At 63.4% G+C, this 56,470-nt stretch carries 59 protein-coding genes and 1 tRNA gene (2 of these 60 only partly in view); 36 read left to right on the plus strand and 24 right to left on the minus strand.

Translation table 11 applies throughout. The features are described 5' to 3' along the window. The 19 genes from ACW5CM_RS11535 to ACW5CM_RS11625 form a co-directional block, all read left to right on the plus strand. Positions 1–1,323, plus strand: the 3' portion of a protein-coding gene (locus ACW5CM_RS11535; RefSeq protein WP_457125080.1) for an RsmB/NOP family class I SAM-dependent RNA methyltransferase. 30 nt of this gene lie to the left of the window's left edge; the window shows 1,323 of its 1,353 coding nt (coding positions 31–1,353); its start codon lies beyond the left edge, outside the window; the stop codon is at positions 1,321–1,323. 12 nt (positions 1,324–1,335) lie between these two features. Then, a complete protein-coding gene (gene rpe, locus ACW5CM_RS11540; protein ID WP_438254559.1) occupies positions 1,336–2,016 on the plus strand; it encodes a ribulose-phosphate 3-epimerase in 681 nt (226 codons plus the stop codon). Then, on the plus strand, positions 2,013–2,276 hold the full coding sequence (locus ACW5CM_RS11545; protein WP_438254560.1) for a phosphoribosyl-ATP diphosphatase: 264 nt from the start codon (positions 2,013–2,015) through the stop codon (positions 2,274–2,276). The genes rpe and ACW5CM_RS11545 overlap by 4 nt, the downstream gene beginning before the upstream one ends. Before the next feature lie 39 nt (positions 2,277–2,315). After that, positions 2,316–3,155: an ATP phosphoribosyltransferase gene (gene hisG, locus ACW5CM_RS11550; protein WP_438254561.1), complete on the plus strand. Its 840-nt coding sequence runs from the start codon at positions 2,316–2,318 to the stop codon at positions 3,153–3,155. Further along, a complete protein-coding gene (hisF, locus tag ACW5CM_RS11555; RefSeq protein ID WP_438254562.1) occupies positions 3,155–3,952 on the plus strand; it encodes an imidazole glycerol phosphate synthase subunit HisF in 798 nt (265 codons plus the stop codon). The genes hisG and hisF overlap by 1 nt, the downstream gene beginning before the upstream one ends. Then, positions 3,939–4,325 (plus strand): phosphoribosyl-AMP cyclohydrolase, encoded by a 387-nt coding sequence (gene hisI / locus ACW5CM_RS11560; RefSeq protein ID WP_438254563.1) that lies wholly within the window; start codon positions 3,939–3,941, stop codon positions 4,323–4,325. The genes hisF and hisI overlap by 14 nt, the downstream gene beginning before the upstream one ends. Next, entirely contained in the window at positions 4,322–4,906 is a 585-nt protein-coding gene (locus tag ACW5CM_RS11565) for a Trp biosynthesis-associated membrane protein (protein ID WP_457125081.1), read from the plus strand. The genes hisI and ACW5CM_RS11565 overlap by 4 nt, the downstream gene beginning before the upstream one ends. Positions 4,907–4,953: 47 nt before the next feature. After that, positions 4,954–5,184 carry an HGxxPAAW family protein gene (locus tag ACW5CM_RS11570; RefSeq protein WP_438254857.1) on the plus strand — a complete coding sequence of 77 codons (231 nt, stop codon included), beginning with the start codon at positions 4,954–4,956 and terminating at the stop codon, positions 5,182–5,184. Next, on the plus strand, positions 5,184–5,960 hold the full coding sequence (trpC, locus tag ACW5CM_RS11575) for an indole-3-glycerol phosphate synthase TrpC (protein WP_439254629.1): 777 nt from the start codon (positions 5,184–5,186) through the stop codon (positions 5,958–5,960). The genes ACW5CM_RS11570 and trpC overlap by 1 nt, the downstream gene beginning before the upstream one ends. Then, positions 5,957–7,177: a tryptophan synthase subunit beta gene (trpB, locus tag ACW5CM_RS11580; RefSeq protein ID WP_439254630.1), complete on the plus strand. Its 1,221-nt coding sequence runs from the start codon at positions 5,957–5,959 to the stop codon at positions 7,175–7,177. The genes trpC and trpB overlap by 4 nt, the downstream gene beginning before the upstream one ends. Next, the gene (gene trpA / locus ACW5CM_RS11585; RefSeq protein ID WP_438254567.1) at positions 7,174–7,977 is read left to right on the plus strand and encodes a tryptophan synthase subunit alpha; all 804 of its coding nucleotides are present in this window, start codon (positions 7,174–7,176) and stop codon (positions 7,975–7,977) included. Before trpB ends, trpA begins: the two co-directional genes overlap by 4 nt. A gap of 10 nt (positions 7,978–7,987) precedes the next feature. Continuing rightward, positions 7,988–8,989, plus strand: a complete 1,002-nt coding sequence (gene lgt, locus ACW5CM_RS11590; protein WP_438254569.1) for a prolipoprotein diacylglyceryl transferase — start codon at positions 7,988–7,990, stop codon at positions 8,987–8,989. A 161-nt stretch (positions 8,990–9,150) separates the two neighbouring features. Next, a complete protein-coding gene (gene gltB / locus ACW5CM_RS11595) occupies positions 9,151–13,674 on the plus strand; it encodes a glutamate synthase large subunit (RefSeq protein ID WP_457125191.1) in 4,524 nt (1,507 codons plus the stop codon). Then, entirely contained in the window at positions 13,667–15,133 is a 1,467-nt protein-coding gene (locus tag ACW5CM_RS11600) for a glutamate synthase subunit beta (RefSeq protein ID WP_457125082.1), read from the plus strand. The genes gltB and ACW5CM_RS11600 overlap by 8 nt, the downstream gene beginning before the upstream one ends. A gap of 57 nt (positions 15,134–15,190) precedes the next feature. Continuing rightward, entirely contained in the window at positions 15,191–16,639 is a 1,449-nt protein-coding gene (gene pyk, locus ACW5CM_RS11605; protein ID WP_438254573.1) for a pyruvate kinase, read from the plus strand. A 115-nt stretch (positions 16,640–16,754) separates the two neighbouring features. Beyond that, positions 16,755–17,396, plus strand: a complete 642-nt coding sequence (locus ACW5CM_RS11610; protein WP_457125083.1) for a hypothetical protein — start codon at positions 16,755–16,757, stop codon at positions 17,394–17,396. A gap of 62 nt (positions 17,397–17,458) precedes the next feature. Then, entirely contained in the window at positions 17,459–18,010 is a 552-nt protein-coding gene (locus ACW5CM_RS11615) for a hypothetical protein (RefSeq protein ID WP_457125084.1), read from the plus strand. Between the two features lie 261 nt (positions 18,011–18,271). Next, positions 18,272–18,706, plus strand: a complete 435-nt coding sequence (locus ACW5CM_RS11620) for a hypothetical protein (protein ID WP_457125085.1) — start codon at positions 18,272–18,274, stop codon at positions 18,704–18,706. Beyond that, on the plus strand, positions 18,703–19,236 hold the full coding sequence (locus tag ACW5CM_RS11625; RefSeq protein WP_457125086.1) for an RNA polymerase sigma factor: 534 nt from the start codon (positions 18,703–18,705) through the stop codon (positions 19,234–19,236). The genes ACW5CM_RS11620 and ACW5CM_RS11625 overlap by 4 nt, the downstream gene beginning before the upstream one ends. 105 nt (positions 19,237–19,341) lie before the next feature. Here ACW5CM_RS11625 and ACW5CM_RS11630 read toward each other — a convergent pair. Beyond that, positions 19,342–19,424: transfer RNA gene (locus tag ACW5CM_RS11630), tRNA-Leu, on the minus strand. 101 nt (positions 19,425–19,525) lie between these two features. On the opposite strand from ACW5CM_RS11630, the gene ACW5CM_RS11635 reads away from it, so the two are divergent. From ACW5CM_RS11635 to ACW5CM_RS11645, 3 genes are all read left to right on the plus strand, one after another. Beyond that, positions 19,526–20,146 (plus strand): ANTAR domain-containing response regulator, encoded by a 621-nt coding sequence (locus ACW5CM_RS11635; RefSeq protein WP_438254580.1) that lies wholly within the window; start codon positions 19,526–19,528, stop codon positions 20,144–20,146. Continuing rightward, positions 20,143–20,289, plus strand: a complete 147-nt coding sequence (locus ACW5CM_RS11640) for a hypothetical protein (protein WP_438254581.1) — start codon at positions 20,143–20,145, stop codon at positions 20,287–20,289. Before ACW5CM_RS11635 ends, ACW5CM_RS11640 begins: the two co-directional genes overlap by 4 nt. 100 nt (positions 20,290–20,389) lie before the next feature. Then, positions 20,390–20,647, plus strand: coding sequence for a hypothetical protein (locus tag ACW5CM_RS11645; RefSeq protein ID WP_457125087.1), 258 nt, complete (start codon positions 20,390–20,392; stop codon positions 20,645–20,647). Between the two features lie 255 nt (positions 20,648–20,902). On the opposite strand, the gene ACW5CM_RS11650 is transcribed toward ACW5CM_RS11645, so the two are convergent. Beyond that, entirely contained in the window at positions 20,903–21,307 is a 405-nt protein-coding gene (locus ACW5CM_RS11650) for a hotdog fold thioesterase (protein ID WP_439255036.1), read from the minus strand. Between the two features lie 63 nt (positions 21,308–21,370). On the opposite strand from ACW5CM_RS11650, the gene polA reads away from it, so the two are divergent. The 8 genes from polA (at position 21,371) to ACW5CM_RS11690 (ending at position 30,612) form a co-directional block, all read left to right on the plus strand. Next, positions 21,371–24,004, plus strand: a complete 2,634-nt coding sequence (gene polA / locus ACW5CM_RS11655; RefSeq protein WP_457125088.1) for a DNA polymerase I — start codon at positions 21,371–21,373, stop codon at positions 24,002–24,004. A gap of 35 nt (positions 24,005–24,039) precedes the next feature. After that, the gene (locus ACW5CM_RS11660) at positions 24,040–25,716 is read left to right on the plus strand and encodes a DUF885 domain-containing protein (RefSeq protein WP_457125089.1); all 1,677 of its coding nucleotides are present in this window, start codon (positions 24,040–24,042) and stop codon (positions 25,714–25,716) included. A 5-nt stretch (positions 25,717–25,721) separates the two neighbouring features. Next, positions 25,722–26,747 carry an LLM class flavin-dependent oxidoreductase gene (locus ACW5CM_RS11665; RefSeq protein WP_457125090.1) on the plus strand — a complete coding sequence of 342 codons (1,026 nt, stop codon included), beginning with the start codon at positions 25,722–25,724 and terminating at the stop codon, positions 26,745–26,747. Further along, a complete protein-coding gene (locus ACW5CM_RS11670; protein ID WP_457125091.1) occupies positions 26,744–28,090 on the plus strand; it encodes an MFS transporter in 1,347 nt (448 codons plus the stop codon). Before ACW5CM_RS11665 ends, ACW5CM_RS11670 begins: the two co-directional genes overlap by 4 nt. A gap of 44 nt (positions 28,091–28,134) precedes the next feature. Beyond that, entirely contained in the window at positions 28,135–28,881 is a 747-nt protein-coding gene (locus ACW5CM_RS11675; RefSeq protein WP_457125192.1) for an SGNH/GDSL hydrolase family protein, read from the plus strand. Beyond that, the gene (yczE, locus tag ACW5CM_RS11680; protein WP_457125092.1) at positions 28,878–29,507 is read left to right on the plus strand and encodes a membrane protein YczE; all 630 of its coding nucleotides are present in this window, start codon (positions 28,878–28,880) and stop codon (positions 29,505–29,507) included. The genes ACW5CM_RS11675 and yczE overlap by 4 nt, the downstream gene beginning before the upstream one ends. Continuing rightward, positions 29,504–30,250: a formylglycine-generating enzyme family protein gene (locus tag ACW5CM_RS11685; RefSeq protein ID WP_457125093.1), complete on the plus strand. Its 747-nt coding sequence runs from the start codon at positions 29,504–29,506 to the stop codon at positions 30,248–30,250. Before yczE ends, ACW5CM_RS11685 begins: the two co-directional genes overlap by 4 nt. 104 nt (positions 30,251–30,354) lie before the next feature. Beyond that, a complete protein-coding gene (locus tag ACW5CM_RS11690; RefSeq protein ID WP_439254643.1) occupies positions 30,355–30,612 on the plus strand; it encodes a DUF6458 family protein in 258 nt (85 codons plus the stop codon). Here the strand turns inward: ACW5CM_RS11690 and ACW5CM_RS11695 are convergent, their stop codons facing one another. The 11 genes from ACW5CM_RS11695 to ACW5CM_RS11745 all read right to left on the minus strand — a co-directional run bounded on the left by ACW5CM_RS11695 (position 30,613) and on the right by ACW5CM_RS11745 (position 40,890). Further along, positions 30,613–31,863 carry an MFS transporter gene (locus tag ACW5CM_RS11695; protein ID WP_457125193.1) on the minus strand — a complete coding sequence of 417 codons (1,251 nt, stop codon included), beginning with the start codon at positions 31,861–31,863 and terminating at the stop codon, positions 30,613–30,615. It lies immediately after the preceding gene. A gap of 90 nt (positions 31,864–31,953) precedes the next feature. After that, positions 31,954–32,418 (minus strand): CinA family protein, encoded by a 465-nt coding sequence (locus ACW5CM_RS11700; RefSeq protein WP_439254644.1) that lies wholly within the window; start codon positions 32,416–32,418, stop codon positions 31,954–31,956. Between the two features lie 2 nt (positions 32,419–32,420). Beyond that, complete coding sequence (locus ACW5CM_RS11705; RefSeq protein WP_457125094.1) at positions 32,421–32,906, minus strand: hypothetical protein; 486 nt, start codon at positions 32,904–32,906, stop codon at positions 32,421–32,423. Positions 32,907–33,167: 261 nt separating this feature from the next. After that, the gene (locus ACW5CM_RS11710) at positions 33,168–33,809 is read right to left on the minus strand and encodes an ABC-2 transporter permease (RefSeq protein ID WP_439254646.1); all 642 of its coding nucleotides are present in this window, start codon (positions 33,807–33,809) and stop codon (positions 33,168–33,170) included. Continuing rightward, a complete protein-coding gene (locus ACW5CM_RS11715) occupies positions 33,806–34,657 on the minus strand; it encodes an ABC transporter ATP-binding protein (RefSeq protein ID WP_457125095.1) in 852 nt (283 codons plus the stop codon). The genes ACW5CM_RS11710 and ACW5CM_RS11715 overlap by 4 nt, the downstream gene beginning before the upstream one ends. Beyond that, positions 34,650–35,027 (minus strand): GntR family transcriptional regulator, encoded by a 378-nt coding sequence (locus ACW5CM_RS11720; RefSeq protein WP_438254596.1) that lies wholly within the window; start codon positions 35,025–35,027, stop codon positions 34,650–34,652. The genes ACW5CM_RS11715 and ACW5CM_RS11720 overlap by 8 nt, the downstream gene beginning before the upstream one ends. Positions 35,028–35,143: 116 nt before the next feature. Continuing rightward, positions 35,144–36,124, minus strand: a complete 981-nt coding sequence (locus ACW5CM_RS11725) for a hypothetical protein (protein ID WP_457125096.1) — start codon at positions 36,122–36,124, stop codon at positions 35,144–35,146. A gap of 87 nt (positions 36,125–36,211) precedes the next feature. Beyond that, the gene (locus ACW5CM_RS11730; RefSeq protein ID WP_457125097.1) at positions 36,212–37,105 is read right to left on the minus strand and encodes a dihydrodipicolinate synthase family protein; all 894 of its coding nucleotides are present in this window, start codon (positions 37,103–37,105) and stop codon (positions 36,212–36,214) included. Positions 37,106–37,231: 126 nt separating this feature from the next. Beyond that, entirely contained in the window at positions 37,232–37,738 is a 507-nt protein-coding gene (locus ACW5CM_RS11735) for a GrpB family protein (RefSeq protein WP_457125098.1), read from the minus strand. Further along, on the minus strand, positions 37,731–38,540 hold the full coding sequence (locus ACW5CM_RS11740; protein WP_457125099.1) for a class I SAM-dependent methyltransferase: 810 nt from the start codon (positions 38,538–38,540) through the stop codon (positions 37,731–37,733). Before ACW5CM_RS11740 ends, ACW5CM_RS11735 begins: the two co-directional genes overlap by 8 nt. Then, complete coding sequence (locus tag ACW5CM_RS11745; protein WP_457125100.1) at positions 38,533–40,890, minus strand: ATP-binding cassette domain-containing protein; 2,358 nt, start codon at positions 40,888–40,890, stop codon at positions 38,533–38,535. Before ACW5CM_RS11745 ends, ACW5CM_RS11740 begins: the two co-directional genes overlap by 8 nt. Before the next feature lie 169 nt (positions 40,891–41,059). Between ACW5CM_RS11745 and ACW5CM_RS11750 the strand changes: the two genes are divergently transcribed. Next, the gene (locus ACW5CM_RS11750; protein ID WP_438254604.1) at positions 41,060–41,656 is read left to right on the plus strand and encodes an HdeD family acid-resistance protein; all 597 of its coding nucleotides are present in this window, start codon (positions 41,060–41,062) and stop codon (positions 41,654–41,656) included. Here ACW5CM_RS11750 and ACW5CM_RS11755 read toward each other — a convergent pair. Then, positions 41,646–42,410, minus strand: coding sequence for an SDR family oxidoreductase (locus ACW5CM_RS11755; protein WP_457125101.1), 765 nt, complete (start codon positions 42,408–42,410; stop codon positions 41,646–41,648). The genes ACW5CM_RS11750 and ACW5CM_RS11755 overlap by 11 nt on opposite strands. A 121-nt stretch (positions 42,411–42,531) precedes the next feature. Between ACW5CM_RS11755 and ACW5CM_RS11760 the strand changes: the two genes are divergently transcribed. From ACW5CM_RS11760 to ACW5CM_RS11775, 4 genes are all read left to right on the plus strand, one after another. Continuing rightward, a complete protein-coding gene (locus ACW5CM_RS11760; RefSeq protein ID WP_438254608.1) occupies positions 42,532–43,005 on the plus strand; it encodes an NfeD family protein in 474 nt (157 codons plus the stop codon). 8 nt (positions 43,006–43,013) lie between these two features. Further along, on the plus strand, positions 43,014–43,943 hold the full coding sequence (locus tag ACW5CM_RS11765; protein ID WP_438254610.1) for an SPFH domain-containing protein: 930 nt from the start codon (positions 43,014–43,016) through the stop codon (positions 43,941–43,943). Further along, on the plus strand, positions 43,940–44,710 hold the full coding sequence (locus tag ACW5CM_RS11770) for a glycerophosphodiester phosphodiesterase family protein (RefSeq protein ID WP_438254611.1): 771 nt from the start codon (positions 43,940–43,942) through the stop codon (positions 44,708–44,710). Before ACW5CM_RS11765 ends, ACW5CM_RS11770 begins: the two co-directional genes overlap by 4 nt. Positions 44,711–44,823: 113 nt before the next feature. Further along, positions 44,824–45,195, plus strand: coding sequence for an RNA polymerase-binding protein RbpA (locus ACW5CM_RS11775; protein WP_439254655.1), 372 nt, complete (start codon positions 44,824–44,826; stop codon positions 45,193–45,195). On the opposite strand, the gene lnt is transcribed toward ACW5CM_RS11775, so the two are convergent. Genes lnt through ACW5CM_RS11820 form a run of 9 tightly spaced genes read right to left on the minus strand, consistent with a single transcriptional unit; the run spans position 45,192 to position 54,986 of the window. Then, positions 45,192–46,724: an apolipoprotein N-acyltransferase gene (lnt, locus tag ACW5CM_RS11780; RefSeq protein ID WP_457125102.1), complete on the minus strand. Its 1,533-nt coding sequence runs from the start codon at positions 46,722–46,724 to the stop codon at positions 45,192–45,194. The genes ACW5CM_RS11775 and lnt overlap by 4 nt on opposite strands. 11 nt (positions 46,725–46,735) lie before the next feature. Continuing rightward, on the minus strand, positions 46,736–49,210 hold the full coding sequence (locus tag ACW5CM_RS11785) for a DEAD/DEAH box helicase (RefSeq protein WP_457125103.1): 2,475 nt from the start codon (positions 49,208–49,210) through the stop codon (positions 46,736–46,738). After that, the gene (gene tatC, locus ACW5CM_RS11790; RefSeq protein WP_438254862.1) at positions 49,207–49,974 is read right to left on the minus strand and encodes a twin-arginine translocase subunit TatC; all 768 of its coding nucleotides are present in this window, start codon (positions 49,972–49,974) and stop codon (positions 49,207–49,209) included. The genes ACW5CM_RS11785 and tatC overlap by 4 nt, the downstream gene beginning before the upstream one ends. A gap of 54 nt (positions 49,975–50,028) precedes the next feature. Then, positions 50,029–50,286, minus strand: coding sequence for a twin-arginine translocase TatA/TatE family subunit (locus ACW5CM_RS11795; protein ID WP_438254617.1), 258 nt, complete (start codon positions 50,284–50,286; stop codon positions 50,029–50,031). A gap of 55 nt (positions 50,287–50,341) precedes the next feature. Next, the gene (locus ACW5CM_RS11800) at positions 50,342–51,313 is read right to left on the minus strand and encodes a helix-turn-helix transcriptional regulator (protein ID WP_438254618.1); all 972 of its coding nucleotides are present in this window, start codon (positions 51,311–51,313) and stop codon (positions 50,342–50,344) included. Then, positions 51,313–52,302: a helix-turn-helix transcriptional regulator gene (locus ACW5CM_RS11805; protein ID WP_438254619.1), complete on the minus strand. Its 990-nt coding sequence runs from the start codon at positions 52,300–52,302 to the stop codon at positions 51,313–51,315. Before ACW5CM_RS11805 ends, ACW5CM_RS11800 begins: the two co-directional genes overlap by 1 nt. After that, positions 52,302–53,276 carry an FKBP-type peptidyl-prolyl cis-trans isomerase gene (locus ACW5CM_RS11810; protein WP_438254620.1) on the minus strand — a complete coding sequence of 325 codons (975 nt, stop codon included), beginning with the start codon at positions 53,274–53,276 and terminating at the stop codon, positions 52,302–52,304. Before ACW5CM_RS11810 ends, ACW5CM_RS11805 begins: the two co-directional genes overlap by 1 nt. Positions 53,277–53,286: 10 nt before the next feature. Continuing rightward, positions 53,287–54,303, minus strand: coding sequence for a tRNA (adenine-N1)-methyltransferase (locus tag ACW5CM_RS11815; RefSeq protein ID WP_439254662.1), 1,017 nt, complete (start codon positions 54,301–54,303; stop codon positions 53,287–53,289). Then, positions 54,300–54,986 carry an HAD family hydrolase gene (locus ACW5CM_RS11820; RefSeq protein WP_457125104.1) on the minus strand — a complete coding sequence of 229 codons (687 nt, stop codon included), beginning with the start codon at positions 54,984–54,986 and terminating at the stop codon, positions 54,300–54,302. Before ACW5CM_RS11820 ends, ACW5CM_RS11815 begins: the two co-directional genes overlap by 4 nt. A gap of 93 nt (positions 54,987–55,079) precedes the next feature. Between ACW5CM_RS11820 and ACW5CM_RS11825 the strand changes: the two genes are divergently transcribed. Continuing rightward, positions 55,080–55,934 (plus strand): PAC2 family protein, encoded by an 855-nt coding sequence (locus ACW5CM_RS11825; RefSeq protein WP_439254664.1) that lies wholly within the window; start codon positions 55,080–55,082, stop codon positions 55,932–55,934. Here ACW5CM_RS11825 and ACW5CM_RS11830 read toward each other — a convergent pair. Then, a protein-coding gene (locus ACW5CM_RS11830; RefSeq protein WP_438254625.1) for an undecaprenyl-diphosphate phosphatase crosses the window boundary here: on the minus strand, positions 55,931–56,470 show its 3' portion. 288 nt of this gene lie beyond the right edge of the window; the window shows 540 of its 828 coding nt (coding positions 289–828); its start codon lies off the right edge, out of view — the gene reads right to left on this strand; the stop codon is at positions 55,931–55,933. The two genes, ACW5CM_RS11825 and ACW5CM_RS11830, sit on opposite strands and share 4 nt — an antisense overlap.

A 56,470-nucleotide genomic window follows, 5' to 3' on the forward strand; every position in this document is an offset into this window, starting at 1 on the left:
GTTCTCCGCGCCGTCAGCGACTCTGATGCCTATGCGAACCTGCTGCTGCCCTCGGCGATCGCCGAGGCCCAGCTGAACCCGCAGGATGCGGGGCTGGCGACCGAACTCACCTATGGCACGCTCCGCCGACGCGGCACCTACGACGCGATCATCGCCGCCGCTGCCGGCCGGCCAGCGGACGAGATCGACGCGCCGGTGCTCGACGCTCTGCGCCTCGCCACCCACCAGTTGCTCGCTACCCGCGTCGCCTCGCACGCAGCGGTCAACGAGTCCGTGAACCTCGTCTCTGATGCTGTCGGTAGGGGACCGTCCGGATTCACCAATGCCGTGCTGCGTCGAATCTCTCAAGACACACCCGGTGTGTGGCAGGAACGCATCGAAGCGGCGGCACGCTCGGACGATGAGCGGCTGGGGCTGCGCACCGCGCACCCGGTTTGGATCATCCGCGCGCTGCGGCGTGCACTCGCTGCCGAAGGCCGAGTCGAAGAGCTGGAAGAGCTCCTCGAGGCCGACAACGTCTCGCCTCAGGTCACCCTCGTCGCCCTTCCCGGCCTCGCCGAGCGCGGTACTCCCGCCCGTCCCTACGCACCGACCGCATTCGCTTCACCGGGCGGAGACCCGCTGAAGATGATCTCCGAAGCCGGCGGCAGGATCCGCGTGCAGGACGAGGGCTCGCAGCTCGTCGCCCTCGCGCTAGCCGCTGCGAAGCCGATTGCGGCGGGGGAGCAGTGGCTCGACCTCTGTGCCGGCCCCGGCGGCAAGACAGCACTGCTTGCGGCCATCGCGAACCAGCACGAGGTCACGCTCGAAGCCAACGAGGTGATCCCGGCACGCGCAGGGCTCGTCCGCAAGGCGTTGCAGGCCGTGCCCGGTGAGGTCACTGTCCACGAGCAGGACGGGCGCGACCTGGTTGCAGCGAACCCTGCGCGGTTCGACCGGATCCTCGTCGACGCGCCTTGCACGGGACTGGGCGCTCTGCGTCGTCGCCCCGAAGCACGCTGGCGCAAGACGCCGGCCGATGTCGCCGAGCTGGTCCCGCTGCAGGAGCAGCTGCTCGCCGGTGCCATCGATGCTCTCGCACCGGGCGGTGTGGTCGCGTACGTCACGTGCTCGCCGCACCTCGCCGAGACCAGCGGCGTGGTCGCCGAGGTGCTGCGCACCCGCGATGACGTCGTTGAACTGGATGCCGCGGCGATCCTCGCATCGCTCGTCGACAGTCCCATCGACCTGGCATCCGACGGGACCGGCAGAGTGCAGCTGTGGCCGCACCGCAACGGCACCGACGCGATGTTCCTCGCGCTCCTGCAGCGCACTATGAGCTAGGAGAATGACCCCATGAGCCTTCCCTCGGCCCCGCGCATCAACCCCAGCATCCTGTCCGCGGACTTCGTCAATATGCAGGCGGATCTGGAGCGCATCGCATCCGCTGATTTCGTGCACGTCGATGTCATGGACAATCACTTCGTGCCCAATCTGACATTCGGGACGCAGATGGTGGAACGTATTCAAGCGACGAGCCCGGTGCCGCTGGATGTTCATCTCATGATCTCGGATGCCGATCGTTGGGCGCCGGGGTACGCCGAGCTGGGCGCAGCCAGCGTCACCTTCCATCTGGAAGCAACGGCCCGTCCAGTGGAACTTGCCCGACGCCTCCGTGAGATCGGCTCCCGCGCCGGGGTCGCCATCAAACCGGACACTGCCGGTGACAGCCTCTACGAGATCATGGATGAGTTTGATCAGATCCTCGTGATGACTGTCGAACCCGGTTTCGGCGGTCAGGGCTTCCTGTCTTCGACCATGCCGAAGCTGCGTGCGCTGGTCGAGGAAGCTCGGCGGCGCAACTCGACGGTCTGGTTCCAGGTCGACGGCGGCATATCACTCGACACGATTGCGCAGGCAGCCGAGGCGGGCGCCGACACATTCGTCGCGGGATCTGCCGTATTCGGTGCCGAGAACATCGAAGCGGCCATCCACGGGCTTCGAGAGCGTGCGCGAGCCGCTAGCCTGGAATCGTGAAGACTTTCGACGAGCTGTTCGCTGAGCTCAGCGTCAAGGCCGAGACCCGCCCAACCGGATCCGGAACCGTCGCCGAGCTCGACGGCGGTGTACACACGATCGGCAAGAAGATCGTAGAAGAGGCAGCCGAGGTATGGATGGCTGCCGAGTACGAATCAAACGATGAAACTGCCGAGGAGATCTCGCAGCTGCTTTATCACCTGCAGGTGATGATGATCGCGAAGGGACTGAGCCTTCAGGATGTCTACCGACATCTGTGAAGCGTTCCCGACCCTTCCCCTCTGATCTGAAAGCGCCCCATGCTTCGTATTGCTGTCCCCAACAAGGGCTCACTGTCTGAGACCGCCGCCGAGATGCTCGCCGAAGCCGGTTATGCCGGCCGCCGTGATTCCAAGACTCTCCACCTCGTCGACGCACCCAACGGCGTTGAGTTCTTCTTCCTCCGCCCACGTGACATCGCCACGTACGTGGCATCGGGTGCGCTCGATGTGGGCATCACTGGCCGTGACCTGCTGCGCGATGTCCCCCAGCAGGCGCGGGAGATCCAAGAACTCGGATTCGCGCGGTCGACCTTCCGTTTCGCTGCTCCCAGCGGGCAGTACTCCACGATCGAGGAGCTTTCAGGAGCGCGCATCGCCTCCGCTTATCCCGGTCTGGTGGACCGCTTCCTGCGCGAGCACGGCATCGAGGCCACCCTGGTGTCGCTCGATGGGGCCGTAGAGTCCGCTGTGCGCTTGGGCGTTGCCGATGCGATCGCCGATGTCGTGGAGACGGGCACCACCCTGCGGCAGGCGGGGCTGGAGATCTTCGGTCCGGTCATCATCGAATCCGAAGCCGTTCTCATCAGCCGTCCCGGCGACGCGGAGGGAACCGACAAACTACTGCGTCGCCTGCGCGGTGTAATCGTCGCACGACGGTATGCACTTCTGGACTACGTGCTTCCGGTCGAACTGCTCGAAAAAGCCGTTGCGATCGCTCCGGGCCGCGAGTCGCCGACGATTTCGCCGCTGAAGGACGATTCCATGGTGGCCGTGCGTGTGATGATCCCGCAGAAGGGCATCAACGGTGTGATGGATGATCTGTACGCTCTGGGCGCCAGAGCGCTGCTGGTCACCGCGATCCACGCTGCGAGGCTCTGATGACTCTCACCAGCCGAGTGATCCCATGCCTCGATGTTGCAGCAGGTCGCGTCGTCAAAGGCGTGAACTTCGAGAACCTGCGCGACATGGGCGATCCTGTCGAACTCGCGGCGCACTACGCTGCGCAGGGAGCCGACGAGATCACCTTCCTCGATGTCACCGCCACGGTCGATGAGCGCGCGACCACCTATGACGTCGTTCAGCGCACCGCCGAACAGGTGTTCGTTCCGCTCACCGTTGGTGGGGGCATTCGCAGCGTTGAAGACGTCGCCCGGCTGCAGGGCGTTGGCGCAGACAAGATCGGTGTCAACTCAGCCGCGATCGCGCGACCCGATCTGATCGGCGAGATCGCGGATCGTTTCGGCTCGCAGGTGCTCGTACTCTCGCTCGACATCAAAAGATCGACGACTACGGCATCCGGCTTCATGATCACCACCCATGGCGGACGCACGGCAACAACGCTGGACGCACTGGACTGGGCACGTGAGGCGATCGAGCGCGGTGCCGGTGAACTGCTGGTCAACTCCATCGACGCCGACGGCACCCGCGACGGCTTCGATCTCGAGTTGGTGCGCCTGATGCGCGAAGTCTCGTCGGTTCCCGTGATCGCTTCCGGCGGCGCGGGCGCTGTCACCGACTTCGCGCCCGCGATCAAGGCCGGTGCGGATGCTGTGCTGGCCGCGAGTGTCTTTCACTCTGGGGCGTTCACCATCGGTGACGTCAAGGCCGCTATGCGCGCTGAGGGGATTCTGGTTCGAGACGCGGCATCTAGCGAGCGGGGCGATGCTGATGACTGATCTGGAAGCGCGTATCGCCCAGGTGGTGTGGAACGCCGACGGCTTGGCGCCCGCGATCGTGCAGCAGTGGGACACGCGTGAGGTTCTCATGCTGGCTTGGCTGGATGCTGAGGCTCTTCGGCGCACTCTGACTACCGGTCGCGTCACCTACTGGTCCCGCTCACGGCAGGAATACTGGCGCAAGGGCGATACCTCAGGCCACGTGCAGCAGGTGCGCGAAGCGCGTCTGGATTGCGACGGTGACGCCATCCTGCTGCTCGTCGAGCAGATCGGACCCGCGTGCCACACCGGAACACGCACATGCTTCGATGCGAACGACCTCGAAGCTGTCGCCTTTTCCGCTGAACAGGCGGAGTCAGGCACCCCAGAATGAACGCGGTCAAGCGCGGCCGCAGCACCGCGGCCATCGGATTTCTGCTCGCGGGCGGCATCGGAATCATCTCGTCTACGCAGACCTGGCTGACACTCCAGCGCTCCGATGGCGGTGAGCCGATTCTGATCCCCGGTGCGGATGCTCTCGCGCTGCTGGCACCTCTGAGTCTTGCCGTGCTCGCGCTCGGCGCGGCGCTGGCCATCGCCGGAGTGGTGCTGCGCTATGTCTTTGCGGTCATTGCGCTGCTCGCCGGAGGCTTTCTGACCTGGTGGACGGCCGAGATCCTCATCGAGGCGCCCGAGGCGGCGTACGCTCCGACGGTGACTGAGACCACAGGTCTTGCCGGCGGAACAGCCGTTGCCGACGTCATCCAAACGCTCTCTCCATCTCTGTGGCCGTGGGCTGCTCTGATCGGATGGGTGCTGTTGATCGCCACCGCGCTGTTCGTGCTGTCGACGGCGAGGCGGTGGAAGAGCGGGGGCAAGCGCTACCGCACCGACACCGTTCACGACGCTGAGGGCACCGTTGATGCCATTGACTCCTGGGATGACCTGTCGCGCGGGACAGACCCCACCCAATGACCCGGATAGACTGATTGCAATACCCCATGACTGCCTCGGAGGAGAACATGACCAACCCCATTGCTGACCCCGGCCACGGACACTCGCCTGCGGCTTGGACCGCTGTGGTGGTCATGCTGATCGGCGTCGCGGCCGGCACGGTAGCGTTCTGCTTCGAAGCGCCGCTGTTTGTGTGGATCTCGGTCGGCATCATCGTCGTCGGCGCTCTTCTCGGCCCGATTCTGGCGAAAGCCGGATGGGGAGTGAACGGACCCAAGTACTCGCCGAAGGGCCACTGATGGTCCTCGCCGACCTGACGGCCGGCGCAGTCCAGGACGCTGAGCGTCGTGCGCTGACACGCCCCCTCGCCGAGGTCGAAAAGGCCGCGCTCGCGCGCCCAGCGGCCAGGGATGCGCTGGCCGCACTCGCACCGGCAGAACGCGTCAAGATCATCGCCGAGGTCAAGCGCGCGAGTCCTTCTCGCGGTGCTCTCGCCGAGATCCCGGATCCTGCGCACCAGGCGGGCCTCTACGAGCTCGGTGGCGCCTCAGCGATCAGCGTGCTCACCGAAGAGCGCCGTTTCGGCGGAAGCCTGGCCGACCTCGAGGCCGTCACCGATCGCGTCTCGGTTCCGGTGCTGCGCAAAGACTTCATCGCCACCCCGTATCAGGTGCTCGAAGCGCGCGCGGCGGGGGCCGATCTCGCCCTGCTGATCGTTGCAGGTCTGGAGCCGAAGGTGCTGCAGCAGCTCTACACCCTGATCACGGAACTCGGGATGACCCCGCTGGTGGAGACCCATTCGGCAGAGGAGCTCGAAGCAGCGATCGACCTGGGCGCAGCACTCATCGGAGTGAACGCTCGCAATCTCAAGACGCTGGAGCTGGACCGCGACCTGTTCAGCACTCTGGTGGACCGGATTCCTGCGGATGCTGTGAAGATCGCTGAGTCTGCTGTGCTCGAGCCCGCCGACGTCGCGCGCTACCGCTCTGCAGGAGCAGACGTGGTGCTGATCGGCGAAGCGCTGGTGACCGGGGACCCGGTCGCCACCCTGAAGAGTTTCCTGGAGGTGGGATGAGCCTGCGCGACCAGCCGGGTCCGTTCTTCGGCGAGTTCGGCGGCCGGTACATGCCGGAGTCGCTCATCGCAGCGATCGATGAACTGACCGTGGCCTACGAAGAAGCCATCGCTGACGAGGCGTTTCGTGCAGAGCTCGCCGGACTGCTGGGCAGCTACGCTGGCCGGCCCTCGGCGCTGACCGAGGTGCAGCGCTTCGCGGCCCATGCCGGCGGCGCACGGGTGTTCCTCAAGCGTGAAGATCTGAACCACACCGGCAGCCACAAGATCAACAACGTGCTCGGTCAGGCGCTGCTCACCAAGCGCTTGGGCAAGACACGCGTGATCGCCGAGACCGGAGCCGGTCAGCACGGTGTCGCCACAGCGACAGCGGCAGCGCTGTTCGGCCTGGACTGCACGATCTACATGGGCGAAGTCGACACCGAGCGTCAGGCATTGAACGTTGCGCGCATGCGTCTGCTGGGTGCCGAGGTCGTTTCCGTCACCACCGGTTCGCGCACCCTCAAGGATGCGATCAACGACGCGTACCGCGACTGGGTCGCCACCGTCGAGACCACCAACTACATCTTCGGTACCGCCGCCGGTCCCCACCCGTTCCCCGCGATGGTGCGTGACTTCCAGAAGATCATCGGAGAAGAGGCCCGCCAGCAGCTGCTGGACGAGGTCGGTCGTCTGCCTGACGCCGTCGTGGCGTGCGTGGGCGGCGGATCGAACGCGATCGGTATGTTTGACGCTTTCCTGGATGACGAGAACGTGAAGCTCTACGGTGTGGAAGCTGCCGGTGACGGCGTGGACACCGACAGGCATGCGGCATCGATCGAGCGTGGTCGTCCGGGCGTGCTGCACGGTGCACGTACGTACCTGCTGCAGGATGAGGACGGCCAGACGATCGAGTCCCACTCGATCTCGGCGGGCTTGGACTATCCCGGCGTCGGCCCCGAGCACTCCTGGCTCGCCGATATCGGCCGTGCGGAGTACATTCCCGCAACCGATGATGAGGCGATGCAGGCGCTACGACTTCTGAGTCGCACCGAGGGCATCATTCCGGCGATTGAATCGGCCCATGCACTGGCCGGCGCGCTTCGGTTGGGTGCAGAACTCGGGCCGGATGCGATCATCGCGGTGTGTCTGTCCGGACGCGGCGACAAAGACATGGATACGGCCGCGCGCTACTTCGATCTGTATGACAGCGCCGCCGGTATGGAGACTGCCCGATGAGTCGTATCGAACGCGCCCTGCAAAAGGCTCAGGATGCTGGACGCGGTGCGTTCATCGGCTACCTGCCGGTTGGTTTCCCGGATCTTGAGACCAGCATCCAGGCCGCGATCACACTCGCTGAGAACGGCGCCGACGTCATCGAACTCGGTCCGCCCTACAGCGACCCGGTGATGGACGGACCAATCATCCAGGAAGCCACCCGCAGCGCGCTGGCAGCGGGTTTCAGAACCCGCGACCTGTTCACTGCGGTGAAGGCCATCGCGGCGGCGACTGATGTGCCCGTCGTGGTGATGACCTATTGGAACCCGATCGTGCAGTACGGCATCGACCGCTACGCCGATGACCTTCTGGCGGCCGGCGGTGCGGGGATCATCACTCCAGACATCACGCCAGAAGCGGCAGGGGAGTGGATCGCCGCCAGCGAACGCACCGGTCTGGATCGGATCTTCCTGGCAGCCCCCACCTCCACCGACGAACGCCTCGAGCTCGTCGTGAAGTCCTCGACCGGATTCATTTACACGGTCTCCACCATGGGCATCACGGGCGAGCGTGCGCAACTCGATAAGGCAGCGCGCACGCTGGTCAGCCGCCTGCGTACGCACGGCGCGACTCGCGCCTGTGTCGGCATCGGCATCTCCACCGCCGACCAGATCGCGGACGTCGTCGACTACGCCGACGGCGCGATCGTTGGAACCGCCCTCGTACGCGCTCTGCGCGACGGGGGACTGGATGCCCTGGCCGACGTCACCAAAACCCTCACCGCCGGCACTTCGTCGGCGGCCACCTCACACGGGAACTAGAATCGCACTCATGTCCCTCGCGCTCCACACAGCCTTCACCGGCGTGCTCACCAGCATCCCGAGCCCCGCTGTCAGCTACATCGACCTCGGTCCGCTGCGGATTCACTTCTACGCGCTGTGCATCATCGCCGGCATCGTGGTGGCCACGCTTCTGACTAATAACAGGCTGACCCGGCGTGGAGCAGAGCCGTGGGTTGTCATCGACATCGCGATCCTCGCCGTTCCGCTGGCGATCATCGGCGCGCGCATCTTCCACGTGCTCACGCATCCGAACTTCTACTTCGGAGAAGGCAAGAACACCTGGAATCCCTTGGAGCCGGGTTCGGTCTGGGCGATCTGGGAGGGCGGTATCGCCATCTTCGGTGCGCTTCTGGGCGGTGCCGTCGGCGCATACCTCGGCTGCAAGTGGACCGGCATCCGGTTCTGGACGTTCGCTGACGCTCTCGCGCCCGGATTGCTGCTGGCACAGGCGATGGGTCGTTTCGGCAACTGGTTCAACCACGAACTGTTCGGCCTTCCCACCGATCTTCCCTGGGGCCTGGAGATCGAATCGGACAATGTAGCCTTCCCTCCCGGCCTTGCCGAGGGCACGCTATTTCACCCGACGTTCCTCTATGAGGTCATCTGGAACGTGCTCGGCGTCTTCTTCCTGCTGTGGATCGGTCACAAGCTCAGCCTGCAGTGGGGCAAGGTCTTCGCGATCTACCTCATCTGGTACAGCGCCGGCCGCATCCTTTGGGAATCGATTCGTATCGACCCAAGCGAGATCATCCTGGGTCTGCGCAGCAACGTGTGGGCAGCGATTCTCAGCGTCGTCGTCGGTATCGTCATCCTGATCGTGCAGAGCCGCCGTCACACCGGACGTGAGGCATCGCCGTACGTCCCCGGACGGGGCCGGAAGGATGCCGACGCTGTTGTAGAATCGCAGAACAATCTCGACGACTTCGTCGATGTGAGCGAGCCTCCCGTCGAAGTTTCCACCGGAGCCACCGCCACAAGCACCGCTCCCTGAGTGAGGGAAGCTCCCGAAGCCTCACTCGCCGAGTAAGGAATCCATTGCACTGAACGAGCGGGCCAACGTCGTCCCCAGTGTCACTTGAGTATCTGAGGACGGTACAGGTGTACTTTCAACCTCCCTATGGCGCATCAGGCGCTTACCCCCCGAAGCAGGGCATGTACAACCCGGCATTCGAAAAGGATGCCTGCGGCCTAGCCATGGTCGCAACGCTCCGCGGAAGCGCGGCGCACGACATCATCCAGTTAGCACTAGAGGCCTTACGCAACCTCGAGCACCGCGGCGCTATCGGTTCCGACTCCGGAACGGGCGACGGGGCAGGCATCCTCACGCAGATGCCAGATGCGTTCCTCCGCGAAGTTACCGACTTCGATCTTCCCGCCGCAGGCGAGTACGCCGCAGGCCTCACCTTCTTGCCGTTGCACGCCGCAGAGCGCCGCACCCAGAAGGCGGGCGTTGAGAAGATCGCTCGCGAAGAGGGCCTCACGGTGCTGGGCTGGCGAGTGGTTCCCACCGCCAACCAGAACCTCGGCAAGCTCGCCGACGAAGCGCGTCCTGCGTTCGAGCAGCTCTTCGTCGCCACGAATCCTGCTCCCGCGGATCAGCAGCGACTGTCCGGTATCGCGCTGGATCGCGCCGCGTATCGGCTTCGCAAGCGCGCGGGTCATGAGCTCGGGGCGTATTTCGTTTCCCTGTCCAGCCGAACCATCGGCTACAAGGGAATGGTCACCACCCTTCAGCTCGAGCCGTTTTACCCGGATCTGCAGGACGAGCGGTTCGCCTCGGAGCTTGCGGTTGTGCACTCCCGCTACTCGACGAACACTTTCCCGTCGTGGCCGCTCGCGCAGCCGCTGCGGATGCTGGCGCACAACGGCGAGATCAACACCGTCGGCGGCAACCGCAATTGGATGCGTGCACGACAGTCCCAGCTCGAATCGGAGCTGCTCGGAAACATTCGCCCGCTGCTGCCCATCTGCACCCCCGGAGCCAGCGACTCGGCATCCTTCGACGAGGTCCTGGAACTGCTGACTCTCACCGGCCGCAGCCTGCCCCACGCGATCATGATGATGGTGCCGGAGGCCTATGAGAAGCAGACGGACATCGCGCCGGACCTGCGCGCCTTCTACGAGTACCACTCCAATCACATGGAGCCCTGGGACGGCCCCGCCGCTCTCATCTTCACCGACGGCACACTGGTCGGCGCAACCCTTGATCGCAACGGGTTGCGCCCGGGCCGTTGGACCGAGACGACGGATGGGCTGGTCGTGATCGGCTCCGAGACCGGCGTCCTGGAGTTCGAGCCGGAGCGCATCAAGCGCCGCGGACGGTTGCAGCCGGGCAAGATGTTCCTTGTCGATACCGAGGCCGGGCGGATCATCGAGGACGAGGAGATCAAGCACGACCTTGCGACGATGCATCCGTGGCAGGAATGGCTCGATGAGGGCACCGTGCGGCTAGCGGAACTTCCCGAGCGCGAACACATCGTGCACCCGCCGGCATCCATCACTCGGCGCCAGCGCACATTCGGCTACACCGAAGAAGAAGTGCGCATTCTGCTCACGCCGATGGGACAGCACGGCGCAGAGCCTTTGGGCGCGATGGGATCTGACACACCGATCGCCGTGCTCAGCGAGCGTCCGCGTCTGCTGTTCGACTACTTCACCCAGCAGTTCGCTCAGGTGACGAACCCGCCGCTGGATTCGATCCGGGAAGAGGTCGTCACCAGCCTTCGGCTCGGGCTCGGCCCGGAGCGGAACCTGCTGAGCTGGGGTCCGGAGCACACCCGTACCGTCACGCTCGATTTCCCGGTGATCGATAACGACGAACTGGCGAAGATCCGCTATATCGACCGGGCGCTGCCGAATCGCTCGGCCGTCACGATCAGTGGCCTTTATCATTTCGACGCTGGCGCTCATACGATGCAGGAACGGCTCACCCAGATGTGTGCCGAGGTCGACGACGCGATCGCCAGCGGGGCCGAATTCATCATTCTTTCCGATCGGGACTCGAACAAGGACCTCGTCCCGATCCCGTCGCTGCTCATGGTCTCGGCAATCCATCACCATCTAATCCGGCGCGAGAACCGCATGAAGGTCGGCCTGATCGTCGAAGCAGGCGATGTGCGTGAGGTGCATCATGTGGCGACCCTGATGGGCTATGGGGCCTCCGCGGTGAACCCGTACCTGGCGATGGAAACTGTCGAGCATCTGGTTCGTACCGGCTTCATCACCGGGATCACCCCGGAGACGGCGGTCCGCAACCTGATCTACGCGCTCGGCAAGGGCGTTTTGAAGATCATGTCCAAGATGGGCATCTCCACGATCTCGTCGTACTCGGGCGCTCAGGTGTTCGAAGCAGTTGGTCTGGGCCAGGAGTTCGTCGACGCGTACTTCACCGGAACCGAGACCAAACTCGGCGGCATCGACATCGAAGACGTGTTCGCGGAGAATCAGGCCCGTCACGACTATGCATATCCGGAGGACGCGGCAGCGCGTGCACATGAGCGCCTGTGGACCGGTGGGGAGTACCAGTGGCGACGTGACGGCTCGCCCCACCTGTTCAACCCCGAGACGGTGTTCCGACTGCAGCACTCCACGCGTAATCGGCGATACGACATCTTCCGCGAGTACGCCAAGCTCGTTGATGACCAGGCTGCTGAGCTGAAGACGCTGCGCGGGCTGTTCCGGCTGCGTCAGGGAGCGCACCCCGCTGTGCCACTGGATGAGGTCGAATCCGTGAGTTCGATCGTGAAGCGATTCTCGACCGGCGCAATGAGCTACGGCTCTATCTCACGCGAAGCGCATGAGACCCTGGCCATCGCCATGAACAGTATCGGCGGCAAGTCGAACACCGGTGAGGGCGGCGAGGACGTCGATCGGCTGCTGGATCCTGAACGACGCAGTTCCATCAAGCAGGTCGCATCCGGTCGGTTCGGCGTGACGAGTCTGTATCTGACGAAGTCCGACGATATCCAGATCAAGCTCGCACAGGGAGCGAAGCCCGGCGAAGGCGGGCAATTGCCACCGGGCAAGGTCTACCCCTGGGTTGCGCGGACGCGTCATGCCACCGCGGGAGTCGGTCTCATTTCGCCGCCACCGCACCATGACATCTACTCGATCGAAGATCTGAAGCAGCTCATTTTCGATCTGAAACGCGCGAACCCCGGTGCGCGGATCCACACCAAGCTCGTGAGCCAATCCGGCATCGGTGCGGTTTCCGCCGGTGTCGCGAAGGCGCTCAGCGATGTCATCCTGGTTTCCGGACACGACGGCGGGACGGGAGCGAGTCCACTCAATTCGCTGAAACACGCGGGGACACCCTGGGAGCTGGGCCTCGCTGAAACTCAGCAGACACTCATGCTCAACGGCATGCGCGATCGCGTTGTGGTGCAGGTTGATGGACAGCTCAAAACCGGACGCGACGTCATCATCGGTGCACTGCTGGGTGCGGAGGAATTCGGATTCGCAACCGCTCCGCTGGTCGTCAGCGGATGCATCATGATGCGCGTATGTCATTTGGACACCTGTCCAGTGGGCGTCGCGACGCAGAACCCGGCGTTGCGCGAGCGTTTCACGGGTAAACCGGAATTCGTCGTCAATTTCATGGAGTTCATCGCTGAAGAGGTGCGCGAGATCCTCGCCGAACTCGGTTTCCGTTCGCTTGATGAGATCATCGGCCGCGCCGACCTCATCGAGGCGAATGCGGCGATAGCTCACTGGAAAGCGGACGGTCTGGATCTTTCACCGATCTTGAAAGGACCGGAGTTCCCCGCATCCGAGCCTCGTCGGAGTGGACGCCCGCAAGAGCACGAACTCGATAAGCACTTTGATGTTCAGCTCATAGCGATGGCGAAGGATGCTCTCGAGGAGAATGCTCCGGTCGTCGCCGAGCTGCCGATTCGCAACACTGAGCGCGCCGTCGGCACCATGCTCGGTCATGAGGTGACCGCCCGGTTCGGCGCTGCAGGACTGCCGCGCGAGACGATCGATGTGACCCTGCACGGCACCGCTGGGCAGTCACTCGGCGCTTTCCTGCCCGCAGGGATCATCCTCCGACTCGAGGGCGACGCGAATGACTACGTAGGCAAGGGGCTGTCCGGAGGCGATATCGTCGTTCGCCCACCGCGCAGCTCGAACTATGCCCCGCATGAGAATGTGATCGCCGGCAACGTCATCGGCTACGGCGCGACTTCGGGAGCGATGTTTATCTCCGGAGTCGTAGGGGAGCGGTTCCTGGTGCGAAACTCCGGTGCGACCGCGGTCGTCGAAGGAGTCGGCGACCACGCCTTGGAATACATGACCGGTGGTGTAGCCGTGATTCTGGGAAACACCGGGCGCAACCTCGGCGCCGGGATGTCCGGCGGTGTGGCTTATGTTCACGCGCTGCGTACCGAGAACGTCAACCAGCAGTCTCAGGAAAGCGGAGAACTGCAGCTGCGAGAGCTCGACCGGGCGGATCTGGAAGTACTGCGCAGCCTGCTCGCCGAGCATGCCGAGCGTACCGAGTCTCCATTGGCTCAGCGGATGCTGGACGGCTTCGATGCCGTGGCATCCGAATTCGTAAAAGTACTGCCGCGTGACTTCGCGGCGGTGCAGTCCATGCGCCAGGAAGCAGAGGCAGCCGGTATCGATCCGGATGGCGACGCAGTCTGGAGCCGGATCCTGGAGGTGACCGGTGGCTGATCCCAAGGGCTTTCTGAAGGTGACGGAGCGCGAGCTGCCAGCACGGCGCCCCGTTCCGGTTCGCATCATGGATTGGAAAGAGGTCTACGAGCCGGGGGAGACGGCGGTGCTGCGCCGTCAGGCAGGCCGCTGCATGGACTGCGGTGTGCCGTTCTGTCACCAGGGGTGCCCGCTCGGCAATCTCATTCCCGAGTGGAACGATCTGACTTGGCGCGGCGAGGATCGTTCGGCTATCGAACGCCTCCACGCGACGAACAACTTTCCCGAGTTCACGGGCCGGCTGTGTCCTGCACCGTGCGAAAGCGCATGCGTGCTGGGAATCAACCAACCCGCGGTGACCATCAAGCAGGTCGAGGTCTCGATCATCGACAACGCTTTCAACAGAGGGTGGGTGGAGCCGCAGCCGCCGGAGCGACTCACCGGGAAGACCGTCGCTCTCGTCGGCTCGGGCCCGGCGGGGCTCGCGGCCGCTCAGCAGTTGACGCGGGCCGGACACACGGTTGCTGTCTTTGAGCGGGACGACCGTATCGGCGGGCTGCTGCGGTACGGCATCCCGGACTTCAAGATGGAGAAGTCTCACGTCGAGGCCCGCCTGCGCCAGATGCAGGAAGAGGGCACCCGCTTCCGCGCCGGAGTGGAGATCGGCCGGGACATCAGTTGGGCGGATCTGCGGGCACGTTATGACGCCGTGGTGATCGCCACCGGTTCGACGGTGCCACGCGATCTACCGTTGCCGGGGCGCGACCTGGACGGTGTGCACTTCGCGATGGAGTACCTCGTGGAGTCGAACCATGCCGTTGCCGGTGACACGGTGACGGATCAGATCACGGCCAAGGGCAAGCACGTCATCGTCATCGGCGGCGGAGATACCGGTGCTGACTGCATCGGAACCGCGCACCGGCAGGGGGCATTGAGCGTCACCAATTTGGCCATCGGCACGCAACCCGGCACCGAACGGCCCGATCATCAGCCCTGGCCGATGATGCCGAGCATCTTCGAGGTGCAGTCCGCGCATGAAGAAGGCGGTGAACGTCACTACCTGGCATCCACTGTCGAGTTCCTCGCGAACGCGGCCGGCGAGGTGCGTGCGTTGCGCGTCGCTGAAACCGAGTACGTCGACGGCAAGCGTGTGCCCAAGAGCGGTACGGAGCGTGAGATCCCGGCGGACTTGATCCTGATCGCGATGGGATTCACCGGTCCCGAACACGATCTGTTCACCGATGAGCTGCGGCCAGAGGTGACGGCATCCGGTGGCTTCGAGCGCGATGGGGCGTACGCGTCTACGATTCCCGGCGTTTTCGTCGCCGGTGACGCTGGCCGCGGCCAGTCGCTCATCGTGTGGGCGATTGCTGAAGGGCGCGCTGCGGCAGCAAGTGTCGACCGGTTCCTGATGGGGGAGTCGGTATTGCCGTCGCCCGTTATGCCGAATGATGTCGCGATCGGCCTGCAGCCCGCGTAGGCTGGCTGAGGCAACGTCGCCAGTTCTGTTCCCTCACCTCTTACCCTGGAGAATTACTTGAGACGCGCGAAAATAGTCGCCACGCTGGGCCCGGCAACTTCAAGCTATGAAAATGTTCGAGCCATCATCGAAGCAGGAGTCGACGTTGCTCGACTGAACCTCAGCCACGGTGACTACTCGGTTCACGACGCCAACTACGCGAACGTTCGTCGCGCGGCGGATGACGCGGGCAAGGCTGTAGCGGTTCTCGTCGACCTTCAGGGTCCGAAGATCCGTCTCGGCAAGTTCGAGGGCGGCCCGTACGACCTCGCTGAGGGTGACATCTTCAAGATCACCACGGAAGACATCGTCGGAAACCGCGAGATCTGCGGAACCACCTTCAAGGGTCTCCCGAACGACGTCAAGCCCGGCGACTTCTTGCTCATCGATGATGGCAAGGTGCGCGTCGAGGTCGTCGAGACCGATGGCACGGTCGTGACCACCAAGGTGATCGTCGCCGGTCCCGTCTCGAACAACAAGGGTATCAACCTGCCCGGTGTCGCTGTCAACGTTCCCGCGCTGAGCGAGAAGGACGAGGCAGATCTTCGTTGGGGCCTGAACATCGGCGCCGACCTGATCGCACTGTCCTTCGTGCGCGACGCCAGCGATGTCGAGCGTGTGCACGAGATCATGGCAGAAGAGGGCATCAAGGTCCCCGTCATCGCGAAGATCGAGAAGCCGCAGGCTGTCGACGCGCTCGAAGAGATCGTGGACGCCTTCGACGGAATCATGGTCGCCCGTGGCGACTTGGGCGTCGAGCTGCCGCTCGAGGCTGTGCCGATCGTGCAGAAGCGCGCAGTGGAACTGGCCCGTCGTAATGCAAAGCCGGTCATCGTCGCAACGCAGATGCTCGAGTCGATGATCTCGAGCCCGGTTCCGACTCGCGCTGAGACCTCCGACGTGGCGAACGCCGTGCTGGATGGTGCGGATGCTGTGATGCTCTCGGGCGAGACGAGCGTGGGCGAGTACCCGGTTGTCGTCGTCGAGACGATGGCACGCATCGTCGAGTCCACTGAAGAGCACGGCCTGGAGCGCATCGCACCGCTTACGAACAAGCCACGCACCCAGGGTGGTGCCATCACGCTGGCAGCTCTTGAGGTCGCCGACTTCGTCGATGCCAAGTACCTGTGCGTGTTCACCCAGTCCGGTGACTCGGCTCGTCGCCTGTCGCGTCTGCGCTCGCGCATCCCGATGCTGGCCTTCACGCCCGAGCCCGGCATTCGTCGGCGCATGGCGCTGACCTGGGGAATGCACTCGACGCTGGTGGACCCGGTGCAGCACACCGACCTGATGTTCCTGCAGGTAGACGAGTACCTGCTCAAGAACGGCATGGCCACGGAAGGGGACAAGGTCGTCGTGATCTCCGGTTCCCCTCCCGGAATCGTCGGATCGACCAACGACATCCGCGTTCACAAGGTCGGAGACGCCGTCAACGGCGCCGCGCCGATCTACAAGGAGAGCAAGTAGCTCTCAGCGCGTTGAGGAAGGGGCGGTGCTTCGGTACCGCCCCTTTCGCATGCCCGGGCTGCAGCCGCGGGCGGGATGTGAGCACTCTGTGAGGGCCATCCGGTAGACCGAGATCATGACGCATCCGCAGAAGCATTTGACCGACGCTCCTGGTTCTTTGGGATGGAAAGTGGCGCCCTCGAGATTCAGGTGGGGCCTCGCTGTCGGTTCGCTCGCCGTTGTGCTCGCGCTTGCGGGCTGCACCGTGCCCGCAGCATCCGAGGAAGCCGCGCCCGGTGGAGTCGCCGATGAGCAGGCCTCGGCTTCTGAACCAGCCACCGCGTCTGACGGCGGCTCCACGGCGGAGCCGGTCGAGAACACGGCGGAGCCGGTCGAGAACACGCAGGAGGAGTCGTGTGATTGGAACTCACCGCGGATCACGGGCTCCGTCGACACCCCTCAAGAACAAGGTCTGGAATTGTCCGAGGTGCTCGTCGGAGCGTGGCAGCACACTCACACGGATGAGGGATCGGGCTTCGAGGAGGTGCCTAATGACCACAGGTTCGTGTTCCCCGCTTCGGATCGGCTGCTGTACTGCCAGCATGTTCCGGGAGCCACCGAGTACGCAGAGAACGCAGCGGATGTCACTCTGAACGACACCACGATCGAGCTGCCGGGCGGTAAGTACGGCTATACGGTCACTGCCTGGGACGAAGACACCATGCTGTGGGACAACCCCGTCGGCGGCGGGTACGTCTACCTGCTGCAGCGACGTTAATACAAGTGGAGGCTCCTGACAGGCTAAAAGTCTTCACTGCAGCCGGTGATTATGGTGGGGGTATGGCGGACAGCGACGATCGAATGAACATGCCCTCTCATCTCGACCGAGCCATCATCTGGTCGGGCGTCGGAGCTGCAACGGCTCTCGCTGCGCTGCTGCTGATGTTCGGGGCTTTCGGATTCGCGAGTTCGGAGCCCCGCGCTGACAACGTCGGTGAAGAGGGTATCGGCATCATGTTTGGTGTCGTTGGCTGGGCCTTCGGGCTGCTGGTCGCCCTGCTCGCGGGCTCGGTGCTCGCACGATGTGTCGACCGCAGGAGGTGGTGGCTGCGCCTGCTTCCGGCGCTCGTGAGCGTGGCGTGGATGTTGCTTGCACAGGCTGCGATGTACGGTCAGTGGTTCGAAGGGGCGGTCAGTGCGTGGCCGCTAATCGACGGCCTGCCCTCGGGGCTCAGCCTCTTGCTGTGGCCATTTCTCGTGTTCTCGATCTACACGCTCGGCGCGGTGCCAATCGGCATCGCGCTACTGATCATCTGGATCGTGCTGATCATCAGAGGTAGATCGCGTAGCTCGGCTGAACGTCAGGTCGGCACACCCACCCCGGTCGCGTAGCCGCGCGGCTCTGACTTCCCAGCAAGCCCACTCGACAATTTTGGCGACGGTTGGACAAAACGGTCTTGAGCGGTCATGTACATGGTGAATGCACTTATTGGAGGGCACACCATGGACACCACGGATCTCGAGCTATTGCTTCGCGAGACGGCACCCCAGCCGTCGCTGCCCGATCGGCTGGCTGCGCACCGGGAGAGGATCCTGGCCGGGGAGAAGTCACGTCGAACCCGTCGCTTGCGGATGTGGGCTGGCAGCACAGCCGTGGCCGCTGTGATTCTCGGCGGAGGGTCTGCGGCCATGGCGGCCAGCGGCATGGAAACGCCTTGGGGGTGGGTCGCGGACAATGTCTTCTCGGTGTCAAATGGTGCCGAGACCTGCGTCGCAGGATTCACTGTCAGCTTCTCGGAGGGCGTAGACGAGGACTCAGACATCGCGCGTGAAACACGAGCGTTCGTGGGCTCGCTCGACCTTCAGACGCTGGACACCGCGCAGATGGAAGCTGTGGTCCGTGAGTCGAAACCCACCGCTCAAAACGAGAGTGGCGATCCAATTCCGATCAGCATGAGCGATGCGGAGGTCAAGCAGTTTGCTGTGTGGCGGGTTTCCTCGGAGTTGATGTGGGAGCACCTGGAGGCAATGGGATACGACGCTCATCTCGTCGGCTTCAACATGGCCAACGATGAGTGTGCCTGGTGAGTGCTGCTGACAAGCAGGCCCACTTTGAGGTTGCTATCAGAGACTGCGAAGGTGACCTTGTCCGCTACTTCTTGCGCAGAATACCCAACCCGGCTGATGCCGCCGAAGCGCACGGCGAGCTACTCATCACGGCATGGAAACTCCATCGCAAAATGCCGGCCGACGCGACAGAAGCACGCATGTGGCTATTCGGTGTCGCTCACAACGTCTTGCGAAGCACCCGACGCAACTGCGCACGCCATTCGGCCGCGGTACAGAGATTCGCGGACGAACTGCGAACCACTCCGAAACCCCAGCCCGAAGACAAGGGTGTCGAGCTCCGAGATGCGATCGCATCACTTCCCGCAGGCGAAGCCGAACTAGTACGACTGGTTTACTGGGACGGCTTCAGATCCCATGAGGCAGCTGCGGTCCTCGGCATCAACGCGTCTACCGCGAGATCAAGAATGGCCAAGGCCAAGGCGCAGCTTCGGGCGCTGATGGAACCAGCTAAGTCCGTCGTCGCTGATGCTGCGTATATTTCGCGGTAGCCAGGCCGAAGTCCGCTAGCGCGGCGAAGGCAGGATCCTGGAACTGGTGCGCTGGGACTAGCAGAAACCGCCGCTCAGGCCCGCTGGTGCGCATTGCAATTCAAGTGCCGGCGGTGGGACTCGAACCCACACGTCCTTGCGAACAAAGCATTTTGAGTGCTCCGCGTCTACCATTCCGCCACGCCGGCTCACATGTTGCGTATTCGACTTTAGCGCAGAGTGAGGGGTGATCCTGTCCACGCTCGGCGGGTGCGGCAGCGGCACAGCGAGTCTCGACTAGAATGTGTATGTGACCGAGCAAGAACTGTCTGAGCAGCCCACGGCATCCGCCCCGCGACGCGTCGTCGTCGCCGAAGACGAATCGCTGATTCGACTCGACATCGTCGAGATTCTTCGTGACAACGGCTTCGATGTCGTCGGTGAAGCAGGTGACGGTGAGACCGCTGTGGCATTGGCTACAGAGTTGCGTCCCGACCTGGTCATCATGGACGTCAAGATGCCACAGCTCGACGGCATCAGCGCTGCAGAGCGCCTGCACAAGGCGAACATCGCCCCCGTGGTGCTGCTGACGGCCTTCAGCCAGAAAGAGCTCGTCGAACGAGCCAGCGAAGCCGGTGCGCTCGCCTACGTCGTCAAGCCGTTCACTCCGAACGACCTTCTTCCGGCGATCGAGATCGCTCTCGCGCGTCACGAGCAGATCATCACGCTCGAAGCTGAGGTCGCCGACATGGTCGAGCGCTTCGAGACCCGCAAGCTCGTTGACCGTGCCAAGGGCCTGCTCAACGAGAAGATGGGACTGTCCGAGCCTGAGGCGTTCCGCTGGATCCAGAAGGCATCCATGGATCGCCGACTGACGATGCAGGATGTCGCCAAGGCGATCATCGAGCAGCTCGCGCCCAAGAAGGAATGACCGACCTCGGCGACGGAATCCGTCTCCGAGCGATCGAGGCGGGGGACGGCGCCGCGATGGTCGCCGCATATGATGCCAACAGAAAGTACCTGCGGATTGCGGGGGAGTGGCAGGACCACGTGTTGTTCCAGCGGATCCTCTAGTTGGTGACTTCTTCTGCACCGATTGCCTTCTATCGGTGGTCCTCCACAATTCTCGGCACCCGGGTTTCTCTCGTGATTGCTAAGGCGTAACCTCGTGTGCATGGCGATGAGCAACGCGGAGTTACAGCGTCGTGTCGAGCAGAACAAGAACGACGCAGAAGAGTTCTACGAGATCCTCAAGGCGCATACCTTGCGCTTCGATGGTGTCGACAAGCGCTTCGATGGTGTCGACAAACGCTTCGATGGTGTCGACAAGCGCTTCGATGGCATGGACAAGCGCTTCGATGGTGTCGACAAACGCCTCGATGGCATCGAGGTCAAGCTGGACACCGTCATTGAAATCCTGACGGAGCGTTGACGGCGGACAGCGAAGACTACGACGAGAGTCTCCCGATCCAGGGTTACGGCCCCGCGGAGGCGTATGCCCGACTCATCACAACCGGGGGAACGCTGCTCCAGCAACGCGGCCGTTTTGAGCAGATGACGAACCGACAGCATCAGCATCAGCGACGCTCGTTTTAGAGGAGTGGACCGGCGACTCGACAAGTTCGAAGACGTCGACGAGAAACTGGCCCGACTACTCGCGATACGTGACCGTGGCAAGGCCTCGTGATCAGGCGGGGAGGTCCTTGATCATGTTCGTGATGCGGACGGTCGAGCAGCGACGCCCCTGATCGTCTGTCACGACGATCTCGTGCACGGCGACGCTGCGCCCGAGGTGAATCGGCGTGCAGACGCCCGTCACGATTCCCGTGGTGGCGGAGCGCGTGTGGGTGGCGTTGATGTCAACGCCCACGGCGAGACGCCCGGGACCTGCGTGCAGATTCGCGGCCATCGATCCCAGAGACTCGCCGAGCACGACGTAGGCGCCGCCGTGGAGCAGCCCCACCGGTTGTGTGTTGCCCTCAACCGGCATCGTCGCGACCGCACGTTCGAGCGTGAACTCGGTGAAGATGATCCCCATTTTGTCTGCGAGTGCGCCCAAGCCTCGTTGCATCGCCCAATCCAAACCGGTCATCTGGACGCTCTCACTCACGGATCCTCCTCAGCGGGTGTCCGTCGTCCTCGTTAGGCTTACTGTGTGACGGACTCCGCAAAGCCTACCCTCATGGTCGTTGACGGCCACTCGCTCGCCTATCGCGCATTCTTCGCACTGCCGGTCGAAAACTTCACCACGAAGGACAATCAACACACCAACGCCATCTACGGCTTCTTGTCGATGCTGGTGAATCTCATCAAGGCCGAGAAGCCCACTCACCTGGCCATCGCCTTTGATACTTCCCGGCATTCGTTCCGCACGGATGAGTACCCCGAATACAAGGCGACTCGCTCCGAGTCTCCGCAGGAGTTCCGCGGTCAGGTTCCGCTGCTGCAGGATGTCCTCGCGGCGATGTCGATCCCTGTGCTGACGAAAGAGGGCTTCGAGGCCGATGACATCCTCGCCACGCTGGCGGCTCAGGGCGCTCAGGAGGGGTACGACGTCCTCGTCGTCTCGGGCGACCGCGACACGATTCAGCTCGTCACTGATGAGGTGACCCTGCTTTATCCATCTGTTCAGGGCGTCTCGCAGCTTAAGCGTTACGACCCTGCCGCAGTCATGGAGCGATATGGCGTGCGCCCGGAGCAGTACCCCGACATCGCAGCTCTCGTGGGCGAGACCAGCGACAACCTTCCCGGCGTGCCGAAGGTGGGGGAGAAGACGGCCGTCAAGTGGCTCACGCAGTTCGGCACCCTGGATGACCTGCTCGAGCGGGCAGAAGAGATCAAGGGCGTCGTCGGAGGTAACCTCCGCGAGCACATGGATGCTGTGCGACGAAACCGCAGGCTCAACCGACTGCTCACAGATGTCGAACTGCCCGTTCTGCCGGGCGACCTCGCTGTCGCTCCGATCGACGCACAAGCCGTTCGCGACATCTTCGCGCGGCTGGAGTTCCGCACCCTGCTGCCCCGAGTCTTCGACGCAGTCGGAGCGGGTGATGAGCCGACCCACGACGAACCCGCAGTGCAGATGCCCACGCCCAGCGAGGTCTCCGCGGTCGAACTCGCACAATGGATCACGAGCCAAACAGGTGAGCTCGGTCTTACGCTCGCCGTCGCCGCCGGGAAGATCAGCCGAGTCGGCGTTGCAAGTCTCACTGAACTGCGTGAAACCGACTGGTCTGAGGGCGCCGTCGAGGCTTTGCGCTCGTGGCTCGAGTCTGACGCGCCCACGATTCTGAACGACGCAAAGCCTCAGATCAAGGCGCTTCTGCGCGCAGGTATCCGGCTGGGTGGTGTGACGTACGACACGCTCTTGGCAGGTTGGCTGCTGCGGCCCAGCTTCCCCGACAAGACGCTCGCTCATCTCGTCGAGCGCTACCTGGGCGAGAAACTCCCGGTGGCTGATCCTTCGCAACTCGTCCCCGAGACTGATGGGGCAACGCCCGCGCAGGAGGCGTGGTTCACGTTGCGCACAGCGGCAGCTTTGCGCGACGACCTGCCTGAACCTGTGGCATCCGTTCTCACCGACATCGAGCTTCCGACGCTCCTGGCTCTGGCCGATATGGAAGAAGCCGGCGTCGCTGTTTCGCACGATGTGCTCTCCACTTTCTCCGGAGAACTCGCTCGTCGCACCGATGCGATCGCCATCGACGCGTTCGCGCTGGTCGGACGCGAGTTCAATCTGGGCTCACCGAAGCAGCTTCAAGAGGTGCTGTTCGAAGATCTGCAGCTACCGAAGACCCGCAAGACCAAGACCGGGTACTCGACGGATGCTGCGGTTCTCGCCGATCTGCAAGAGAGCAACCCGCACCCGTTCCTCGACCTGCTGCTACAGCACAGAGAAGCGACGAAACTTCGCCAGATCATCGAGTCGCTCGACACCGCGATCAAAGACGACCACCGCGTTCACACGACCTATGTGCAGACAGGCAGCCAGACCGGTCGGCTCTCCAGCACTGATCCGAACCTGCAGAACATCCCGGTGCGCACCGAGGAATCCCGCCGCATCCGCAGCGCGTTCCAAGTCGGTGAAGGCTATGAGACTCTGCTGACCGCCGACTATTCGCAGATCGAGATGCGCATCATGGCGCACCTTTCTGGCGATGAAGGTCTGATCGAAGCGTTCAATACCGGAGAGGACCTGCACCGTTTCGTCGGCGCACGTGTCTTCGGCGTAACGCCAGAAGAAGTGACCTCGGCGATGCGCACCAAGGTCAAGGCGATGTCGTACGGTCTGGTCTACGGCCTCAGCGCTTTCGGCCTGTCGAAACAGTTGCGTATTGAGCAGTCCGAAGCGAAGAAGCTCATGATGGAGTACTTCGCTCGTTTCGGTGCGGTGCGCGACTATCTGCGCGCGTCGGTTCTGAAGGCGAAGGAAGACGGTTACACCGAGACGATCTTCGGTCGTCGTCGCCCGTTCCCTGACTTGAACAGCCCCAACCGTGTGCTGCGTGAGAACGCCGAACGAGCCGCGCTCAACGCACCGATCCAGGGCAGTGCCGCCGACATCATGAAGATCGCACTGGTGGAGATTCATGATGACCTGCGGCGTGCACAGATGCGTTCGCGTGTGCTCCTGCAGATTCATGATGAGCTCGTGGTCGAGGTGGCGCCAGGGGAGTGGGATACGACCGAGCAGATCGTTCGTGCGCGAATGGCGGACGCCGCGAGCCTCACTGTGCCGCTTGATGTGCAGGTCGGTCGCGGTCGTGACTGGAACGAGGCCGCGCACTAAGCCGCAAGAGACCGTGGCGGCGCTACGCTGAGGGCATGACGACTACCCCTCGCACACCCACTGCGATCGATCAGATCGCCGAAGATTGGGTGGATACTCTCGTAACGCTGGCCCCGACGCTGGGCACGTACATCGGTCGAAACGATGTCAACGACCGTTACGGTGACCTCAGCCCCGACGGGCAGCAGCAATATGCGGCAGAGGCGACCAGGACACTCGCGGCGTTACAGGCGGCTGCCCCTGTCGACGCCGTGGATGAGGTCACGCAAACCGATCTGACGAGTGAACTACGGCTCGAGCTCGAGTTCCACGAGGCGCAGTGGCACCTGCGGGATCTGAATGTGATCGCCTCGGCTGTGCAGGACATCCGGCAGGTGTACGACCTGATGCCGACAGCGACAGCCGAAGACTGGTCGGTGATCGCCAAACGTATGGCTGCGGTGCCGAGCGCGCTGGAAGGTTACGCCGCCACCCTGGCCGAGGGCATCGCCCAGGGGGTCGTACCGTCGCAGCGACAGGTGCGCGAAGTCGCCGATCAGATCGTCCGCTACACCGCCGCGGATGGCTTCTTCACCGACTTCGTTGCTGGCGCAGCTCTAGACGGGGGCGAGATTCCGACGTCGCTCGCTGCAGATCTTGCCACGGGCGCGAATGCCGCCCGCACCGCCTACGACGAGCTGCGTAGATTCCTGACGGACACACTGGCACCGGCAGCATCCGATGTCGACGCTGTCGGCCGGGAACTCTACTCGCTGCACTCTCGCCGCTTCCTCGGAGCCGAGATCGACCTCGACGAGACGTATGAGTGGGGTCGCGAAGAGCTTGCTCGCATGATCGCGGAGCAGACGGCGATCGCGAACGAGATCCTGCCGGGATCCACCGTCGAAGAAGCGGTAGCGCACCTCGAGGCTGATCAGTCCCGCAAGCTCATCGGTACCGATGCGCTGCAGCGGTGGATGCAGGAAACCAGCGACCGCGCCGTAGCCGAGCTCGGTGCAACGCACTTCGACATTCCGGAGGAGATTCGCACGCTCGAGTGCATGATCGCCCCCACGCAAGAGGGCGGAATCTATTACACCGGTCCCACCGACGATTTCTCACGTCCCGGTCGCATGTGGTGGTCGGTGCCGGAGGGCGTGACCGAGTTCGACACCTGGCGCGAGCTCACCACCGTCTACCACGAGGGGATTCCAGGGCACCACCTGCAGATCGGACAGGCGGTGTACAACCGCGCCGAGCTGAACTCCTGGCGGCGGCTCCTGGCTGGCACATCAGGGCATGCGGAAGGTTGGGCGCTTTACGCCGAGCGTCTGATGCAGCAGCTGGGCTATCTCGATGACCCGGCCGACCGGCTCGGCATGCTGGACGGACAGCGCATGCGCGCGGCCCGTGTCGTGCTCGATATCGGAGTGCACCTCGGCAAGCCCCGTTTGGAGGGCACCGGAACGTGGGACGCTGATTACGCACTGAATTTCATGCGCCAGAACGTGAACATGTCGGACGAATTCGTCCAGTTCGAGGTCAATCGGTACCTGGGCTGGCCGGGCCAGGCTCCGTCGTACAAGGTCGGCCAGCGCATTTGGGAACAGGTGCGCGACGGCTACCAAGCGCGGCAGGGTGACGCTTTCAACATCAAGGACTTCCACAAGCGCGCCCTTGATCTCGGTGGCGTCGGTCTAGACACGCTGCGCGCAGCCCTCCTCCAGAAGTAGGAAAGATGGCCCTCGAGTTCGGTCTCGACACCTTCGGCGACATCACGCGCTCAGCTGATGGCACCCTGCTCACCGGAGCAGAGACCATACGCAACATCGTGGCGCAGGCCGAGCTCGCGGACCGCGTCGGCGTGGACTTCTTCGGAGTCGGTGAGCACCACCGCGCCGAGTTTGCCGTATCCGCACCGGAAATGGTGTTGGCGGCGATCGCGTCGCGTACGCAGCGGATCCGACTCGGAACCGCTGTCACTGTGCTCTCTTCCGATGATCCCGTGCGCGTTTATGAACGCTTCGCGACGTTAGATGCCGTGTCCAACGGCCGCGCCGAGGTGGTGCTTGGGCGGGGTTCCTTCACCGAGTCGTTCCCGCTGTTCGGATACGACCTGCGCGACTACGAAGCGCTGTTCGAAGAGAAGCTCGAGCTGTTCGTTCAGCTACTCAAGGAGAAGCCTGTGACGTGGTCGGGAACGATGCGCGCCTCGCTCGACAACGCAGACGTGTTCCCCAAGACCGAGAACGGGCTGCGCACGTGGGTCGGCGTCGGGGGCAGCCCCGAATCAGTGGTCCGCGTCGCGCGGCACGGTCTGGGGCTCATGCTGGCGATCATCGGCGGACCGGCGGTACGGTTCAAGCCGTTCGTCGAGCTGTATCACCGCTCGATTGCGGCGTTCGGCACACCGGAGCATCCCATCGCCGTGCACTCTCCCGGGCATATCGCGGACAGCGATGAGGAAGCGTGGGATGGCGCCTACGCGGGGTTCGAGGCGATGAACAACACCATCGGCCGCGAACGCGGGTGGCCCGAGTACAGCCGCGCTCGATTCCAGAACGATGTTGGGCCTGCGGGAGCGATCTACTCCGGCTCTCCGGAACGGGTGGCGCAGAAGATCGCCGACACTGTCCGCACCCTGGGGATCAGCAGGTTCGATCTCAAGTACGCGACCGGAACACTCGGGCATGAGCAGATGATGCGGAGCATCGAGCTGTACGGCACCGAGGTCATCCCGCGCGTACGGGAGCTGCTGTCATGACCGATGTCGTTCCGAGCCGGTCTTCGCTGGCGGCCAGGCTCGATCAACTGCCTTTCACCCGTCGACACGGCCGGTTGCTCACCGGTTCGGGGGTGGGCTGGGCATTGGACGCGATGGACGTCGGACTCATCTCGTTCATCCTGGCAGCGCTCGCACAGCAGTGGGACCTCAGCAAGGCCGAAAGCGGCTGGATCGCGTCGGTCGGATTCATCGGCATGGCTCTGGGCGCGAGCCTGGGCGGTTTGTTGGCTGACCGCTTCGGTCGGCGACAGGTATTCGCACTGACGCTGTTGGTCTACGGCATAGCGACCGGGGCCAGCGCGCTGGCCGGCGGCATCACGGTTCTGCTGGTACTTCGATTCCTCGTGGGTTTGGGTTTGGGAGCCGAGCTTCCCGTCGCATCCACCTACGTCAGCGAGTTCGCCCCGGCACGCATCCGTGGGCGGCTGATCGTTATCCTCGAAGCGTTCTGGGCGGTCGGCTGGACGGCTGCAGCGCTGATCGGGTACTTCGTAATCCCGGCATCCGATGACGGCTGGCGATGGGCGTTCGCGCTCGGCGCGATTCCTGCGGTGTACGCCCTCGTCATTCGCTGGGGACTCCCGGAGTCACCGCGCTGGCTAGCCTCACGTGGGCGCCTGGCCGAGGCAGAGCGGATCGTTTCCCGATTCGAAGCGGATGCCGATATCGTCAGCGCACCCGCCACGCCTCCCGCCGCTCCGTCTCGCCCGGCTCTGACTGCTGCCTCGCGGCTGAGCACGCTGTGGGCGAGCGAGTTCCGCGTCCGTACGTTGTGCCTCTGGGTGGTCTGGTTCTGCGTGAACTTTGCCTACTACGGCGCATTCATCTGGATCCCCAGCATCCTCGTGGATGCCGGATACGATCTGGTGCGATCCTTCGGCTTCACTCTGCTCATCACACTCGCGCAGCTGCCGGGGTACGCGGTGGCGGCGTGGCTGATTGAGGTGTGGGGACGCCGGGTGACGCTTTCGGTCTTCCTCGTCGGCTCGGCTGCCTCGGCAGTGCTGTTCGGCAGTGCCACGGGGGATGCCGCGATCATCGGCACCGGAATGGCCTTGTCCTTCTTCAATCTCGGTGCCTGGGGCGCGCTGTATGCGGTGACACCGGAGATCTACCCGACGTCGGTGCGCGCCACAGGGTCAGGGTGGGCCGCCGGCGTCGGACGGATCGCCTCTATCATCGCGCCGGTGCTGGTTCCGGTTTTGCTCGTCGCTGGGGGAGTGGAGCTTCTCTTCGTCGTGTTCGCTGCGTTCTTCATCGTCGCCGCGGTGGCGGCGTGGGGGCTCGTCGACAAGCGTGGCCAGTCGTTGGATGATCGGTGAGGCTGTTGGGGGCCGACCCGGCATAGGCTGGGGCAGTGACTGGTGTGAGATTTGTGGCGATCGGCGACTCTTTCAGCGAGGGCGTCGGCGATGAATTGCCCGATGGACGAGTGCGTGGCTGGGCTGACATCGCCGCCCAGGGATGGGCGGATGCTGCCGGACACTCGATCCAGTACGCCAATCTCGCCATTCGCGGAAAGCTTGCTTGGCCGATCCTCGAGGAGCAGCTGGAGCCGGCTCTGGCGTTGAACCCGACCCATCTCTCATTCAACGGCGGCGGAAACGACATGCTCCGGCCTCGCACCGATCCCGAGCACATCGCGGATACGTTCTCGCGCGTGCTTCGTCGCTGTGATGACCACGGGGTGACGCTCATCCTGCTTTCCGGCGCCAATCCGGCAGGGCAACTTCCGCTCGGCTCCCTCATCCAGCGGCGCGGTGACGAACTGTCTGCCGCTGTGCTCCGGCGCGTGGCAAACCGTCCGGACGTCGTTCGTGCGCTCAACTGGCCCGACCGCGAACTGTCAACGGCGCCCTACTGGTCAGAGGACCGGCTGCATATGAATTCCGCTGGCCATCACCGGGTTGCGGCTCGCGTGTTGCACACCCTGGGATATGAGCCGCCAGCCGAGTGGTGGTCACCGAGCGCCGCTGCCATTGCCGGTCCAGCGGGGATGGCCTATTACCGGCAGCATGTAGGACCGTGGGTGAAGCGGCGGCTCACGCGCAAATCTTCGGGTGATGGGCGCCAGGCGAAGTACCCGACGTGGGTGGAACGGTCGCCCCAGTGATCCGTGTTCGTGGCCGCCGTCTGCCACGACGCTCTGCGCAGCTGCTGATCGGACTGTTCCTCTACGGCGTCGGCATCGCGTTCATGCTGCGGGGCGAGGTCGGCGCTGCTCCCTGGGACGTCCTGTCCCAGGGGATCGCACGACACATACCGCTGACATTCGGGGTGATCACGATTTTCGTGAGCATCGTCGTTCTGCTGTTCTGGCTGCCGTTGCGGCAGCGTTACGGTATCGGGACCGTGCTGAACGCGCTCCTCGTCGGCCCATCCGCAGACATCGGGCTGTTGCTGATTCCGACCGGGCAGCCGCTCTGGCTGCGTATTGGATTCTTCATCATCGGGCTGGTCGTACTCTCCGTCGCAACCGGGCTGTATATCGGCGCGCATTTCGGCCCTGGGCCCCGAGACGGCCTCATGACCGGGCTGCACGCGCGAACGGGGTGGCCGATCTGGGCGGTCAGGACCGGATTGGAAGTGACTGTGGTGCTGATCGGCTGGAGTTTGGGCGGGAATGTCGGCTTCGGCACCCTCGCTTTCGCGCTCCTGGTTGGACCGCTCTGCCAGTACTTCATGCGTATCTTCGCCATCCGGATGGATGTCGAACCACGCTCCTCGGCGGCGCAATGAGCGACTTCGAGATGGCGCGGATTCCGGCCGGGTCGGTGCTCCTCAAGGACGCGCGGCGCAAGACTCAGCGCACCGTGCAGCTGGAACCGTTTGAGATCGGAATGTACGCGGTGACGCAGGAGCAGATGGCAGAGGTTCTCGGCATCGCTTCTCGTCATCCCCGTCGTCCGGCTGCGGACGTGAGCTGGTTGCGCGCCATTCGCTTCTGCAACGCAGCATCCGAATGGGAAGGTCTGGATTCTGCCTATACCTTCGACGGCGAAGAGGTGACCTGGCACGTTGACAGTGACGGGTATCGCCTGCCGACCGAGGCCGAATGGGAGTACGCGTGCCGGGCGGGCTCAAGCGGACCTCACTACGGTCTGCTCGCCGACATTGCCTGGACCAGCGCAGATGGCGTGCCGCATCCGCAGCATGTCGGTGGCAAGATGCCGAATTTGAACGGGCTGTTCGACACGCTCGGCAACGTGTGGGAATGGTGTTGGGATCTGCTTGATCCGGCGCGCTATGACGACTACCGGGTCTTTCGCGGCGGTGGCTACGCTGACGACGCGTGGAACGTACGCGCTTCGGTACGGCGCGGGGGAGCGCCACGTATGCACCATGAAGACGTGGGGATGCGGTTGGCCCGAGGCGGGTTCGACTCTACAGATTCAGCTCAGGGTTGGTCAGCAGCGGTGGATCGCGAGCGCGCGGCTGCATCCGGTCCGCTACCGATGGGATGGACCCCTCGACGCGGGTGAATCCGTTCCGTGTCAACCCCTATGGTGCGGCTACACAACGCGCGGCATACTGGTGGTGGTGTTGACGCGATCGCGCTCGGCACCCTCGGCCGAAAGGTATGGATATGAGCATCGGAACTGGCGTCGTCCTCTTCGTGATCGGCGCAATTCTCACTTTCGCTATCAACATCCAGGTTGAGTGGGCGGACCTTGACTTGATCGGGTACATCCTGATGGGGGCAGGCGTCGTCGTGTTCATTGTGGGCTTGGTCCTGATGGCTCGACGTCGCAGGTCAGAAACCGTCACGCGCACGATCGACCCCGCCGCGGGGGAGCAGGTCACCCGGAAGTCCACACGCGCGGACGACCCTGGCGCGTACTGACTATCGGGTCCGGCGGGTCTTGGGTGCGATACCCATCCGCACGCGAGTCCGGCGCCGTTCAACAACTATGAAGGTTGCCCCGAGAAGCCAGACCGGTACCTGCGTGAGAAATGCCACGCGGAAGGCGCTCAGGGAGTAGGTCTCGGGGTTGCCTGCCCCTTGGAGGTCGAGCGCGAGTCCGATGAGGAACACTGCCAGCAGCGCCGCGATGAAGCCGCCGGCGTTCGTGAGGCCTGTTGCTGTGCTCAGCCGGTGTGACGGATTGTGTGTGCGGGCATGATCGAAAGCGATCATCGACGCAGGGCCGCCCGTTGCCAGAGCAACGGCCAATACATAAAGCAACCAGAGCGGCGCTGGCCCCGGCTGGGCGATTACCGCGATCCATGCCAGGAACTGGATGCTGACAGCGGGGAGGACCAACGCCAAGGAACGTTGGTTCGGCAAACGCTGGGAGAGGGTTCCGATCAGAGGTCCCAGCAACATTCCCGAAACGACATATATCGAGATGAGACCGGCTGCGGCGGTGTCCGACAGCCCTTCTCCGGCCGTCAGGAACGGCATACCCCAGAGCAACACGAACGCCGTTCCAGCGAACGGGGTCGTAAAGTGCGACCAGAATGCGAGTCGGGTGCCCGGGTGTGCCCAGGCGGCGCGGATGCCGACGCCCGTGTCGACTGTAGAGGTCACTACCCGCACAACACCGGTGTCGGTGTTCACCGAGACATCGGCGATCTGCTCCGGCGGGTGATTGCGGACGATGACGAAGACCAGAACTGCGAAAAGCATGCCCAGGCCCGCGATGCTCCCGAAGGTGATCGTCCAGGTTGTGGCATGCAAGAGCGCAGCCAGCGGGACCAGTGCGATCAGCTGACCGGCCTGCCCGATGATTCCGGTGAACTGCACCATGACTGGGCCGCGCTGGGCGGGGAACCATGTTGCCACGAGCCGGAGTACTGCAGGAAAGACAGCCGCATCACCCGCACCGAGAAGAATGCGAGCGAGGATCGCGATGCCGATGCTGGGGGAGACGGCCATGACGAGTTGCCCCGCCGCCATAAGAACCATCCCGATCGTGATCATCGGCCGCGCACCGTACTTGTCCAGCAGCACACCAATGGGGATCTGCATCCCACCGTAGACAGCGAGCTGCACGACAGCGAACAGCGAGAGTGTCGACGCGTCGGCATGGAACCGGTTTGCGGCGTCAACTCCGACGGCGCCCAGTGATGTGCGGTTCGCGACCGCCAGCATATAAGCGGCTACGCCCACAGACCATATGAGCCATCCTCGCCAGCCGGGCGTGGAGTGCAGAGGCGTCGAGGAAACGGTCACCTGTCCACGCTACTGTGCGAGTCGCTCCACCCGTGCAACGAGCACCCGGAGGGCTGCTTCGACCGTGGCATCCAGGACTGCTGGGGGATCACCGGGCAACGCCAGACGCAGGTGTCCGACGGTCCCGCGGGCGGCCCAGCCGATGTATACCGTCCCCGGCTGGTGTCCGTCCTCGGGGTCCGGACCACCGACGCCGGTGGTGGATACGCAGACGTCCGCGTTGAAAACGGCAGCGGCGCCGCGTGCCAGTTCCTCCGCGCACTGTGCAGAGCAGAGGTCGATGCCGGGCGTTACTCCGAGGAGTTTCTCCTTGACATCGCGGAGGTACGCGACGATTCCACCGGCGAACCATTCGCCCGCTTTCTCGCCGGCGCCTACCGTGTTGGCGAGCTGCCCCGAGGTGAGAGATTCTGCCACGGCGATTCGCAGTCCGGCGGTGCGCGCGGCTGCGCTGATGCGGGCGATGTCAGACATCTTCAACTCCTTGTCGCGGGTTGTGCGAACTGACGCTTCGTGCCGGCGCTGGTCGGCCCGAGCTTCCGCCCTTCCGGCATCGCAGTCTGCTCGTGGCGTACGCGCGGAATGATTCCCACTTGGAACTCGTCTTCGTAGATGAGGGGACCAGGATCGTCCGTCGTCACCACATCGTGAGGGACGCTGTGTGCGGTCAGGATTCGGCATAGAACGTCGATCCGTTCGGACATGGCTGCCGGGATCGGTGTCTTGAACCAGGTGACAGCCTCGATCGAGTTCCCGTCTTCGTAGAACGGGGGATTGGGCAAGTGCGTCTGGAACCAGTCGTCGATGTCGAAGTACTGATCTTCTTCATCGGGGCTGAGAACCGCGGCACGGCGCAGGTGATCAACGGCGACGAAGATGCCGACCTCGACACCGAGGCGACCGCGATAGCGAGCCTGTACGCGGACGTAGTCCTGATCAGTCGTCCGTGCTCCATCATTCATGCGTCAATACTGCCTGACCTAGCGACTCTACTCAGCGTGCTTCCGCACGCGCGGATGCCAGGGAAATGGAGTGGACGGCGGTATTAGAGCGCGGCCGCCAGAACTTTGGCGTATTCGGCGAGTGCAGTAGGGCCGACAGGGATGCCTGGTTCGAACGGAAGTTCCATCGGATAGTACTGTCTTCGCGATGCGCTGGGCAGTCAGAATTGACACACCGCCGATTCTAGATTGCTGCAGTCCAACACGGGGGTTGCGCGCCCGTCACAGCTCCCGGGTGCGATAGAGCCGTGCGGAGATGATGACCGCGCAGATGATTCCGAGGATGCCGATCAACGCGCCGGCTCCGCAGATCGCCGCGACGGGGACTCGTTCGAAGGCCTGCTGAACTGGAACCAGTGCGCCTGTCGTCTGCAGAAGCCAGGCAATGCCCGCTACGGCGAACGCTGGGGTGTAAGCCATCAGCCGACCCCGCGTGTACCCGATACGGAAGAGGACCGGGAGCTGCAGCGCCATCGACAGCCCGACGAACGCCAGCGCGACGGTGTGGGCGATGAGAAGCAGTTCGGTCTCGATCTGCCCACCCCGCACTATCGCGCTGACGACGGTGACGGCTGTCGCCAACACTGCTGCCACGAGGTAGTAGGCGATGATCGACAGCGTGCGTCCGATCACAACGGTGCTGCGGGAAACCGGCAGCACTCCGTAGAGAGTGTCCAAGCGCCCCCGCTCATCGCCGAGGAACGGGGCCGACACCATCAATGAGGTGACGAGAGCGGCTGCGACGATCGCCATGCCGGGAACGGGAAGGAGCACGCCCACAACGACAACGAAGAGCAAGGTGAGGGCGGTCTGCGTGCGAGGGAACCAAGAGGACAGGTCCAGTCGGGTGAATGCGGCGATCATGCGGTGACCTCCCGCCGCTGCGACGCGAGGTGGATAACGATGTCGTCGATGCTTGCCGAATCGATGATCACCTCCTGGCCGAATGCCGCAGAATCGGACAGTCGGATCAGCGCGGACCATTGCTCGCCCGCACGCTCCAGCCCGATGAGCGGGCCGGCGGGGGTGGTGCCGGAACCGCGAGCCATCGCGAACTCCTCAGCGGCGTCGAGGAGCGCACCCTGATAGGCGATCTGACCATCGACGAGGACGACGAGCTCGTCGGCGAGGCTGTCGAGATCTGTAGTGATGTGGGTCGAAAACAACACCGCGTGGGACGGGTCGAGCATGAACTCTCGGATGAGGTCCCCGATGATTCGGCGGCTGGCTGGATCGAGGCCGCTGGACGGCTCGTCGAGGATCAGTAACTCAGGAGACTGCGCGAGCGCCACGGCTAACGACAACTTCACGCCTTGCCCTCGCGACAGGTCACCTACGCGCTGACCCGGCGGCACCGAAAGCCGATCGAGCAACTCGCTGAACCGATCGCTGTTCCACCCTGGGTAGAACGGTGCGAGACGTCGCCCGAGTGAACTCACGCGCCACTCCGGGGCGGCGGTCGGCTGATCGAGGACGATGCCGGTGCGCGCGAGCGCGTGCGATGCGCCCGCAGGACGCCCGAAAACTTCTACCCCACCCGATTCGGGAATCAGCAGGCCGAGCAGGGCGCGGATGACCGTGGTCTTTCCAGCCCCGTTAGGGCCAACAAGGCCGACGACGGTGCCGCGAGAAAGTGTGAGTGAGACACCGTCGACCTCAAATGTGGGCCGTCGTACGTGCAGGTCCGTGATCTTCGCTACGTAATCAGTCATCTTTCCTCCAGATCTCATCGAGGTGGTTGTGGATGTCGGTCAGGCTCAATCGGGCTTGTCGAGCGGCGATCACGACCTCGCGCAGCGCGTCATCAACCCGAACGCGTAGCGCCGCGGTTGCGATACCGGGCTCGACTTCCAAGACCACGAAGCCGCGACCATGCTCACTGTGCACGAGTCCCTCCGCAGCGAGGTCGTTGTAGGCGCGGGTAACGGTGATGACGCTCACGCGGAGGTCTGCGGCGAGCTGCCGCAGTGACGGCAGAGTCTGTCCTGGCTGCACCTCACCCGAAAGGATCGATGAGCGCACCTGCCTCCTGATCTGCTCGTAGATCGGCGTAGCGGAGGCCGTCGAAACCACAACGCGCATCGCACTCCCAACTGTTCATGTGATTAAGAACAGTAGATCACTTTTGGTGAGGATGCGAATCACGATCCGCAGATCGCCGGGCACCGCTACGCGGCGTTAGCCGGCGAGCGCCCTCGTTATCCAGGCATTCCCGAGTACCCACTCGGCGTGACCCATACGTGAGCGGTCACGACCTTTCGTCCGCTTTCCTGCGCATTGCGCAACGATGGGACGTTGTCGGGGTGGATGTGGCCCCACAGCAGATCGTCAGGGTTCGCAGGAACCTTCCTGCACAGCCGTTGCAGCGCAGCGATGCCTATCCGCTGTCCGCGATGTGCTGAGTCGATCACGAGCTCCTGCATGCAAAAACCAGTGAATCCGTAGGCATCTTCGCGTGCCGCAGCGACGATACCCGCTGAGGTGCCGCCGACCAAGATGTCGAAGAGGAGGCCTTCTTCAGCAGCATCCGCTAGCGCGTCGACATCGGCTGGTGTAGCCCATTGATGGAGCTGAGGTCGCGACGGGGTGAGCTCTGCGTAGATAGCGGCGACACGTTGCGCTGCTCGTTCAGGGTCACACCTTTCGAGTGTGACATCGTCGTACCGCTGCGCGAGCGGCTGATCAAGCATCTCCACCACCGGTCGCGCGACGATCAGTAGATCCGATGTCGCGTGCCCAGCATCCACGGCAGTATCTGCAAGCGCCAAGAATCGTTCGTCTAGGGAAGGCAGATTCACACGGAAGCAGAGGGGTGAAAAATCATCGAAGTGCGGCAAAACTGCACTGAGCGCCGCGATCCCTTCTGGATTCGGCGCCAGAGATGTCGCAAGGACGTCCGCGAAGGGCTTCTCGATGTCTTGCCCACGGAACCGAATGCCTACGATCGCCCAATGGCCATCCGCCAGCTCAACTCGCCTGTTCGCCCACGCCAGCGGATCCTGGATGGGAAGCTGAACCATGTCGCGGAACTGCCCGCCCCATTCGGCATCTCCCACGAGCGTGAGGCTTGGTTCCAACCACCCGGTCAGGTTCTCCCGCCACCTCGGCGACCATTCCTTGATCTGTGAAGAGGTCCATCTTGCAGCGGCTTCGATTGCGTCTACAGCAGGCGTTGTCATCGGGGGAGAGCCTATCAACGCCGTACAGCGATCCTCGCGCGGCCGGTCAGGGGAGGGGCCGTGTTTATGCACCTGCACGCACGCGCGTTAGTCGCGTAGCTGGAGCTCGGCGACGACCTTGATTACCTGAGCGCGGCTATTATCGCTGAGCCCGAGAACGGGCCGGGGGAGGCAGCCGGCGGCCACCAGGCCCAGATGTTCCGCAATTGCCGCTATAACGCGGAGACTGCCGTGCTCGGCGCACAATGCCCAGAGCGGCTGCAGCCGTGATGATGCTGCGCGTGCATCGGCGGCATCTCCGGTACGCGCTGCACGGGTGATCCGTTGCGCGAGGACGGGCAGCGTGCCGCCGATCGCGGAGTACCACGCGTCGCACCCGGCGTTCAGTCCCATCGCGGCCGAGGCATCTCCGGACACCCCTATGGTCACGGTTTCCGGGATGTGGTCGCGAATGCGGGAAACCCGCAATGCTGCGGCCGCAGAATCGTGGGGAACGCCAGGGATCTTGATGGATGCTACGTGGGGGAGCGCGGCCACACTGGCGTATAGGTCATCAGAGAATCTCACGTGCGTGGTGCCGGGGTTGTCGTACACAACCAGCGGCACCGATAGGTCCGCGCTGACGTCGTCGAAGAGTGCGAACACCTCATCGTCCCCGAGGCTCTGATACGTGACCGGGGCCAACAAGACCGCGGACGCACCTGCCTCTTGGGCGTCGTCAGCAAGGCGCTGGACGAGGGAAGTGCGCAGAGCACCGATGCCAACCATGACGGGAACGCCCTCAGCGAGTTGTACCGTTGCTCGGGCGACCCGCGCGCGCTCATCACGGCTCAGATACATGTACGAGCCGGTAGAGCCCAACGCCGTGATCGAGTCCACTTCAGCAGCTACCAGCCGGCGAATCAGGCCCGCATAGGCAGCCTCGTCGAAGGTGTCATCACGAAATGGGGTGAGCGGGAATGCGCTGAGACCGGTGAACATGCTTTCCCTCCCAAAGAACCGCGTGCCAACGATCGTACTTTGCTGCGTACGCGGGGCTCGGTCAGGAGAGGAGAGCATTGCGAGTCTCGCAACAGACGATGTCGCTTTCACCTGACATAATGTGCATTATCGGCGTTCATTCGCGGGTCCAACTTCATTCAGAAGTTCGCTCACCACAGACGCTTTTCTGGCCGTGTAGTCACCCCAGCTGTTCGTTGCTGCAGCCGCAGCACGCTTGACCGCCAGATAACGTCGTCGTGCGGCCGGATCTCGACGCAGAAGGTCACGGAAAGCCAGGCGTCTACGCCATTGCTCGCCGAGAAAAACGACGACATGAATGATCGCTGGTCGGTCTTGCCGATCCGGCGAACTCAACCACGCGTGCTCACTGCGTTCACCTTCGAGATCAAAACCTGACGCGCTCAGCACGTTCACGGCATCCGAGACGGCCGCAGCGTGCACGCCGACGACCACATCGACCACATCTTTGGACTCGAATCCCGCAACCGCCGTTGACCCGATGTGCCTAATCTCTGCGTCAGGCAGGACATCAGCGATGCAAGCAGCGATCGCCGTGTAACGTGCGGCCCACTCCTCATTACGTGCGGACACCAACTGCACGCGATCACCCATGCACGCGTCCGACGGCGAGCAGATGGCCGCTGAAGTCGCGGATGCCGGGCATCGCTGACGCGACAGACGCCAGGTGCGCCGCGGCCGCCCGTGTCTCGGGGTCGGTGTCAGCTGACAGCTGTTCTAGAAGCATCCCGGCGGGCCCTTCGACTCCATGAACAGTGACGTCCACGAATCCGGCGGATGCGATTTCTTGCGCCAGCCCTTCGGCCGTGTGGAAGTGTCCAGCCGGAAACCGCATCCGCGGCGACGGCCGGCCATCCTGCAGCAATGCGATCCATTCGTCGGAATCCCCCGATTCCCGTTCGCGCGTAAGAAACACCTGCCCAAACGCGATATACCGCGAAATTGCACCAGCGAAAACGCTACCGCCCGGGCGCGTGACGCGCATTGCTTCCTGCAGCGCAAGCGCTCGATCCGCAGCATCAGCCAGATGGTACAGCGGGCCGAGCATGAGCGTGGCGTCGAACGATTCATCGGGGAAGGGCAGCTCGCGAGCATCAGCAATCGATGCCGTTACACCCGCGGTCTGCGCTGCTGTGACGTGCTGGGGAACGGGATCGACAAGCGTCACGGCATGACCGGCTGCTTGTAGAGCGACGGCGTGTGCGCCCGCTCCCCCGCCGATATCAAGAATTCGCGCATCAGGGTGAACGGTCGCCGCGATCAGCGCCTGTGTTCGTTGAAATTCCAGCGGCCCCTGAGCGGAGCGCGTCGAAAGGCGGGCGTTCTCGTCAAAAATGCCACCATAGTAAGCCTGGATCCGAGCGTCGATCTCGGATTGTTTCGGGCCGTCACTCACCGACATAAGCCGCGAGGTGCTCGCCGGTCAGGGTCGATTTCTGGGCGACCAGATCTGCTGGTGTGCCCTCGAAAACGATCGTTCCCCCCTCGTGGCCCGCGCCAGGGCCGACATCGATGAGCCAGTCAGCATGTGCCATGACTGCCTGGTGATGTTCGATCACGATCACAGTCTTCCCAGCATCCACCAGACGATCGAGGACTCCAAGAATCGTGTCGACATCCGCGAGATGCAGACCGGTGGTCGGTTCGTCGAGCACGTAAACGTCACCGTCCTCCGCCATCTGAATGGCAAGCCGCACGCGTTGTCGTTCACCGCCGGACAACGTTGACAGCGGCTGGCCGAGCGACAGATACCCGAGGCCGACATCGTTGAGTCGCTGCAGAATCTTTACTGCGGCCGGAATCTTCGCCTCCCCCTCCGCAAAAAATTCCAACGCTTCCGAGACCGGCAGATCCAGCACTTCGGTAATGTCTTTACCCGCGAGCTTGTACTCGAGCACGCCAGCCTGGAACCGCTTGCCCCCGCAGTCCTCACACGGCGTCTCGATCGTGTCCATGAACCCGAGCTCGGTGATGATCACACCCGCACCTTTACATGAGGGACAAGCGCCCTCCGAGTTAGCACTGAAGAGCGCAGGTTTGACACCGTTCGCCTTTGCGAAAGCCTTACGAATCGGCTCCAGCATTCCTGTGTAGGTGGCCGGGTTGCTGCGCCTGGATCCCTTGATCGAACTCTGATCGATAGCCACGACGCCGTCACGCTTCGAGACCGAACCGTGAATGAGCGAGCTCTTGCCGGAACCGGCCACCCCGGTGATCACCGTGAGCACGCCAGTGGGAATGTCAACGTCGACATTCTGCAGGTTGTTCGTCGACGCGCTGCGCACCTCGATCTTCCCGTTACCGGTGCGGACCGCATCCTTCAACGTAGATCGATCATCCAGATGGTGTCCGGTCAATGTGCCGCTGGCACGCAGCCCTTCGACGGTGCCTTCGAAACAGATTTCACCGCCGTGGTTGCCAGCACCCGGCCCGAGATCGACGACATGATCGCCGATCGCGATCGTCTCGGGTTTGTGCTCGACGACCAAGACCGTGTTGCCCTTGTCTCGTAGTTGCAACAGCAGGGAGTTCATTCGCTGGATGTCATGCGGATGCAATCCGATTGTCGGCTCGTCGAATACATACGTCACATCGGTGAGCGACGAACCGAGATGACGTAGCAGCTTGATCCGCTGGGCCTCTCCCCCGGACAACGTCCCGGACGGACGATCCAGACTGAGGTAGCCGAGCCCGAGCGTCACGAACGAGTTGAGATTCGCGCGCAGCGCGTCCAGCAGCGACCCTGCCCCGCGCAGCTCGAGTCCATTCACCCATGCGGCGAGGTCGGTCACTTGCATGCGGCAGGCGTCCGCGATGTTGATGCCGGCGATCTTCGACGACCGCGCACCTTCGGTGAGACGAGTTCCATCACACTCGGGACATGTCGCGAAGGACGCCACACGCTCGACGAACGTACGAATATGGGGCTGTAACGCATCGAGGTCTTTCGACAGCATCGACTTCGTGATCTTCGGAATCAGCCCCTCATAGGTCATGTTGATGCCACTGACCTTGACCTTGGTGACTTCGCCGTACAGAAAGAGATGCCGCTGCTTCTCCGTGAAGTCTTCGATGGCCTTGTCAGCGGGGTAGAAACCCGACTGGGAGAATGCCTTCACCATCCATCCATCAGCCGTGTAGCCGGGCACCATGATCGCGCCCCCATCCAGCGACTTCGACTCGTCCACGACCTGGGCGAGGTCGATGTCGGAGACCGCTCCCCTGCCCTCGCACCGCGGACACATGCCACCGAGATATATCGTGTCTTTGACGATCTTCTTCTCACCGCTGGGCCCGATCATCACCCCGCTCGCTTTCTGGGTGGGAATGTTGAACGAGAATGCCGTCGGGCCGCCGATGTACGGATCTCCGAGCTTTGAGAAGAGGATCCGCAGCATCGCGTTGGCATCCGTGACCGTGCCCACCGTGGAGCGCGGGTTCGCGCCAAGCCGCTCCTGATCCACGATGATCGCCGTCGTCAATCCTTCGAGCACGTCAACATCCGGGCGCGGCACCGACGGCATGAAGCCCTGCACGAACGCGCTGTAGGTCTCGTCGATCATGCGGCGGGACTCTGCCGCGATTGTGTCGAAGACCAGCGAGCTCTTCCCTGAGCCCGATACTCCGGTGAAGACAGTGAGGCGCCGCTTCGGTATGTCGACGCTGACATCTTTGAGATTGTTCTCTCTGGCGCCCTGAACTCGGATCAGATCATGAGCGTCGGCGACGTGGATGGATTCGGACATCAGCTTCCTTCCGGAGAGGTTCAAGCGGCTTGGTTGAGCGCAGCAAGATGTCGACACCATGATCGCAGCCTCGGCATCCTTTGATCCTGCCATGGGGTGCTGACATAGCCGATGGCTGAGCGCTACGCTGAGCACATCATGCACGACCTCGATCGAAGGACTCCCTCTCATGTCTGAAGCCACTGCCGACGTCAGCTCATTGTTCAAGTCGATCCGTGTCACGCTGGCGGTTTCCGGCATCGTCGCCCTGATCGCCGGAATCGTGCTTCTCGTGTGGCCGCTCAAGACCGCGATGATCGTGACCGCGATCATCGCGTCGTACCTGATCATCGCCGGGCTGGTCTACATCGGACTCGGCATCTTCTCGGGCAAGAAGGGCGGCTGGGTTCGGGTCGGCCACATCCTGCTCGGTCTCCTCTATATCGTCGCGGGCATCATGGCCTACGTGAACCTGCAGGCGGCAACCGTCACCCTCGCCCTCGTCACCGCCATCTTCCTCGGTGTCAGCTGGATCGTCGACGGCATCGTCTCGCTCAGCCTGCTGAACCGGGACGGGTCGAAGGCGTGGACGATCATCTACGCGATTCTGAGCATCGCTGCTGGCGTGATCGTCATCTTCTCGCCGCTCCTTGCCGCCGTTGCACTGTGGTGGGTGCTCGGAATCACCTTGGTGGTCCTCGGCATTCTGCAGATCGTACGAGCGATCACGCTCGGCCGCGGTCAGACTCCCGACGCTGCAGCATTCGAGTCCAGCGTCACTGCGTGACGAAGCCGCTCGTGTCGCCCACGAGGCGCGTGTTGTCCGCCGGCACCGGCTCGACAGCGGCACGAGCAACTTCGGCAGCAAACTCGGAGACGTTGTAAAGCTTCCCCGCCGACTCCCGGCGACCAGCGATGGCGCCCGGGTTGGCGCGCTCGAGCAGCGTGGCCGTGATCGTTCCCTCGATCATGTCTCCGGACACGATCGTGAAGCCGATTCCCTTCTCCTCAAGAGCAGGGATCAGTTCGCGCAGTGCATCCTCGCCGGCACGCTTCGACAGCGCGACCTGCTCGTACTCGGGCATGGTCGGCGTAGTGCGGATGAAGTGCGCCTGATGGCTTGTTACGAAAACCACGCGTGAACCCTCCCCCATCAGCGGCAGTGCCGTGTTCAGAACGCTGAGCTGCGCATCCCTGTTGAGGGAGAGCGCATAGTCCTCGGCCATTCCTGCTTCCATACCGCCGGAGGCGTTCAGCACCAGAATATCCAGGCGGCCGTATTCTGCCTTTATCTGGTCAATCATGGTGCTGACGGATGCCGGATCCGTAAGATCCGCGCCGACAACAAGTGCACGGCCACCCAGTTCACGCAGCTGCGTGGCCAGCTTCTCAGCGCGCGGTGCCTTGTTGCGGAAGTTGATGACGACGTCCGCGCCTGCTTCGGCGAAATAGCGAACAGTGTCCGCGCCGATGCCGCGCGAAGAACCGGTCACGAGCGCAACCTTGTCGGTGAGTGAACCTGAAGGCAGAACGTCGGTCACGGTGGCTCCTTATAAGACGGGGAATGCCGCGAAACACGCGGCCACACCACTTTAGCAATGCGCTCTCGGACTACCGGTCTACGTGCACGGTGCGTGGTAAGTTGACGACAAAGGAGGGCGCATGAACGACGCTTCCGTATTCATCGAACTGGTCACCGAATGGTCGTGGATCGGTTGGCTGGTGCTGATCGCTGTCTTCCTGGTGATCGAAATGCTGACCCTCGACTTCACCTTCCTGATGCTCGGACTGGGCAGTGCCGTCGGCCTGGTCACCGGTCTGGTCGGGTTGCCGCTGTGGGCGCAGTTGATCGTGGCCGCCGCGGCCGCCGCATTGCTCATTCTCTTCATCCGTCCGCCATTGGTTCACCGCCTGCACCGCGGGGAAGACCCGACGAAATCCAATGTCGAGGCTCTGATCGGTCTGCGCGGCACCGCTCTGTCTGACATCACTCAGATCTCCGGCCAGGCGAAAATCAGCAACGGCGACACCTGGACCGCGCGTGCCGCAACGAGAGCCACCATTCCTCAGGGCGCACCGATCATGATCAGCTCGATCAACGGCGCCACCGCCATCGTCCAACCTGTCAACGACTAGGAGACCTCGTGAACGACTCCTCGTTCATCCCCACCGCCATCGGGTGGATCCTCGCGATCGCCGTCATCATCTTCGTGGTGGTCACGGTTGCGCGCTCGGTACGCATCATCCCGCAGGCGACTGCCGGTGTTGTGGAGCGTCTCGGCCGATACCACAAGACCCTTACTCCGGGACTGAACATCCTCGTCCCCTTCATCGACCGGTTGCGTCCGCTGATCGACATGCGTGAGCAGGTCGTTTCGTTTCCCCCGCAGCCCGTGATCACCGAGGACAACCTTGTGGTGTCGATCGACACCGTCGTCTACTTCCAGGTGACCGACGCCCGCGCCGCCACGTACGAGATCGCGAACTACCTGGGCGCTGTCGAGCAGCTCACCACCACGACTCTTCGTAATGTCGTGGGTGGCCTGAACCTGGAAGAGGCCCTTACCAGTCGCGACAACATCAACGGCCAGTTGCGCGTCGTCCTCGACGAGGCGACGGGCAAGTGGGGCATCCGCGTCGGACGCGTCGAGCTCAAGGCTATCGACCCGCCGCTGTCGATCCAGGATTCTATGGAGAAGCAGATGCGCGCGGAGCGCGACCGGCGCGCGGCGATCCTGACCGCCGAAGGAACGAAGCAGTCGGCCATCCTGGAAGCGGAGGGTGCTCGCCAGGCCGAGATCCTCCGCGCCGAGGGCGACAAGCAGGCGGCCGTTCTCCGCGCCCAGGGCGAGGCAGAGGCGATCCAGAACGTGTTCGCCTCGATCCACCAGGGCGCCCCCGATGACAAGCTGCTCGCCTACCAGTACCTGCAGATGCTGCCGAAGATCGCAAACAGCGAATCCAGCAAGTTGTGGATCATCCCCAGCGAGCTCACCGAAGCGCTGAAGGGCCTGGGCAGCGCGTTCACGCCACGTCCGGATGCGCCCCCGGCATCGGGTACACCCCGGGCGTGACCCACCCCTTCTTCGCCGGTACCCGGCGACCCAGAGTCCTCGCCCACCGCGGGCTCACTCTTGCGACGGATGGGGACTCTGACGCCTGGGAGAATACGGCGGCCGCGTTCGCCCGTGCGCATGCGGCCGGAGTCGAATACATCGAGACGGACTGTCGTGTGACGGCCGACGGCGATGTCGTGCTGTTTCATGACGAGACATTGACGCGTCTGCTCGGTGATGACCGACTCATCCAAGACGTGCGCACCGCGGAGCTGGTCGAACTGCTCGCGCCGCACGGCGGGCTGCTCACCGTTCGGGAAATGCTTGAGATGTTTCCTGAGACACGATTCAACATCGATGTGAAGACGGATGCCGCCGTTGCTCCGCTCGGGGCGATCGTTGCGCCGCACGCGCAACGCGTGCTTCTGACGAGCTTCTCGGATGCCCGTCGGGTCAGTGTGGTCGAAGCAGTGATGGCCGCCGGAGCGAAGCTGCGGCCCGCCACCTCGGCCGGCCGATCGAGCATGATCCGAGTGCGTGCCCTCAGCGTCCTCCGACTCTCCTCCACGAGGTTCTTCCGTGACATCGATGCCCTGCAGATTCCCGAGCGCCACGGCCGGTTGCAGGTGCTGACACCGGCTCTTTTGAGGGCCGCGCATCGCCATAATGTTGAGGTCCACGTGTGGACGATCAATGACACCGAAGCAATGCAACGACTCATTGCCGGAGGTGTGGATGGCATTGTGACGGACCGGGCAGATTTGGCGCTCAGCACCCTTTTCTGACCCGGAAACTCGCGGGACTGAGATTCGTCTGTGAATACCGCCGAGAAGGCGCGGACGTTGAGCGTGCGCACAGACGAGCCCGGTATACCTGACAGCGACGAGAGGACCACAAAATGGCAGATCGCAGCCTGCGCGGCATCAGACTCGGCGCCCAAAGCCTACAGAGCGAAGAGGGCGTCGTTTTCATGGAACGCCGCGAGACCACCTATAAGTGCGACCAGTGTGGTCATGTGACGACACTGATGTTCGCAGCCGATGCAGAACCGCCGCAGAAATGGGAATGCCGGGCATGCAACGCCGAGGCAGTGCTCATTGTCGATGGCAAGACCATCACGCCGGATGCTACCGACGAGAAGGTTGCACGCACCCACTGGGACATGTTGCTCGAACGTCGTAGCCGTGACGAACTGGAGGAACTCCTCGAGGAGCGCCTCGCGTTCATCCGTGCGCGTCGTGGAGCTGGCGAGCAGAAGATCGGCGCCTAGCGCCGTCGACGGGCTCGCCACCACCCGAACAGGAGCGCGCCCAGTCCACCCCACAACAGCATCTGCTGCAGCCAGGGACCAAGAAGCACACCCGGAGTGAGGCCGGTGCGAAGCTCGACACTTTCGAGCATCGCACCGGCCTCATCGGCGTTCAGGGCGGCGATTGTGGAACCGTCGGCACGAATCATCTGGCTGGTGCCGACCGTTGAGATGTTGACAACACTGCGCCCGGTCTCGATCGCTCGCATGCGCGCGAATGCGAGTTGCTGCAGGTTCTCATCGGTCTCGCGGAAATCGGCGTTGTTCGTCTGGAAGACGAGCACCTCCGCTCCCCCGAGCACACCCTCGGTGATCACTTCGTCGTAGATCACATCGAAGCAGATCGCGAGACCAACAGCCACGCCGTCGACATCGACAAGGGGCGGATTCGTGCCGTGGGTGTACTCACGGCCGATCAAGCCGATCAAGTCGGGCACGATCGCGTTATAGAACTCCCGGTCGGGAACGTACTCACCGAAAGGCACCGGGTAGCGTTTGTCGTGCGACTGCTCTGCCGTGCCATCGGGCATCCACAGCATCGAGGTGTTGAAGTACAGATCTCCCCGCGCTGTGGCCGCGTTGGCGAGCAGTGGCGCTCCGACTCTCGTCGCTGTCCTGGTCATCTTGCGGGCAGTGTTCTTGTCCTGGAACGGGTCGTAGCCGGTCGCGCCCTCCGGCCAGATCAGGAGGTCGACGTCTTCCCCGATTAGCGGTTCGGTGGCATCGATCTGCGACTGGATGACGGCGTAAGGCTCGCGGTCATCGAAGTAGCCTGTCGGACCGTTGCCCTGCACCGCGCCGATTCGCATGGTACCGACTGGCGTGGTGGGAAACGCCGGTGTGACCAGCAGGATGAGAACCAGTGCAGCCGGCAGCACCAGGCGGATCGGTCTCTCCCATATCCGGAGCCGCACGCCTTCGATAAGCATCGCGACGGCAAAGACGATGAGAAAGCTCAGCCCGCTCACCCCCACCCATGACGACAGGGACGCCAGTGGACTCTCCGACTGGGTCATCCCCAAACGTGCCCAGGGGAAGCCCGTGTAGGGCCACGACCCCAGGAGCAGCTCTCTGCCCACCCACAACGCGGCAACAACGGCAGGGAGGGTGACCAGGCGCCCTACAAGGCCTGGAAAGGCGCGCGGCAGCCATCGGTAGGCCAGAGCGATGGGAATGACTCCGACAGCGGTCAGTACGCCCTCGACCGTGGCGAGGGCCGCCCACGGGATGGCGCCGAGATAGCGGCTCGTCCACGACACCAGCAGGAAGAAGAACACAGCACCGTAGACGAGTCCGACCAGCAGCGCTCCCCCGGCCCGACGCCCGATCAGCGCCAGCAGCAACAGGGCGACAGCGGGAAAAGCCAGCACCCAGATCGCAGCAGCCGGATAGGCAAGATCCATCAGCACACCCGACAGTGCGGCCGCGATCACGGCGAGCCACAATGGCAGAATCGGGCGCGGCATCCGTGCGGTGAGGTGTTTCGGCATCCGTTTGATTCTTACATTGCCGAGTAGGCGACGATGCCGCGTCGTACGCCATCCAGCGCTTGACGAGCGGTACGCGCGATCGAGATGTCTTCCGCGACAAGCGAGAGCTGATCCAACAGGTCGATGGTCTGCTTCGCCCACCGGACAAAGTCTCCGGCGGCCATATCGGCATCGACGAGCACCCGATCCAGCAGCGCACCCCGAGCCCAGGCGTGCATAGGACCGGCCAAACCAGCAGATAGCGGTTCAGACCCGGGCAGCTGATGATCTTGCTCGAGATCGTCCAACCGTGCCCACAGATCACTGGTCTTCTCGTAGGCGACACGGAATGCTCCGCGGGGTAATCCGTGCTCCCCCGAGTTCGCCTCGTCACGGCGAGGCTCGTACACGAGGCAGCACGCCATAGCCGCCAGCGAGGGCGCGTCGAGTCCCTTCCAGAGTCCCTGTCGCAGTGATTCTGCGACGAGCAGGTCGCGTTCGCCGTAGATGCGACGCATCGTTCTTCCGGCGTCCGTCAACGAGATATCGTCTCCCGCCCCGGTGACGTAATCGAGAGTGAAGAGAACGTCGACAACACGGTCGAAGACGCGCGCCACGGTGCCGGTTCGCGTCTCGATCTGCTTACGGGTGCGATCGGTCTGACGCTTCAGCTTCCAGTAGCGCTCCGCCCACCGTGCGTGTGACTCGCGGTCCGGGCACCCATGACAGCCGTGGCGCTGCATTCTGGTGCGCAATGACTGGATGCGCTTCATCCGCTTGTCACGCGCACTGCGCGGCGCGTGTGAGTCCTGCCGGTTCTTTTTCTCGAGGTCGCTGAGCTCTCGGCGGATGCTGGCGTAGTCGAGGAAATCGCCGTGTTCGCAGTCCATCGCCGACAGGTACCCCGCCAGCGACTCTTCCGCCTCGCGAACCTGCCGCGCAAGGCCGACGACCGCCCGGTCTGCCTGGAACTGTGCGAACGACGACTCCAGAATCTGTCGCGCACGAGGACGCCCGAACATGTCGATCAGGTTGACCGCCATGTTGTATGTCGGTCGGAAGCTGGAATTCAGCGGGTAGGTGCGTCGCGATGCCAACGCGGCGACAGCCTGCGGATCCATTCCTTCGGTCCATTGGACGACCGCGTGTCCTTCGACATCGATTCCCCGCCGCCCGGCACGTCCGGTCAGCTGCGTGTACTCCCCCGAGGTGATCGCGACGCGGGCTTCGCCATTGAACTTCTCCATCTTCTCGAGCACCACAGTGCGCGCTGGCATGTTGATGCCGAGCGCCAGTGTCTCAGTGGCGAAGAGGACCTTGACGAGTTTTCGTCGATAGAGCTCCTCGACGACTTCCTTGAAGGCGGGCAGCAGTCCTGCGTGATGGGATGCGACACCGCGTTCGAGGTTGTCTACCCACTCGAAGTATCCGAGCACGCCAAGGTCCTCGTCCTGCAGGGTGCGCGTGTGCTCTTCGACGAACTCCCGGATCTCTGCGCGCTCCTCAGGAGTCGTCAAGCGGATGCCGGAACGCCGAACCTGTTGCACGGCGGCGTCGCAGCCGACACGGCTGAAGATGAAGAAGATCGCCGGCAACAGGTTGGTGCGCTCAAGCAGTTGGATGACATCGGGGCGATCCATCCGTTCGATCCGCTGCACGTTTGCTGAACGGACGGGGCGGCGCCCACCGCGCGGCGGCCGCGGGCTCTGTCGCCCTGCATGCCGGTCGCTGCGGTACGCCTGCGACTTCTTGTTGTTGTCGTGGCGGGAGCCCGTGGCAGAGCGGATGCGCATGAGTTCCTGGTTGACCGTCGCCGTGGCGATTCCTGCGCGGTCGTCGAACAGCGGCAGCAGGTCGTCGCGGACGAGAACGTGCTGCTCCAGCGGCACCGGCCGAATCTCCGAGACGATGACCTCTGTGTCACCGCGCACAGTGTCAAGCCAGTCCCCGAACTCTTCGGCGTTCGAAACGGTGGCGCTCAGTGAGATCAGCCGGACCGAGGCCGGCAGGTGGATGATGACTTCTTCCCACACCGCCCCGCGAAAGCGGTCTGCCAGGTAGTGAACCTCATCCATGACGACGTAGCGAAGGTCAGTAAGCGCCGCAGAATCCGCGTAGATCATGTTCCGAAGCACCTCGGTGGTCATGACGACGATGCGGGCGTTGCCGTTGATGTTGGTGTCACCGGTGAGCAGCCCCACGTCATCAGGGCCGTAGACGCTGACGAGCTCCCGGAACTTCTGATTCGACAGCGCCTTCATCGGCGTGGTGTAGAACGCTTTGTCAGACGGGGTCTGCATGGCGAGATGGATCGCGAACTCGCCGACGATCGTCTTACCGGCACCCGTGGGAGCCGCCACGAGCACGCTGTGTCCGCGCTCAAGCGCGTGGCACCCCTCGATCTGGAACGGGTCGAGGTCGAATTTCTGCGTTGCAGCGAAGGCAACCGTCTCTGGATGCGCTGCTGCGTCACGCGCCGCGGCATACCGCTCGGCCGGGGACGTCATGCCGCAGCGTCCGGAAGCAGGCCTTCGGCCTTGAGCCGCTTGTTCTTGCGGCGGTCGAACAACAGGGACAGCAAGCTGGCTGCGAAATACAGGACGACCAGGATTCCTGCGAGCAGGAGCATGGAGAAGATATCGGCCGCAGGGGTCGCAATCGCTGCGAACAATGAAGCCACGAGCACCGCGACACGCCAGCCTTTGAGGAGCGATCTTCCGGTGACAATTCCCGCGGTGTTCATAGCCACCATGAACACCGGCAGCACGAACGCAATACCGATGACGATGATGAACTTGAAGATAAAGTCGTAATACTCTTTCGCGTTGAAATAGTTCACTCCCCCCTCTGGTACGAAGCTCGACATAACTTCGATGACGTGTGGAGCGACCATGACTGCCACGTAGGCGCCGCCGAAGAAGAGCGGAATCGCTGCCGCGACGAACCAGATGGTGTACTTGATCTCCTTGCGGGTCAATCCCGGCATGATGAACGCCCAGATTTGCCACAGCCAGACAGGTGCGGAAAGCACCATGCCGATCGCGAAGGCGATCCGCAGTCGCAGATCAAATGCCGATGAAACCCCGGAGAACACGAACTGCGCAAAAGGAGTCTCTGTGCCGCGCTGCTCATCGAGTATGCGGATCGGAGACGTGATGTACCAGATGATCGGGTCGGTCACAATGAACGCGATGACCATGCCGATAACAAGCCCGATCACCGCAATGATCAGCCGTCGACGGGCTTCTTTAAGATGCCCTCCCAGCGACATCCGCCGCTCGCGAGTGGTGTTCTGCGGCGCAGGCGTGTCCAGCTCGGTCACAGCCTAAGAACTGCGTGGAGGCGTGTCCTGGTCCGCAGGACGAGAAGTCGTCGGTTGGACAGGCTTCACCGTAGGAACGTCGGCAGCGTCTGAGGTGGCGGCCGGAGCATCGTCCTCCTTGAGCGCCTTCATCTCACCCTTGAACAGCCGCGCGGACTGACCAAGACTCTTCGCAAGCGCAGGCAACTTCGCTGCGCCGAAGAGCAGGACGATGATGATCAGGATGATCCACAGGTGTGGCCCTGCGAAAAGATTGCCCATGGATTGCTCCTCAATATGGGTTGGCTTGGTGACAAGTCTAACCGAGGGATGAAACTTACGGCTGGCCATACAGCGTGAGTCCGGCTGCTGCCCATTCCCTCGCGGCCGTGCGCGCGATCACTGGATCCTGCACTTCCAATGCGCCGCCAAAGCGGCCGGCGATGCGCTTGACACCGCGCGGGTCCGACATTCGGATACGGATGGTCGCGCGTCCGTTGTACGACTCTGAGTTGTCCGCGTGCACATAAGCGCCCAGAAGCGGGACGAGCCGCTCCGGCAGTTGTACTGTCACCTCGTCATCGTCGCTGATTCCGATGAATGAGTCTGGGAGGTGCTCGTCACCGTGCGTGATCGGAATATCGGTGAGCTCAGGATCGCTCACCCGATCGAGGTGGAACGTGCGCATCGCCTCACGAAGATGGCACCAGCCCTGCAGATACCACTGCCCGTCCGTGATGAGCACTTGCACCGGGTCGACGGTGCGGGTGGTGGCTGCAGCATCCGGCGCCTGATAGCGGAACGACAGCGCAACCTGCTGATCAACCGCTGCTGAGACAAGATTGCGGACATTGTCGACGCGTGTCGGCGCAATGACAACTTCAGCCGGGGCGTCCGCAGCCGCGCGCGAGAGTTTCGCCAGCAGCCCGGCGACGAGCCCGGAGCCCGCAACCGCTGGCACAGCAGCGACCATCTGCAAACCGGTCAGCAGTGCGGCAGCCTCGCGAGCGGTGAATCGGGGCACACGGCGGAGTCCGACCTCGTTCGTGATCTCAATGATGTCTTCCTGGTCGAGCAGGTCCCAGTTGATGTCGAACATCTCCTGCGGCTGCTGCCAGAACCCGTCCTCGCCCGGGAGGCCGATGACCGTGAGCTTCTCGACCATCGTGCGCATTTCCGCGGTGCTCACGCCGAACTCATTCGCCGCGTCCTCGAGCGACACCTGGCCGCGCTCAAGAAGGTACGGCACAAGGGTCAGGTAGGCGCGCACCCGGTCAGCGGCCAGAAGCGGCTGGGCTTTCTCGCTCATCACCCCATGCTCCCTTCCGGATGCGCGGCGATGATCGCCTGAAGCCGAGAGATCACGGCATCCCGCAGATCCTCGGGGCTCACAACGCGGACTTCGGGGCCGTATGAGGCAAGCTCATCCGCAAAGACATGCACATCGACGAAGGGCACAGTGAACCCCTGGGTCGCCGCAACAGCGCGCCTCCCGAGGCGCAGAGATGCTTCGGTTCCCGGGGTTATCTCCAGCAATGCGGAGTTACGCGCCGCCACCGCTTCCAACCCTGCAAGCGCTCGATCGCCGGCGCCCTCTCGCAGGCCGGCGTCAAAGGTCTGTTTGGCCACCGTGACATCGCCCACGATGCGGCTGAGCAGGAACGTTCGCTCGTCATCGGCATCCAGATCGATGCCGTACACGTGCCAGCGAGCTTCATACTCCAGCAGTGCGAGCGGTTCAATCCGGCGTCGGCGCGGCGACTGCTCCCCCGGCTTCAGATAGTCGAAGGTCACAACGCGGCAGCGCTCGATCGCGCCCTGCAAGGGTGAGAAGCTCACCTCGCGGGTGGTGATGCGCGGAGCAAAGCCGATGATCGGCTCATCGCCATCGATGCCCAGAGCACGGATCTTGCGAACCCCGGCTTGCGCATCGGCCGACGCAGACTCCGCGCTCCATACGCTCCCCGCCAGTTGAAGCACCGCGAGCTCAGCCGGGCTGAACTCGATGTCGGCAGGCAAATCGTATTCCGCTTTAGGAATGCGATAACGCGCTTCCCGAAGGTCATTGGGGTCCCCGGCGTCGCCAATGGTCTCGATCGGGACACCGAGAGTGCGCAGCTCGTCCTTGTCGCGCTCGAACATCTTCTCCAGGGCATCCGTTCGCGCACCGGCATCGGCACGCTGTCGGTACCCGGAGATGTTGTCCAGGATCTGCTGTTTCGTGAGCCCGATCTCCGTGGCCATCAGCGCCACGACGAGATTCGTCTGACGCTCTTCCGGCGGGATTCGGGCGGCCATCACTGCTGCGGTGCTGCCGGCGGATTGATACCGAGGATGTCGACGACGAACACCAGCGTCGCATTAGCCGGAACGGCGCCGGAGCCCTGCTCGCCGTAACCCAGCTCCGGTGGGATCACGATGAGTACCTGTGAGCCGACGGTCTGACCGACCAGGCCCTGGGTGAAGCCCGGAATCAGGCTCGCGAGGTCGAATGTCGCCGGGGTGCGATCCCACGAAGAATCAAAGACCGTCCGCTCGTCCCACGTGACCCCGGTGTAGTTGACGAGTACCCGGTCGTCTTCGGCGATCTTGGCACCGTCGCCCTTGAGGAGCGTCTGCACGTCGAGTTCGGTGGGTGCCGCACTTGCCGGAACGATGATTCCCGGGCGGCCGTCGGATGCCCGCACCACGGTCGGCATGCCCGCGGCGTCGTTGTACTGCGGTGCGCCGTCGGCCTTCGCCGGATAGGTCTTGGTCACGTCGAACACCGCAACCACAGACTCATCTTCCTGCAGACCGAAACCGCTCAAGTTCTGTGCGCCGAAGTCTTCGGGAGTGATGACAGCGAGCACCCGGCTGCCGCCCGTCGCGCACTCAAGCGCTTCGCCGAATGCCGGAACACGCTGAGCCCAGTAATCGATGCTCACGAGCTGTTGCTGTTCGTCGTCGTAGGCCGTGCCGGCGATCTTCTCACCGGTTTCCCCGGAGAAGATCGAGAATTCCACAACGGCGCCCTGCGTGGGGCTGGTCAAAGCGACGCCGTCACCGACGACGATATCTCCGAACGAGCTCTCCTCAGCCCCGATCGGGGAGAAGACCTCAACCTTCGGTGTGTCTCCGACATCGCCCGTGATCGTCGCCAAGTCTTCGATCCCACTCGTCAACGCTGCGCGGTCGCAGGCAGCACCGTCGAATGCGGGCGCGGCCGTGCATCCGGTCAGGGCAACGAGGGCGAGACTGAGGGAGGCCAGGGCGGCAGAGGTTTTACGCACGCTTTCCAGTCTATTGCGAACGATGCTCGGCGTCGCGCGATGCCGCGGCTTGGCGTGCCCCTTCAGCGGCTTTTGTCGCTTCACGCACGCGTTTGCGCAGGTTTTTGTCGGTGATTTCACGGTCTCCGACCGCGCCGGGCGTCCAGAGCTCCACATCTTCATCGCCGTAACTGGACTTCGACGCACGACGCTTCACCTCAGGGGCGATGGTGCCTGGTGCCAACCGTCGGGCAGTGATCAGAAAACCGGTGTGTGCGACCATCCGGTGATCCGGGCGCACTGCAAGTCCTTCGACGTGCCATCCACGCACCATCGTCTCGGAGGCGTCGGGATCCGTGAACAGCCCCATCCCCCGGATGTACTCAGAGACGCGTGAAAGCTGTGTGGCGGTGGCCACGTAGCAGAGCACGACGCCTCCGGGGGTCAGAGCGTCCGCGACGACCTCCATCACTTCCCATGGCGCGAGCATGTCGAGCACAACCCGGTCGACGGTTCCTGCCGGCAACTGGGTGGGAAGTGCGTCCAACAGGTCGCCGACAACGACGCGCCAGGTGTCGGGGGTGCCGCCGAAGAACGTCTCCACATTGGCCCTGGCGACGTCAGCGAAGTCGTCGCGGCGCTCGAACGAGACGAGTGTGCCAGTGGAACCGACGGCCCGGAGCAGAGACAGCGAGAGGGCGCCAGATCCTACGCCTGCTTCGACGACAGTCGCGCCGGGAAAGATGTCGGCCTGCATCACGATCTGCGCGGCGTCCTTGGGGTAGACGATCGCTGCGCCGCGCGGCATCGACATGGCGAAGTCCCGCAGCAGCGGGCGCAGCGCAAGATACTCATGCTCAGAGCTGTTCAACACGACCGAGCCGTCTGGCAGCCCGATTAGATCGCGGTGAAACAGAACGCCATGGTGAGTGTGCAGTTCGCCGTCTGCCGTCAGAGTGACCGTGTGCATCCGATTTTTCGGACCGGTCAGCTGCACACGGTCGCCCTCGCGAAACGGTCCTCGCGCTCGGGTGGATGCTGCGCTCATCGGCGGGCCCCTTCGGCTGCGGTGACAGTGGTGTCGTAGAGATCAATGATGTCGGCGGCGCTGCGCCCATCAAGCGTCGGCCACAGCGCATGTGCGCCATGCCCATCCAGCGGAATCATGTGCGGTACGCCAAGGGTGACCGCGCCGGACGCAATTCCCGATCGGAGTCCGGTAACTGAATCTTCGATGACCAGGGCCTGGGTGATGTCGATGTCCATGAGGGACGCTGCCTGCAGATAGGGAGCCGGGTGCGGCTTCGGGTGTTCGACCTCGTCTCCGGCGACGATGTACTCGAACGCATCGAACTCGATCAGATCCACCACGCTCTGAGCCATCCGGCGCAGCGACATGGTCACCAGCGCGGTGCGGATGCCTGCCGCTTGAAGATCGCGCAACAGTTCCTTGGCTCCAGGGCGGAAGGGGACGCCCTGGGTGGCGAGAGCGGTTCGGACGTCATCGGTGAGCTTGTCCACGATCGACTCCGGCGCCATGTCGACTCCCACTGCCCGCAGCAGCATCGCGCTGTCCATCAGACCGTTGCCGACAAGTTCCAGTGCCTGCTCGTGTGACCACGTGCCGCCGAACGATTCGACGAGCGTCGTCTCAGCAGCCATCCAATACGGCTCAGTGTCGACCAGTGTTCCATCCATGTCCCACAGGACTGCGCGAGGCTTTTGAGTCACTCGACCATGCTAGCCCGGCGCTGTCTCCCACACCGGCCGAGGGCCGACTAGCCTGGAACGATAGCTCGAACTTGGACGGGAGAAGAATTCTCGATGGATGCACTCGGAGACCGCATCGTCGTTGTCGCATTCGACGGGTGGAACGACGCTGGAGAAGCCGCCAGCGGCGCGATCGACGTGCTGCGCGACAACGGCGACTATGAACTCGTGCACTCCGTGGACCCTGAGCTGTACTTCGACTACCAGTACACCCGGCCGTCGTCGCAAATGGACGCAACAGGTCGGCGTGAGCTGCGCTGGCCGGAGGCCGCGCTCTGGCGACCAGCTGTTCCTGCGGGCGATGGCACACCCGAGTTCTGGCTGCTCACCGGAGTCGAACCCGCACGCACCTGGCAGGCTTTCGCTAACGAATTCATCGACATCGCATTGCGCGATGATGTGACCGGTTTCATCACGCTCGGCGCGATGCTGTCGGACGTACCGCACACCCGTCCCATCTCGATCTTCGCGGCCAGCTCGAATGAGCAGGTGCGAGAAGCGCTCGACATCGAACGTTCACTGTACGAGGGGCCCGTAGGCATCCTCAGCGTCTTCGAGCATTTTGCTGAGCGCGCCGGAATCCCCACCGCCAGCCTCTGGGCGAGCGTGCCGCACTACGTGGCAACCGCCACCCCATCCCCGAAGGCAACGCTCGCTCTGCTGGACCGTCTGGAAGAGCTCACCGGCGTCGACACCCCGCGCGAACGCCTCCGCACGGATGCCGCGACCTGGGAGGCGTCGATCGACGCTGCGGCAGCTGACGATGAGGATATGACCGAGTACATCCATCAGCTCGAGCGCACCCGCGATACCTGGGATTCCCCCGATGCCTCGGGCGATGCGATCGCCCAGGCGTTCGAGCGATACCTCAAGCGCCGCGGCGACGGCCCCGGCGACCACAAGCGCTAAGCCGCGATAGCACCTGTCGACAGCAGGATCAGCAGCGTCCCGCCGAGCAGGATGCGGTAGATCACGAACGGCAGGAAGCTGCGCTTGGAGATCCAGCTCATGAAGAATGCGATCACGCCCAGTGCGACGACGAAGGCGATTCCGGTGGCTGCGACTGTCTCGCCCAGCGTGAAATACTGATCCGGCGCATCCCAGCTCTTAATCAGTTGATAGAAGCCACTGCCGAATACGGCGGGGATTGCCAGCAGGAATGCGTACCGCGCGGCCGCAGCGCGCTCGTATCCGAGGAAAAGTCCCATCGTGATCGTTCCACCGGATCGAGACACTCCGGGAATCAGCGCCAGTGCTTGGGCGAAGCCGTACAGGATGCCGTGCGGGTAGGTGATCTGGTCGAGTTTGCGCTGTTTGGCACCGACGTAATCGGCTATGCCGAGCAGAATTCCGAAAGCGATGAGCATAATCGCAACGATCCACATCGACCGCAGCACGGTCTCGATCTGGTCCTGGAACAACAAGCCCAGAACGACGATCGGGAT

The sequence above is a fragment of the Microbacterium wangyouchuni genome (assembly GCF_054072595.1).

What these genes read in the sequence shown, in the direction of transcription:
- ACW5CM_RS11700 (WP_439254644.1), bottom strand. Translation starts at nt 32,418, where the DNA reads ATGTCTGACATCGCCCGCATCAGCGCAGCCGCGCGCACCGCCGGACTG.
- ACW5CM_RS11710 (WP_439254646.1), bottom strand. Translation starts at nt 33,809, where the DNA reads ATGATCGCCGCATTCACCCGACTGGACCTGTCCTCTTGGTTCCCTCGC.
- ACW5CM_RS11815 (WP_439254662.1), bottom strand. Translation starts at nt 54,303, where the DNA reads ATGAGCGCAGCATCCACCCGAGCGCGAGGACCGTTTCGCGAGGGCGAC.
- hisG (WP_438254561.1), top strand. Translation starts at nt 2,316, where the DNA reads ATGCTTCGTATTGCTGTCCCCAACAAGGGCTCACTGTCTGAGACCGCC.
- ACW5CM_RS11760 (WP_438254608.1), top strand. Translation starts at nt 42,532, where the DNA reads ATGAACGACGCTTCCGTATTCATCGAACTGGTCACCGAATGGTCGTGG.
- ACW5CM_RS11775 (WP_439254655.1), top strand. Translation starts at nt 44,824, where the DNA reads ATGGCAGATCGCAGCCTGCGCGGCATCAGACTCGGCGCCCAAAGCCTA.
- lnt (WP_457125102.1), bottom strand. Translation starts at nt 46,724, where the DNA reads ATGCCGAAACACCTCACCGCACGGATGCCGCGCCCGATTCTGCCATTG.
- hisF (WP_438254562.1), top strand. Translation starts at nt 3,155, where the DNA reads ATGACTCTCACCAGCCGAGTGATCCCATGCCTCGATGTTGCAGCAGGT.
- tatC (WP_438254862.1), bottom strand. Translation starts at nt 49,974, where the DNA reads ATGTCGCTGGGAGGGCATCTTAAAGAAGCCCGTCGACGGCTGATCATT.
- ACW5CM_RS11565 (WP_457125081.1), top strand. Translation starts at nt 4,322, where the DNA reads ATGAACGCGGTCAAGCGCGGCCGCAGCACCGCGGCCATCGGATTTCTG.
- ACW5CM_RS11690 (WP_439254643.1), top strand. Translation starts at nt 30,355, where the DNA reads ATGAGCATCGGAACTGGCGTCGTCCTCTTCGTGATCGGCGCAATTCTC.
- trpC (WP_439254629.1), top strand. Translation starts at nt 5,184, where the DNA reads ATGGTCCTCGCCGACCTGACGGCCGGCGCAGTCCAGGACGCTGAGCGT.
- ACW5CM_RS11615 (WP_457125084.1), top strand. Translation starts at nt 17,459, where the DNA reads ATGGCGGACAGCGACGATCGAATGAACATGCCCTCTCATCTCGACCGA.
- ACW5CM_RS11795 (WP_438254617.1), bottom strand. Translation starts at nt 50,286, where the DNA reads ATGGGCAATCTTTTCGCAGGGCCACACCTGTGGATCATCCTGATCATC.
- ACW5CM_RS11665 (WP_457125090.1), top strand. Translation starts at nt 25,722, where the DNA reads ATGGCCCTCGAGTTCGGTCTCGACACCTTCGGCGACATCACGCGCTCA.
- gltB (WP_457125191.1), top strand. Translation starts at nt 9,151, where the DNA reads ATGTACAACCCGGCATTCGAAAAGGATGCCTGCGGCCTAGCCATGGTC.
- ACW5CM_RS11805 (WP_438254619.1), bottom strand. Translation starts at nt 52,302, where the DNA reads ATGGCCGCCCGAATCCCGCCGGAAGAGCGTCAGACGAATCTCGTCGTG.
- ACW5CM_RS11695 (WP_457125193.1), bottom strand. Translation starts at nt 31,863, where the DNA reads ATGCTGGCGGTCGCGAACCGCACATCACTGGGCGCCGTCGGAGTTGAC.
- ACW5CM_RS11725 (WP_457125096.1), bottom strand. Translation starts at nt 36,124, where the DNA reads ATGACAACGCCTGCTGTAGACGCAATCGAAGCCGCTGCAAGATGGACC.
- ACW5CM_RS11685 (WP_457125093.1), top strand. Translation starts at nt 29,504, where the DNA reads ATGAGCGACTTCGAGATGGCGCGGATTCCGGCCGGGTCGGTGCTCCTC.
- ACW5CM_RS11800 (WP_438254618.1), bottom strand. Translation starts at nt 51,313, where the DNA reads ATGAGCGAGAAAGCCCAGCCGCTTCTGGCCGCTGACCGGGTGCGCGCC.
- ACW5CM_RS11730 (WP_457125097.1), bottom strand. Translation starts at nt 37,105, where the DNA reads ATGTTCACCGGTCTCAGCGCATTCCCGCTCACCCCATTTCGTGATGAC.
- ACW5CM_RS11570 (WP_438254857.1), top strand. Translation starts at nt 4,954, where the DNA reads ATGACCAACCCCATTGCTGACCCCGGCCACGGACACTCGCCTGCGGCT.
- ACW5CM_RS11720 (WP_438254596.1), bottom strand. Translation starts at nt 35,027, where the DNA reads ATGCGCGTTGTGGTTTCGACGGCCTCCGCTACGCCGATCTACGAGCAG.
- rpe (WP_438254559.1), top strand. Translation starts at nt 1,336, where the DNA reads ATGAGCCTTCCCTCGGCCCCGCGCATCAACCCCAGCATCCTGTCCGCG.
- ACW5CM_RS11650 (WP_439255036.1), bottom strand. Translation starts at nt 21,307, where the DNA reads ATGACCGGTTTGGATTGGGCGATGCAACGAGGCTTGGGCGCACTCGCA.
- ACW5CM_RS11825 (WP_439254664.1), top strand. Translation starts at nt 55,080, where the DNA reads ATGGATGCACTCGGAGACCGCATCGTCGTTGTCGCATTCGACGGGTGG.
- ACW5CM_RS11785 (WP_457125103.1), bottom strand. Translation starts at nt 49,210, where the DNA reads ATGACGTCCCCGGCCGAGCGGTATGCCGCGGCGCGTGACGCAGCAGCG.
- ACW5CM_RS11750 (WP_438254604.1), top strand. Translation starts at nt 41,060, where the DNA reads ATGTCTGAAGCCACTGCCGACGTCAGCTCATTGTTCAAGTCGATCCGT.
- ACW5CM_RS11745 (WP_457125100.1), bottom strand. Translation starts at nt 40,890, where the DNA reads ATGTCCGAATCCATCCACGTCGCCGACGCTCATGATCTGATCCGAGTT.
- ACW5CM_RS11705 (WP_457125094.1), bottom strand. Translation starts at nt 32,906, where the DNA reads ATGAATGATGGAGCACGGACGACTGATCAGGACTACGTCCGCGTACAG.
- ACW5CM_RS11640 (WP_438254581.1), top strand. Translation starts at nt 20,143, where the DNA reads ATGACCGACCTCGGCGACGGAATCCGTCTCCGAGCGATCGAGGCGGGG.
- ACW5CM_RS11715 (WP_457125095.1), bottom strand. Translation starts at nt 34,657, where the DNA reads ATGACTGATTACGTAGCGAAGATCACGGACCTGCACGTACGACGGCCC.
- hisI (WP_438254563.1), top strand. Translation starts at nt 3,939, where the DNA reads ATGCTGATGACTGATCTGGAAGCGCGTATCGCCCAGGTGGTGTGGAAC.
- ACW5CM_RS11645 (WP_457125087.1), top strand. Translation starts at nt 20,390, where the DNA reads ATGGCGATGAGCAACGCGGAGTTACAGCGTCGTGTCGAGCAGAACAAG.
- ACW5CM_RS11670 (WP_457125091.1), top strand. Translation starts at nt 26,744, where the DNA reads ATGACCGATGTCGTTCCGAGCCGGTCTTCGCTGGCGGCCAGGCTCGAT.
- trpB (WP_439254630.1), top strand. Translation starts at nt 5,957, where the DNA reads ATGAGCCTGCGCGACCAGCCGGGTCCGTTCTTCGGCGAGTTCGGCGGC.
- lgt (WP_438254569.1), top strand. Translation starts at nt 7,988, where the DNA reads ATGTCCCTCGCGCTCCACACAGCCTTCACCGGCGTGCTCACCAGCATC.
- ACW5CM_RS11660 (WP_457125089.1), top strand. Translation starts at nt 24,040, where the DNA reads ATGACGACTACCCCTCGCACACCCACTGCGATCGATCAGATCGCCGAA.
- ACW5CM_RS11735 (WP_457125098.1), bottom strand. Translation starts at nt 37,738, where the DNA reads ATGGGTGATCGCGTGCAGTTGGTGTCCGCACGTAATGAGGAGTGGGCC.
- trpA (WP_438254567.1), top strand. Translation starts at nt 7,174, where the DNA reads ATGAGTCGTATCGAACGCGCCCTGCAAAAGGCTCAGGATGCTGGACGC.
- ACW5CM_RS11610 (WP_457125083.1), top strand. Translation starts at nt 16,755, where the DNA reads ATGACGCATCCGCAGAAGCATTTGACCGACGCTCCTGGTTCTTTGGGA.